This is a genomic window from Streptomyces sp. WZ.A104 (genome assembly GCF_002382885.1).
Lineage (GTDB): Bacteria > Actinomycetota > Actinomycetes > Streptomycetales > Streptomycetaceae > Streptomyces.
In genome coordinates, this window is the sequence record NZ_NWVL01000010.1 from 56,039 (window position 1) to 112,649 (window position 56,611).

General features: G+C 71.5%; 50 protein-coding genes and 2 pseudogenes (2 of these 52 cut by a window edge). 23 read left to right on the forward strand and 29 right to left on the reverse strand.

Translation table 11 applies throughout. The annotated features are described in order from the left end of the window. Nucleotides 1-67: the 5' portion of a dihydrofolate reductase family protein gene (locus CIB93_RS07735; RefSeq protein ID WP_096625401.1), read on the reverse strand. Its footprint begins 551 nt before the window's first position; 67 of the gene's 618 nt are visible here — the first part of the coding sequence; it begins with the start codon at nt 65-67; its stop codon lies beyond the left edge, outside the window. Between the two features lie 215 nt (nt 68-282). Here CIB93_RS07735 and CIB93_RS07740 point away from each other — a divergent pair, with 215 nt between their 5' ends. Further along, nucleotides 283-1,038, forward strand: a complete 756-nt coding sequence (locus CIB93_RS07740) for an SDR family NAD(P)-dependent oxidoreductase (RefSeq protein WP_096625403.1) — start codon at nt 283-285, stop codon at nt 1,036-1,038. A gap of 96 nt (nt 1,039-1,134) precedes the next feature. Further along, the gene (locus CIB93_RS07745; RefSeq protein WP_096625405.1) at nt 1,135-1,965 is read left to right on the forward strand and encodes an aldo/keto reductase; all 831 of its coding nucleotides are present in this window, start codon (nt 1,135-1,137) and stop codon (nt 1,963-1,965) included. Nucleotides 1,966-1,978: 13 nt separating this feature from the next. Here CIB93_RS07745 and CIB93_RS07750 read toward each other — a convergent pair whose 3' ends face one another. From CIB93_RS07750 to allB, 3 genes are all read right to left on the reverse strand, one after another. Continuing rightward, nucleotides 1,979-2,308 (reverse strand): putative quinol monooxygenase, encoded by a 330-nt coding sequence (locus CIB93_RS07750; RefSeq protein WP_096625407.1) that lies wholly within the window; start codon nt 2,306-2,308, stop codon nt 1,979-1,981. 154 nt (nt 2,309-2,462) lie between these two features. Beyond that, nucleotides 2,463-3,584 carry an allantoicase gene (gene alc, locus CIB93_RS07755; protein ID WP_096625409.1) on the reverse strand — a complete coding sequence of 374 codons (1,122 nt, stop codon included), beginning with the start codon at nt 3,582-3,584 and terminating at the stop codon, nt 2,463-2,465. Between the two features lie 100 nt (nt 3,585-3,684). Then, nucleotides 3,685-5,028, reverse strand: coding sequence for an allantoinase AllB (gene allB / locus CIB93_RS07760; RefSeq protein WP_096625411.1), 1,344 nt, complete (start codon nt 5,026-5,028; stop codon nt 3,685-3,687). 335 nt (nt 5,029-5,363) lie between these two features. Between allB and CIB93_RS07765 the strand changes: the two genes are divergently transcribed. Further along, entirely contained in the window at nt 5,364-6,167 is an 804-nt protein-coding gene (locus CIB93_RS07765) for an IclR family transcriptional regulator (protein ID WP_096625413.1), read from the forward strand. 28 nt (nt 6,168-6,195) lie between these two features. Here the strand turns inward: CIB93_RS07765 and CIB93_RS07770 are convergent, their stop codons facing one another. Further along, complete coding sequence (locus tag CIB93_RS07770; protein WP_096625415.1) at nt 6,196-6,876, reverse strand: ABC transporter ATP-binding protein; 681 nt, start codon at nt 6,874-6,876, stop codon at nt 6,196-6,198. Continuing rightward, nucleotides 6,873-7,955 (reverse strand): ABC transporter permease, encoded by a 1,083-nt coding sequence (locus CIB93_RS07775; RefSeq protein ID WP_096625417.1) that lies wholly within the window; start codon nt 7,953-7,955, stop codon nt 6,873-6,875. Before CIB93_RS07775 ends, CIB93_RS07770 begins: the two co-directional genes overlap by 4 nt. Before the next feature lie 110 nt (nt 7,956-8,065). Here CIB93_RS07775 and CIB93_RS07780 point away from each other — a divergent pair, with 110 nt between their 5' ends. After that, entirely contained in the window at nt 8,066-9,391 is a 1,326-nt protein-coding gene (locus CIB93_RS07780) for a sensor histidine kinase (protein WP_096625419.1), read from the forward strand. Beyond that, a complete protein-coding gene (locus tag CIB93_RS07785) occupies nt 9,388-10,029 on the forward strand; it encodes a response regulator transcription factor (protein ID WP_096625421.1) in 642 nt (213 codons plus the stop codon). Before CIB93_RS07780 ends, CIB93_RS07785 begins: the two co-directional genes overlap by 4 nt. A gap of 18 nt (nt 10,030-10,047) precedes the next feature. On the opposite strand, the gene CIB93_RS07790 is transcribed toward CIB93_RS07785, so the two are convergent. Continuing rightward, nucleotides 10,048-10,362: a DUF5955 family protein gene (locus CIB93_RS07790; RefSeq protein WP_096625423.1), complete on the reverse strand. Its 315-nt coding sequence runs from the start codon at nt 10,360-10,362 to the stop codon at nt 10,048-10,050. A 185-nt stretch (nt 10,363-10,547) separates the two neighbouring features. On the opposite strand from CIB93_RS07790, the gene CIB93_RS07795 reads away from it, so the two are divergent. Together CIB93_RS07795 and aceB are read left to right on the forward strand one after the other, a co-directional pair. Further along, nucleotides 10,548-11,177: an NTP transferase domain-containing protein gene (locus tag CIB93_RS07795; RefSeq protein ID WP_373558721.1), complete on the forward strand. Its 630-nt coding sequence runs from the start codon at nt 10,548-10,550 to the stop codon at nt 11,175-11,177. Between the two features lie 257 nt (nt 11,178-11,434). Beyond that, nucleotides 11,435-13,054 carry a malate synthase A gene (gene aceB, locus CIB93_RS07800; protein WP_096625427.1) on the forward strand — a complete coding sequence of 540 codons (1,620 nt, stop codon included), beginning with the start codon at nt 11,435-11,437 and terminating at the stop codon, nt 13,052-13,054. Nucleotides 13,055-13,142: 88 nt separating this feature from the next. Here aceB and CIB93_RS07805 read toward each other — a convergent pair whose 3' ends face one another. The 4 genes from CIB93_RS07805 to CIB93_RS07820 all read right to left on the reverse strand — a co-directional run bounded on the left by CIB93_RS07805 (nt 13,143) and on the right by CIB93_RS07820 (nt 18,591). Continuing rightward, nucleotides 13,143-14,555 (reverse strand): PQQ-binding-like beta-propeller repeat protein, encoded by a 1,413-nt coding sequence (locus tag CIB93_RS07805; protein WP_096625429.1) that lies wholly within the window; start codon nt 14,553-14,555, stop codon nt 13,143-13,145. 52 nt (nt 14,556-14,607) lie between these two features. Then, nucleotides 14,608-16,140 carry a YfcC family protein gene (locus CIB93_RS07810; RefSeq protein WP_096625431.1) on the reverse strand — a complete coding sequence of 511 codons (1,533 nt, stop codon included), beginning with the start codon at nt 16,138-16,140 and terminating at the stop codon, nt 14,608-14,610. Then, nucleotides 16,137-17,510: a M20/M25/M40 family metallo-hydrolase gene (locus tag CIB93_RS07815; protein WP_096625433.1), complete on the reverse strand. Its 1,374-nt coding sequence runs from the start codon at nt 17,508-17,510 to the stop codon at nt 16,137-16,139. Before CIB93_RS07815 ends, CIB93_RS07810 begins: the two co-directional genes overlap by 4 nt. 103 nt (nt 17,511-17,613) lie before the next feature. Continuing rightward, nucleotides 17,614-18,591: a fibronectin type III domain-containing protein gene (locus CIB93_RS07820; protein WP_096625435.1), complete on the reverse strand. Its 978-nt coding sequence runs from the start codon at nt 18,589-18,591 to the stop codon at nt 17,614-17,616. Between the two features lie 144 nt (nt 18,592-18,735). Here CIB93_RS07820 and CIB93_RS07825 point away from each other — a divergent pair, with 144 nt between their 5' ends. Continuing rightward, the gene (locus CIB93_RS07825) at nt 18,736-19,353 is read left to right on the forward strand and encodes a TIGR03086 family metal-binding protein (RefSeq protein ID WP_096625437.1); all 618 of its coding nucleotides are present in this window, start codon (nt 18,736-18,738) and stop codon (nt 19,351-19,353) included. Nucleotides 19,354-19,386: 33 nt separating this feature from the next. Here the strand turns inward: CIB93_RS07825 and CIB93_RS07830 are convergent, their stop codons facing one another. The 9 genes from CIB93_RS07830 to CIB93_RS07870 all read right to left on the reverse strand — a co-directional run bounded on the left by CIB93_RS07830 (nt 19,387) and on the right by CIB93_RS07870 (nt 27,647). After that, entirely contained in the window at nt 19,387-20,070 is a 684-nt protein-coding gene (locus CIB93_RS07830) for an alpha/beta fold hydrolase (RefSeq protein WP_096625439.1), read from the reverse strand. Between the two features lie 126 nt (nt 20,071-20,196). After that, nucleotides 20,197-21,651 carry a nucleobase:cation symporter-2 family protein gene (locus tag CIB93_RS07835; RefSeq protein ID WP_096625441.1) on the reverse strand — a complete coding sequence of 485 codons (1,455 nt, stop codon included), beginning with the start codon at nt 21,649-21,651 and terminating at the stop codon, nt 20,197-20,199. Nucleotides 21,652-21,989: 338 nt separating this feature from the next. Then, on the reverse strand, nt 21,990-23,378 hold the full coding sequence (locus tag CIB93_RS07840; protein WP_096625443.1) for an 8-oxoguanine deaminase: 1,389 nt from the start codon (nt 23,376-23,378) through the stop codon (nt 21,990-21,992). A 45-nt stretch (nt 23,379-23,423) separates the two neighbouring features. Further along, nucleotides 23,424-24,827 carry a nucleobase:cation symporter-2 family protein gene (locus CIB93_RS07845; RefSeq protein ID WP_096625445.1) on the reverse strand — a complete coding sequence of 468 codons (1,404 nt, stop codon included), beginning with the start codon at nt 24,825-24,827 and terminating at the stop codon, nt 23,424-23,426. Between the two features lie 68 nt (nt 24,828-24,895). Then, nucleotides 24,896-25,828 carry a factor-independent urate hydroxylase gene (gene pucL / locus CIB93_RS07850; protein WP_096625447.1) on the reverse strand — a complete coding sequence of 311 codons (933 nt, stop codon included), beginning with the start codon at nt 25,826-25,828 and terminating at the stop codon, nt 24,896-24,898. A gap of 7 nt (nt 25,829-25,835) precedes the next feature. Then, a complete protein-coding gene (uraH, locus tag CIB93_RS07855; protein ID WP_018514694.1) occupies nt 25,836-26,225 on the reverse strand; it encodes a hydroxyisourate hydrolase in 390 nt (129 codons plus the stop codon). Between the two features lie 20 nt (nt 26,226-26,245). Then, a complete protein-coding gene (gene uraD, locus CIB93_RS07860; RefSeq protein ID WP_096625449.1) occupies nt 26,246-26,782 on the reverse strand; it encodes a 2-oxo-4-hydroxy-4-carboxy-5-ureidoimidazoline decarboxylase in 537 nt (178 codons plus the stop codon). A 155-nt stretch (nt 26,783-26,937) separates the two neighbouring features. Continuing rightward, entirely contained in the window at nt 26,938-27,258 is a 321-nt protein-coding gene (locus CIB93_RS07865; protein ID WP_096625530.1) for a helix-turn-helix domain-containing protein, read from the reverse strand. Between the two features lie 137 nt (nt 27,259-27,395). Then, complete coding sequence (locus CIB93_RS07870; RefSeq protein ID WP_179500023.1) at nt 27,396-27,647, reverse strand: hypothetical protein; 252 nt, start codon at nt 27,645-27,647, stop codon at nt 27,396-27,398. Nucleotides 27,648-27,948: 301 nt separating this feature from the next. Between CIB93_RS07870 and CIB93_RS07875 the strand changes: the two genes are divergently transcribed. From CIB93_RS07875 to CIB93_RS07885, 3 genes are all read left to right on the forward strand, one after another. Next, the gene (locus CIB93_RS07875) at nt 27,949-28,788 is read left to right on the forward strand and encodes a TIM barrel protein (RefSeq protein ID WP_096625453.1); all 840 of its coding nucleotides are present in this window, start codon (nt 27,949-27,951) and stop codon (nt 28,786-28,788) included. An 80-nt stretch (nt 28,789-28,868) separates the two neighbouring features. After that, nucleotides 28,869-29,762 (forward strand): 2-hydroxy-3-oxopropionate reductase, encoded by an 894-nt coding sequence (locus CIB93_RS07880; protein ID WP_096625455.1) that lies wholly within the window; start codon nt 28,869-28,871, stop codon nt 29,760-29,762. A 243-nt stretch (nt 29,763-30,005) separates the two neighbouring features. After that, entirely contained in the window at nt 30,006-31,463 is a 1,458-nt protein-coding gene (locus CIB93_RS07885) for a catalase (protein ID WP_096625457.1), read from the forward strand. Between the two features lie 620 nt (nt 31,464-32,083). Here CIB93_RS07885 and gcl read toward each other — a convergent pair. After that, on the reverse strand, nt 32,084-33,868 hold the full coding sequence (gene gcl, locus CIB93_RS07890; RefSeq protein WP_096625459.1) for a glyoxylate carboligase: 1,785 nt from the start codon (nt 33,866-33,868) through the stop codon (nt 32,084-32,086). A gap of 260 nt (nt 33,869-34,128) precedes the next feature. Between gcl and CIB93_RS07895 the strand changes: the two genes are divergently transcribed. Together CIB93_RS07895 and CIB93_RS07900 are read left to right on the forward strand one after the other, a co-directional pair. Then, nucleotides 34,129-34,839, forward strand: coding sequence for a hypothetical protein (locus tag CIB93_RS07895; RefSeq protein WP_096625461.1), 711 nt, complete (start codon nt 34,129-34,131; stop codon nt 34,837-34,839). A gap of 93 nt (nt 34,840-34,932) precedes the next feature. Continuing rightward, complete coding sequence (locus tag CIB93_RS07900) at nt 34,933-35,508, forward strand: GNAT family N-acetyltransferase (RefSeq protein WP_096625532.1); 576 nt, start codon at nt 34,933-34,935, stop codon at nt 35,506-35,508. Between the two features lie 14 nt (nt 35,509-35,522). On the opposite strand, the gene CIB93_RS07905 is transcribed toward CIB93_RS07900, so the two are convergent. Next, nucleotides 35,523-37,148 carry an AMP-binding protein gene (locus tag CIB93_RS07905; protein WP_179500024.1) on the reverse strand — a complete coding sequence of 542 codons (1,626 nt, stop codon included), beginning with the start codon at nt 37,146-37,148 and terminating at the stop codon, nt 35,523-35,525. Then, nucleotides 37,145-38,821 (reverse strand): AMP-binding protein, encoded by a 1,677-nt coding sequence (locus CIB93_RS07910; protein WP_096625463.1) that lies wholly within the window; start codon nt 38,819-38,821, stop codon nt 37,145-37,147. The genes CIB93_RS07905 and CIB93_RS07910 overlap by 4 nt, the downstream gene beginning before the upstream one ends. A gap of 131 nt (nt 38,822-38,952) precedes the next feature. Between CIB93_RS07910 and CIB93_RS07915 the strand changes: the two genes are divergently transcribed. Beyond that, nucleotides 38,953-39,795 (forward strand): response regulator transcription factor, encoded by an 843-nt coding sequence (locus CIB93_RS07915; protein WP_096625465.1) that lies wholly within the window; start codon nt 38,953-38,955, stop codon nt 39,793-39,795. Between the two features lie 110 nt (nt 39,796-39,905). Here CIB93_RS07915 and CIB93_RS07920 read toward each other — a convergent pair whose 3' ends face one another. Beyond that, complete coding sequence (locus CIB93_RS07920; RefSeq protein WP_096625467.1) at nt 39,906-41,060, reverse strand: winged helix DNA-binding domain-containing protein; 1,155 nt, start codon at nt 41,058-41,060, stop codon at nt 39,906-39,908. Nucleotides 41,061-41,182: 122 nt separating this feature from the next. Here CIB93_RS07920 and CIB93_RS07925 point away from each other — a divergent pair. The 4 genes and pseudogenes from CIB93_RS07925 to CIB93_RS38730 form a co-directional block, all read left to right on the forward strand. After that, a pseudogene (locus CIB93_RS07925) lies at nt 41,183-41,401 on the forward strand (hypothetical protein); the annotation flags it as partial. 413 nt (nt 41,402-41,814) lie between these two features. After that, the gene (locus tag CIB93_RS07930; protein WP_096625536.1) at nt 41,815-42,774 is read left to right on the forward strand and encodes a zinc metalloprotease; all 960 of its coding nucleotides are present in this window, start codon (nt 41,815-41,817) and stop codon (nt 42,772-42,774) included. A 77-nt stretch (nt 42,775-42,851) separates the two neighbouring features. Further along, nucleotides 42,852-44,459, forward strand: a complete 1,608-nt coding sequence (locus CIB93_RS07935; protein ID WP_179500025.1) for a serine/threonine-protein kinase — start codon at nt 42,852-42,854, stop codon at nt 44,457-44,459. Between the two features lie 54 nt (nt 44,460-44,513). Beyond that, a pseudogene (locus tag CIB93_RS38730) lies at nt 44,514-44,807 on the forward strand (hypothetical protein); the annotation flags it as partial. Nucleotides 44,808-44,957: 150 nt separating this feature from the next. On the opposite strand, the gene CIB93_RS07945 reads toward CIB93_RS38730, so the two are convergent. Both CIB93_RS07945 and CIB93_RS07950 read right to left on the reverse strand, forming a co-directional pair. Further along, the gene (locus CIB93_RS07945; RefSeq protein ID WP_096625469.1) at nt 44,958-45,977 is read right to left on the reverse strand and encodes a glutathione S-transferase family protein; all 1,020 of its coding nucleotides are present in this window, start codon (nt 45,975-45,977) and stop codon (nt 44,958-44,960) included. Then, nucleotides 45,974-47,488, reverse strand: a complete 1,515-nt coding sequence (locus CIB93_RS07950) for an MFS transporter (RefSeq protein WP_096625471.1) — start codon at nt 47,486-47,488, stop codon at nt 45,974-45,976. Before CIB93_RS07950 ends, CIB93_RS07945 begins: the two co-directional genes overlap by 4 nt. Nucleotides 47,489-47,648: 160 nt before the next feature. Here CIB93_RS07950 and CIB93_RS07955 point away from each other — a divergent pair, with 160 nt between their 5' ends. Then, nucleotides 47,649-48,734 (forward strand): glycoside hydrolase family 5 protein, encoded by a 1,086-nt coding sequence (locus CIB93_RS07955; protein ID WP_096625473.1) that lies wholly within the window; start codon nt 47,649-47,651, stop codon nt 48,732-48,734. A gap of 452 nt (nt 48,735-49,186) precedes the next feature. After that, nucleotides 49,187-51,595, forward strand: a complete 2,409-nt coding sequence (locus CIB93_RS07960; RefSeq protein WP_096625475.1) for an endonuclease/exonuclease/phosphatase family protein — start codon at nt 49,187-49,189, stop codon at nt 51,593-51,595. A gap of 82 nt (nt 51,596-51,677) precedes the next feature. Here CIB93_RS07960 and CIB93_RS07965 read toward each other — a convergent pair whose 3' ends face one another. The 3 genes from CIB93_RS07965 to CIB93_RS07975 are packed head-to-tail and all read right to left on the reverse strand — an operon-like array spanning nt 51,678 to nt 54,095. Then, nucleotides 51,678-52,580, reverse strand: a complete 903-nt coding sequence (locus CIB93_RS07965; protein ID WP_096625477.1) for an alpha/beta fold hydrolase — start codon at nt 52,578-52,580, stop codon at nt 51,678-51,680. Between the two features lie 22 nt (nt 52,581-52,602). Then, nucleotides 52,603-53,865 (reverse strand): beta-ketoacyl synthase, encoded by a 1,263-nt coding sequence (locus CIB93_RS07970; protein ID WP_096625479.1) that lies wholly within the window; start codon nt 53,863-53,865, stop codon nt 52,603-52,605. Continuing rightward, nucleotides 53,862-54,095: an acyl carrier protein gene (locus CIB93_RS07975; RefSeq protein WP_096625480.1), complete on the reverse strand. Its 234-nt coding sequence runs from the start codon at nt 54,093-54,095 to the stop codon at nt 53,862-53,864. The genes CIB93_RS07970 and CIB93_RS07975 overlap by 4 nt, the downstream gene beginning before the upstream one ends. Before the next feature lie 249 nt (nt 54,096-54,344). Between CIB93_RS07975 and CIB93_RS07980 the strand changes: the two genes are divergently transcribed. The 3 genes from CIB93_RS07980 to CIB93_RS07990 form a co-directional block, all read left to right on the forward strand. Then, nucleotides 54,345-54,791, forward strand: coding sequence for a nitroreductase family deazaflavin-dependent oxidoreductase (locus CIB93_RS07980; protein ID WP_096625482.1), 447 nt, complete (start codon nt 54,345-54,347; stop codon nt 54,789-54,791). A gap of 82 nt (nt 54,792-54,873) precedes the next feature. Continuing rightward, nucleotides 54,874-55,605 (forward strand): nitroreductase family protein, encoded by a 732-nt coding sequence (locus tag CIB93_RS07985; RefSeq protein WP_096625484.1) that lies wholly within the window; start codon nt 54,874-54,876, stop codon nt 55,603-55,605. Nucleotides 55,606-55,842: 237 nt separating this feature from the next. Continuing rightward, a protein-coding gene (locus CIB93_RS07990) for a peptidoglycan-binding protein (protein WP_096625486.1) crosses the window boundary here: on the forward strand, nt 55,843-56,611 show its 5' portion. 785 nt of this gene lie beyond the right edge of the window; only the first 769 of its 1,554 coding nucleotides appear in the window; its start codon is at nt 55,843-55,845; its stop codon lies off the right edge, out of view.

The following is a 56,611-nucleotide window of genomic DNA, read 5'->3' on the forward strand; positions in this document are numbered from 1 at the left end:
CTACACCGCCGGGGGCCTGGTACACGCCGTCCAGGGTCAGGAACGCGGTGAGCGTCAGCTCGGCCATGGCGGATCTCCTTCGGCTGTCGGCCGGACCTCGTGGCGGTCCGGCGGTCTTGCCCTTACGACCCGGCTCCCGGCCGGAACTCATCGGTCCGGCCGGGAGCCGCCTCCGCGCACCGGCCGTGGGTGTCCGATACCCGCCGGTCCGCAGCGTCCCACCGGGGTTGGCTGGGACATGCCGTCGGAGCGACGGCGTCCCCGGCGACAAAGGAACCAGTCATGTCCAGCACCCTTTCCACCAGCGTTTCCCCGCGGGCCGCGCTCGTCACCGGAGGCAGCCGGGGCATCGGCGCCGCGATCGCGCTGCGGCTCGCCCAGGACGGCGTGGACGTCGCGGTCACCTATGTGCAGGACGAGGCGGCGGCCCGCGCGGTCGTCGCGAAGATCGAGGGCTTCGGCCGCCGCGGTGTCGCCCTGCGCTGCGACGCCGCGGACGCCGGTGCCGCAGCCGGAGCCGTGGACCGGGCGGCGGACGCCCTCGGCCGGCTCGACGTCCTGGTCAACAACGCGGGCATCGGCGTCCTCGGCCCGATCTCCGCGCTCGCCGGGCCGGAGGTGGACCGGGTGCTGGCCGTGAACGTGCGGGCGGTGTTCCTCGCCTGCCGGGCGGCGGCGGAGCGGATGGCCGACGGCGGCCGTATCGTCTCCGTCGGCACCGCGCTGAGCCGGTACGCGGGCGGGCCGGGCGGCACGCTCTACGCCCTGAGCAAGTCCGCCCTGGCCGGGCTGACCAAGCCGCTGGCCCGGGAACTGGGGCCGCGCGGCATCACGGTGAACCTGGTCCAGCCCGGGCCGGTCGACACCGATCTCAACCCGGCCGACGGACCGCTCGCCGAGGGCCAGCGCGCGGCAACCGCCCTGGGCCGGTTCGGGACGGTGGACGAGGTCGCCTCGCTGGTCGCGTATCTCGCGAGCCCGGACGCGGCCTTCATCACCGGGACCGAGGTCGTCGTGGACGGCGGCCACGCGGCCTGAGCCCGGCGGCCGGGCGCGCTTCGCCGAGCTGCCCCGTCACGGCCGCGCCCCTACGCTGGCCGGGACGGGGGCAGCGACGGGAAGGACGGGACGGGCATGTCCGGCACACCGGTTCACGCGCTCAACGACGGCACCGAGATCCCGGCGGTGGGGCTCGGCACCTACCCGCTGGACGACGCCGCCGCCGAGGAGGCCGTCGCCGGGGCCCTGGAGCTCGGCTACCGGCTGGTCGACACGGCCCTGAACTACGGCAACGAGACCGGCACCGGGCGGGGCATCGTCCGCAGCGGCGTCCCCCGCCAGGACGTCTTCGTCACCACGAAGGTCCCCGGCCGCCACCAGGGGTACGAGGAGACCCTCGCCTCGTTCGAGGAGTCACGGGCCCGCCTGGGCGTCGAGTACGTCGACCTCTACCTGATCCACTGGCCGCTCCCCCGCGTCGACAAGTACGTGGACACCTGGAAGGCGATGATCAGGCTCCGCGAGGACGGTCTCGTCCGCTCCATCGGCGTATCCAACTTCACCGCCGCTCATCTGGAGCGGCTGGAGCGGGAGACGGGCGTGCTGCCCTCGGTGAACCAGATCGAGATGCATCCCCTGCTCCCGCAGGAGGAACTGCGGGCGGTGCACGCGGCGAAGGGCGTCGTCACGGAGGCCTGGAGCCCGCTGGCCCGGGGACGCGAGGTGCTGGATGACCCCTCGACCGTGGCGATCGCGGAGGACCATGGGGTGACCCCCGGCCAGGTGGTGCTGCGCTGGCACACCCAGCTGGGGGCGGTGCCGATCCCGAAGTCGGCGGACCCGGGGCGGCAGCGCGAGAACCTCGACCTGTTCGGATTCGAGCTGAGCGCCCAGGAGCTGACGACGATCGCGTCCGGGCGGCAGCGGCGCTTCGGCGGCGACCCGGAGTCGCACGAGGAGTTCTGAGGGCTGTCCCGGCTCAGCGGTTGCGCGGGGTGACCTCCGCCATCCGGGACCAGCCGGTGCCTTCCACCTCGACATTGATGATCTCGGGGACCTCGGCCACCATCTCCGACATCGTCTCGATCGCCGCCTTGAAGTGGTCGGAGTTCACGTGTGCCTCCCCGGCCGCCGCGTCGGCGAAGGCCTCCAGGAGGACGAACTCGTTGGGGTTCTCCACGCTGTAGGACCAGTCGAAGAAGACGTTGCCCGGCTCGCTGCGGGTGGCGACGGTGAAGCCCTCCAGCCTGGGGAGCCAGTTGTCGCGCTCGGCGACGAGGGCGGTGAACTTGACGGCGATGAAGATCATGGGGGGCTCCTGGTCGGGACGTCGGAAGGTGCGACGAGAGACCCGCTGAGGCCCTGCTCGCCGCACCCTGACCAGGGTGACACACCCTCATGCAACGGGATCGTCCGGGCGCACCGCGATCCCCCGGCGACCGCGATGGCACACCGGTCCGATGTCAGCCCCCGAGCTCGCGGTGACGGGCCGCCAGCCCCGTCGCACCCTCGTCCGTGAGCGATCCGTACAGCCGGAGCCGGGAGATCCCGCCGTCCGGGAAGATGTCGATCGTGACGTGGGTGGCACGCACCGGCCCCTCCAGCACGAAGCGGTGGTTGGTGTCGGGCTGGAGCCGGGTCCGGGGCAGGACCTCGCTCCAGTCGCCGCTCTCCCCGTCCCGTACCGAAAGGCTCGCCCAGCCCGCGGAGTTGCCCTTGAGGTAGGCGGTGTCGATCTCGACGGCCCGGATCTCGGACTGGGCGGCGAGGCGGTAGCGGATCCAGTCGTTGCCCTTGTCGCGCCGACGGCGGGTCTCCCAGCCGTCGTCCATCTTGCGGGAGCGGCCGGGCTGGATGGTGTTGGTGGCCGGGGAGTAGAAGCGGTCGGAGGCGTCCTCGACCTGGCCGCCGTTCTCCAGGGCGGCGAGGTCGAACGTGCCGAGGGCGCCGAGCCAGGCCGGGTCCGGGGCGACCTCGCCGTAGACGCGCAGCCGGGCGATCCCGCCGTCGGGGTGCTGGTTGACCCGCAGGTGGGTGAAGCGCTGCTCGGCGTCGACGGCGAACCCGTTTGCCGCGTGGCCGCCGACCGGCGTGCGCGGGACGAGCGTGGTCCACTTCACGTCGGGGGCGAGGAGGTCCTCGGGGGACGGGGAGCCGGGCAGGGACACCGCCTCGACGGAGACGGCCTGCGGGTAGTTGCCGCGGAAGTGGGCGGTGTCCAGGACGATGCCCCGGATGACGCCGGGCGCGCCGAGGCGGACGAGGGCCCAGTCGTGGTCGTCGGCGGTGGGGTGCGGTTCGGCCGCGCTGACCCCACGTCGGCGGCGGGTCTCCCAGCCGTCCATGATCTTACCCTTGTGCCCGAAGTGCTCCGGGTCGAAGACGGCGGGCTCGGGCTTGAGCAGGTTCTCGCGCTCGGCGAAGAACTCGTCGTTGGCGGCGATGACCCCGGCCCCGAGGCGACGGTCGGCCAGGTCCACGAGGTGGGTGAAGGGAAAGTCGGCCGTGCGGTGGTCGGCGTAGGGGTCGCCTCCCGCGTACGGGTCGGCGTCACCGGTGAAGCGGGGTATCGCGGCGTCCGTCATGGTCGGGGGTTCCTTTCGGGGGCGGTCGGTGGTCTCGTACGAGGGGGCGGCCGGGGGCGCGGTCAGTGGTCCCGTACGGGAACGGGGCCGGCGGGCACGGTCACTGGCCGCGGTCGAGGAGGCGGCCGGTGGGCTCGGCGAGGACGCCGTCGGAGGCGATGCGGACACCGCGCAGCCAGCTGGAGCGGACCACGCCGTGCAGGGTCTTCCCGGCATAGGCGGTGACCTGGTTGCGGTGGAAGAGCTCGGCGGGGTCGACGGTGAAGGTCGCCTCGGGGGCGAGAACCGCGAAGTCGGCGTCACGCCCGGCCGCGATGGCGCCCTTGCGGGTCAGCCCGGCGAGCTCGGCGGGGGCGGCGGACATCCAGCGGGCGACGTCGTCGAGGGAGTGACCGCGCCTGCGGGCCTCGGTCCAGACGGCGGGCAGGCCGAGCTGGAGGGAGGAGATCCCGCCCCAGGCGGAGGCGAAGTCCGGGGTCTTCAGGTCGGTGGTGCAGGGCGAGTGGTCGCTGACGACGCAGTCGATCGTGCCGTCGGCGAGCCCGGCCCACAGGGCGTCCTGGTTGGCGGCCTCGCGGATGGGCGGGCAGCACTTGAACTCGGTGGCCCCGTCCGGGACCTCCTCGGCGGTGAGGGTGAGGAAGTGCGGGCAGGACTCGACGGTGACGCGGACGCCCTCGCGCTTGGCGGCGGCGATCAGCGGCAGGGCGTCGCTGGAGGAGAGGTGCAGGACGTGGACCCGGGCGTCGAGCCGCTTGGCGTGGGCGATGAGCCCTTCGATCGCGGTGTTCTCGGCGTCGCGCGGGCGGGAGGCGAGGAAGTCGGCGTAGGCGGGCCCTGGGCGCTGCGGGGCCTCGGCCAGGTGGTGCGGGTCCTCGGCGTGCACGATGAGCAGGCCGCCGAACCCGGTGATCTCGGCCATGGAACGGGCCAGCTGCTCCTGGTCCAGCTCCGGGAACTCCTCGACGCCCGACGGCGACAGGAAGCACTTGAACCCGAAGACCCCGGCCTCGTACAGCGGGCGCAGGTCCTTGACGTTGGAGGGGATCGCACCGCCCCAGAAGCCGGTGTCGACGTGCGCCTTGGGGGCGGCGACCTGCTGCTTGATCCGCAGGTTCTCGACGGTGGTGGTGGGCGGCAGCGAGTTGAGCGGCATGTCCAGGAGCGTGGTGATACCGCCCGCGGCGGCCGCGCGGGTCGCGGTGTAGAAGCCCTCCCACTCGGTGCGGCCGGGGTCGTTCACATGGACGTGGGTGTCGACGAGGCCGGGCAGCAGGACGTCGTCGCCGAAGTCCTCCAGCCGGGCGCCCGCGGGCACCTCGGTGTCGTGCGGCAGGACCGCGTCGATCGTCCCGCCCGCGACGGCGACCGCCGCGGGGCGGGTGCCCTCGGGGGTGACGACGCGCGTCGAGCGCAGTATCAGGTTCACGTCCGCACCGGACACCTGTGCTCCTTCACTCCAGGAATTCAACGAACTGTTGAAGCTTCGATGGAGTCTTCACTCGGGAATCGCCCTCGTCAAGACCCACCTTCCGGCACGGAGGGCCGACGGGCCAGCCCCGCCACCCCGACTGGAGGTTTCCACAAAGTAAAAGTCTTATTTCGAACTGCGGAACGTAGCATGGGCCAGAAGGGGCAGCGGCGAACCGCTCGTACCGACCGTCTCCACCCGGACAAAACAGGCCCTGACCGGCACGGACGCCGGCCGGGAGCTGTGAGCCGACCGGGAAGGGCCCGGTAGGCTGCTGCCTTGCCTTCCGCTTCGAAAGGATCGCCCACGTGCCGCCGTCCCACGCCAGCACAGCCGACTCCAAGCCCTCCGGTTCCAGCGGTGGGGTGCAGTCCCTTGAGCGCGCCTTCGATCTGCTGGAGCGGATGGCCGACGCCGGGGGCGAGGTCGGGCTGAGCGAGCTCTCCGCGAGCAGCGGTCTGCCCCTGCCGACCATTCACCGGCTGATGCGCACCCTGGTCGTCTGCGGCTACGTACGCCAGCAGCCCAACCGCCGTTACGCGCTCGGCCCCCGTCTGATCCGGCTCGGCGAGTCCGCCTCCCGGCTGCTCGGCACGTGGGCCCGCCCCTACCTCAGCCGACTGGTGGAGGAGACCGGCGAGACGGCCAACATGGCGCTGCTGGACGGGGACGAGATCGTGTACGTCGCCCAGGTGCCGTCCAAGCACTCCATGCGGATGTTCACCGAGGTGGGCCGTCGGGTCCTGCCGCACTCCACCGGCGTGGGCAAGGCGCTCCTCGCGCACACCCCCGCCGACGAGGTCCGGGCGCTCCTGTCCCGTACGGGCATGCCCGCCGCCACGGAGAAGACGATCACCACGCCCGAGGGCTTCCTCGACGCCCTGGAGCAGGTGCGCCGGGCCGGATACGCGGTGGACGACAACGAGCAGGAGATCGGGGTGCGGTGCCTCGCGGTCTCCGTGCCGAACTCCCCCACATCGGCCGCCATCTCCATCTCGGGCCCGGCGGGCCGGGTGACGGAGCAGGCGACGGAACGGATCGTGCCGATCCTCCAGCAGGTCGCCGAGGAGCTGTCGGACGCGCTGGCGAGCAGCGGTACGAACGGGGGCTGAGCCCGCCCCCGCCGTACCGCCGCTCGTCTCAGACCCGCGCCGGTACGGTCAGCCGCCCGTCGTCCATCGTCACCGTGCGGTCCATCCGGTCCAGGTGGGCCAGGTCGTGGGTGACGAGCACCGTGGCGGTGGCGCGCTCCCGGGTCAGGGTCACCAGCAGGTCGAGCACGGCCGCGCCGCGCTCGTGGTCGAGCGCGCTGGTCGGCTCGTCGACGAGGAGCACCTCCGGCTCGTTCATCAGGGCCCGGGCGATGTTGATCCGCTGGCGCTGGCCGCCCGAGAGCTGGTGCGGCCGCCGGTCCGCGCGGTCGGCCAGACCGACCGCGTCCAGCAGCTCCAGAGCCCGGCGGCGCGCGGCGCGCGCGGACCCGCCCGAGAGGTGCCGCATCACCTGGAGCTGCTCGGCGGCGGTCAGCGAGGGCAGCAGGCTGGGCTGCTGGAAGACGATGCCTATGTGCTCCCGGCGCAGGGCCGCCCGCCCGGCGCGGCTCAGTCCGGCGGTCCGGACGCCGGCCACGGAAACCTCCCCGGAGTCCGGGGTGACCAGGGTGGCGGCGGCCGCGAGCAGGCTGGACTTCCCCGAACCGGACGGCCCGACGACGGCCGTGAGGGTGCCCGGGGGCACGTCCAGCGAGACCCGGTCCAGGGCGGTGAGGCGAGCCTCGCCGTCCGGGTAGGTGAGAGTGACGTCGGTCAGGGTGAGCGTCATCGGGCACTCCCGAGTGCGGTGAGCGGGTCGACGGCGGTGATCCGCCGGATGGACAGGGCGGCACCGAGCGCGCCGAGGGCGATCATGACGGCGGCGGGGACGAGGACGGTCGCCGCGTCCAGGACGAACGGCACGGCTCCCCCGCCGATCAGGGCCCCGGCTCCGACGGCGAGGGCGGTGCCCAGTCCCGTACCGAGGACGAGCATCACCACCGCCTGCCCGAGGGCGTCGCGCAGCAGGTACGGCGTCGATGCGCCGAGCGCCTTCAGTACGGCGACATCGCCACTGCGCTGGATGGTCCAGACGGTGAAGAAGGCTCCGATGACGAGCGCGGAGATGGCGAAGAGGAAGCCGCGCATCAGTTGCAGCGAACCGTTCTCCGCCTGGTAGGAGCCGATGGCGGTGAGGGAGTCGTCGAGGGAGAGCGTGCGGGTGCCCGCCGCCTCGTCCCCGGCCGCCAGGTCGGCGCCGCCCGTGGTGGTCAGGGCGATCACGGTCGCCTGCTCGGCGGGCCCGGCACCGTCGTGGCCGATCTGCTGCCAGTCGTCGAGGCTCGTCCAGACGACGGGCGTGTGGCTGTACGAGGCGTCCGTGGCGACGGCGGCGACCTCGCGCTCGGCCCGCCCGAGCGCGATCCGGTCACCGGCCGCGACGCCCAGCTCCTCGGCCGCCTTCCCGGAGAGCACGACCCGCCCAGGGCCGATCCCTTCCGGGCCGAGGGTGCCGTCCGGTTCAACGCCGAAGGCCGACACGGCGGCCGTCCGCTCGCCCGCCGCCGTGGCGTTCAGGGTCCGGATGCCGACCGGCTGCGCGGCCTCGACCCCGGGCCGCCCGGCCCAGGCCCGCCAGTCGTCCTCCCTGACCGTCGAGTTGGTGAAGGAAACCGGCTGATCTCCGGGCGGTGCGGCGAAGGCGAGGTGGTCGGCGTCAAGACCGGTGACGGCCGAGGTGTTCTCCCTGGCCAGACCGGCGGTGAGGCCGGACAGCAGGCCCACGAGCAGCGTGATCAGGACCACGACCGATCCCATGAGCGCGAACCGGCCCTTGGCGAACCCGAGGTCTCTCCATGCGACAAACATGGCCCCATCGTCGGCGGCCCGGGGCGCGGGCACATCGCACGGCGGACGGGCCCGGTATCAACCTTTCGATTGACCGGCCCCCGGGCCGCCGCCGCTAGGCTGGACGAACCATGGATTCGCGATCGCACACCCACGTCACCGCCGGTCTGCGGCTCTGTCTGCACGCGCTGCTGACGGGCTTGCTGGCACTGGCCTCGCTCCGCGCGGTCGGCGAGGACGCGCCGCACGCCGCGGCGGTCGTGGGCCTGTCGGTGCTGATGGCGAGCCTGTACGCGGCGGGAGCGCTCGCCGGATCCGTACGGCTGCGAAGCCGGGCCGAGGAGCGCGATGCGGCGGCGGAGAAGCCCGAGGCCCTGGCGGCGGCGTCGCGAAGCCAAGCCGACGGGCGCGCGGCGACATCGGCTGCGCGTGCCGCCTTCGCCGCTCCGCTCGGGGCCGGGGTCGCGGCCCTCTGGCTGGCCGGGCTCTGTGCCCTCTGGCTCGCGTTGCTCGTGCTCTCGCCGGACGCCCTGTGGGTGGCCTTTCCGCTCTACTTCCTCCAGCTTCATCTGCTGCCGACCCGCTGGGCGCTGCCCGCCGTGGTCGTCACCGCTGCGGCCGCGATCACCGGTTTCGTCGTACACCGGCAGGAGATCGCGCCCGGCGCGTTCATCGGCCCGCTGCTCGGCGCGGCCGTCGCCGTCGCCACGGTCCTCGGGTACGACGCACTGTTCCGGGAGAGCGAGCGGCGGCGCGAGCTGATCGTGGAACTGGTCGCCACCCGGGCGGACCTGGCCGAGGCGGAACGGACGGCGGGCACGCTCGCCGAGCGCGAACGTCTCGCGCGGGAGATCCACGACACCCTCGCCCAGGGCCTGTCCAGCATCCAGTTGCTGCTGCGGGCCGCCGAGCGCTCGCTGCCCGATGCGGACCCGGCCGCCGTGCATGTCCGCGCCGCCCGCGAGGCCGCGCAGGCGAACCTCGCCGAGGCCCGTTCCTTCGTACGCGCCCTGACTCCGCCGGATCTGGAGCACGGTTCGCTGGCCGCCGCGCTGGAGCGGCTCTGCGCCAGGACGACAGGGCCGGAGCTGACCGTACGGTTCGCGGTCAGCGGCAGCCCGGCGGAGCTGCCGACGCCGTACGAGGTGGCGCTGCTGCGGACCGCGCAGTCGGCGCTGGCCAATACGGTGCGCCATGCGCGGGCCGGACGGGCGGAGATCACCCTGAGCTTCATGGACACCTCGGTGGCGTTGGACGTCGTGGACGACGGGCAGGGGTTCGACCCGTCCGGGGCGCCGGTCCAGGAGCGCGGCGACGGCGGCTTCGGGCTGCCCGCGATGCGCGCTCGGGCCGGTTCGCTGGGCGGGGTGCTGAGTGTGGAGTCGGCGCCGGGCCAGGGCACGGCGGTGGCGGTCACGCTGCCGCTGCCCGTGGCGGACCGGGAGCGGGCGGCATGAGCGGGGACGAGATCAGGCTGTTGCTCGCGGACGACCACCCGGTCGTCCGGGCGGGGCTGCGCGCGGTGCTGGACACCGAGCCTGACTTCCGGGTCGTCGACGAGGCCGCGACCGCCGAGCAGGCGGTCGCCCTGGCGGCGGCGGGCGGCATCGACGTCGTCCTGATGGACCTCCAGTTCGGCCCGGGTCCGGGGATGCACGGCTCCGAGGCCACGGCGGCGATCACCGCCGTACCGGAGAACCCCCGTGTCCTGGTCCTCACCACCTACGACTCCGACGCGGACATCCTGGCGGCCGTCGAGGCGGGGGCGAGCGGCTATCTGCTCAAGGACGCGCCGCCGCAGGAGCTGGCGGCGGCGGTGCGTACGGCGGCGGCGGGCCGGTCCGCGCTGGCGCCCTCGGTGGCCCACCGGCTGATGGACCGGATGCGCACCCCGGCCGAGGCGCTGACCCGGCGGGAGCTTGAGGTGCTCCAGCTGGTCGGGGAGGGGCTGTCGAACCTCCAGATCAGCAAGAGGCTGTTCCTGAGCCAGGCGACGGTCAAGTCCCACCTGGTGCACATCTACGCGAAGCTGGGCGTCGACTCGCGTACGTCCGCGGTGGCGGCGGCCACAGCCCGCAGACTCATCCGCCGCTGACCCGCAGCGCCCCGCCGGTCACCCGCGCGGCGGCTCCCCGAAGAGGTCCACCGCGTTGCGCACCTCGCGCAGGGCCGCGGCCAGGGCGCTGACCGAGCCGATCGCCCCCGCGATCAGTAACAGGGAGCGGCGCATCCGGGGGATCTCCGGGACACCGCCGACGGCCATGGCGTCCAGCGCGGCCAGCTCGTCCTCGGCGATCGGCCGGTCGGGGAACTCGGCCCGCAGCCCGGCCAGTTCGCGGCGGAGGCGGGAGACGGCCATGCGCAGCTCGGCCACCCTCGGGTCCTCGGCGCTGCCGGTCACCTGCTTCTGCCCGACGCTTCGCAACACAGCACTCCCCCTCGCACATCCTCGTGCCGGTGTGTCCCCTCGGGCCTGTGGCCAAGTCCCCGGGTTCGCCCGCAAGTTAACGCCATAACAGGCAGTGTGCGCCAGCCCACGGAAAGAAGTCGGGGTGACCCCTGAGGGTGACATGCGTGTCGCGTGTGCGAAGGACTCAGTGGTATCCAGACCCCATGGTTACGGACATGACTGGAGACGCGGCTTCCGGGGCGAAGAATCCCAAGGTCGCCGGGGTGCTGCTGGCGGCCGGCGGCGGCCGGCGGCTCGGCGGCCGCCCCAAGGCGCTGCTGGAGCACCGGGGGCACCCCCTGGTCGAGCACGCCGTGCGCTCCCTGCGCAACGGCGGCTGCGGCCCGCTGCACGTGGTGCTGGGCGCGGCGGCCGACGAGGTGCGGGCCCGCGCCGATCTCACGGGGTGCGCGGTGACGGTGAACCCGGGCTGGGAGGAGGGCATGGGCTCCTCGCTGCGGCTGGGCCTGGCGGCCCTGACCGGGACGCACGCGGACGCGGCGCTCGTCCTGCTGGTCGACCAGCCGGGCATCGGGGCGGAGGCGGTTGCCCGGGTGCGTTCGGCGTACCGCTCCCGGGCGAGCCTGGTGGCCGCCGCGTACGACGGGGAGCGGGGCCATCCGGTGCTGTTCGGGGCGGACCGGTGGGCGGACATCGCGGCGGGGGCGCGGGGCGACCAGGGGGCGCGGGCGTATCTGCGCGAGCATCGCGATGCGATCACGCTCGTGGAGTGTTCCGATGTGGCCGAGGCGTACGACATCGACACCTCGCAGGACCTGAAGCACCTGGAGTGACGATACGGGGCGGCGGAGACGGTGCGTGGCCGCACTGGCACGCTGCGCCGCCGATGGGAGGTTTCTGTCGACCCGGAGAATCTCGACATCAACAAACCATTGAACTTCCACTATGAGGAAACTACTATCCACTGGTCAGAAGCCCTCTGAACCTCAGACGGCACCCACGGCCGTATCTCGGAGCCATGGCACGCCGTGCCGTCTCAGGCGACCCGGCGGCCATGAGACGCCGCCGCCCGCTGAAGGAGTGACAGCTCATGTCCGCACCAGCGCCGTCCACGCTGGCCATCGTCGATGCCGAGCCCCTGCCCCGGCAGGAAGAGGTCCTGACCGACGCGGCCCTCGCGTTCGTGGCCGAGCTGCACCGGCAGTTCACCCCGCGCCGCAATGAGCTGCTCGCCCGGCGCGGTGAGCGCCGCGCCGAGATCGCCCGCACCTCCACGCTGGACTTCCTGCCCGAGACGGCGGCGATCCGCGCGGACGACTCCTGGAAGGTCGCCCCGGCTCCGGCCGCTCTGAGCGACCGCCGGGTGGAGATCACCGGTCCGACCGACCGCAAGATGACCATCAACGCGCTGAACTCCGGTGCGAAGGTCTGGCTCGCCGACTTCGAGGACGCGTCCGCCCCCACGTGGGAGAACGTCGTCCTCGGCCAGCTGAACCTCACCGACGCCTACGAGCGCCGCATCGACTTCACCGATCCGGGGTCCGGCAAGTCGTACGCCCTCAAGTCCGCCGACGAACTGGCCACGGTCGTCATGCGCCCGCGCGGCTGGCACCTGGAGGAGCGCCACCTCCAGCTGGACGGCGTCTCCGTGCCCGGGGCGCTGGTCGACTTCGGCCTCTACTTCTTCCACAACGCCAAGCGCCTGATCGACCTCGGCAAGGGCCCGTACTTCTACCTGCCGAAGACGGAGTCGCACCTGGAGGCCCGCCTCTGGAACGACATCTTCGTCTTCGCCCAGGACTACGTCGGCATCCCGCAGGGCACGGTCCGCGCGACGGTCCTGATCGAGACGATCACCGCCGCGTACGAGATGGAGGAGATCCTCTACGAGCTGCGCGACCACGCCGCCGGACTGAACGCGGGACGCTGGGACTACCTCTTCTCCATCGTCAAGAACTTCCGTGACGGCGGAGCCAAGTTCGTCCTGCCGGACCGCAACGCGGTGACGATGACCGCCCCCTTCATGCGGGCGTACACCGAACTCCTGGTCCGCACCTGCCACAAGCGCGGCGCGCACGCCATCGGCGGCATGGCGGCCTTCATCCCCTCCCGCCGCGACGCCGAGGTCAACAAGGTCGCCTTCGAGAAGGTCAAGGCCGACAAGGACCGGGAGGCGCACGACGGCTTCGACGGCTCCTGGGTCGCCCACCCCGACCTGGTCCCGATCGCCCTGGCCTCCTTCGACGCGGTCCTCGGCGAGAAGCCGAACCAGAAGGACCGGCTGCGCGAGGACGTCTCGGTGGCGGCGGGCGACCTGATCGCCATCGACACCCTCGACGCCAAGCCCACGTACGAGGGCCTGCGCAACGCCGTCGCGGTCGGCATCCGCTACATCGAGGCCTGGCTGCGAGGGCTGGGCGCGGTCGCCATCTTCAACCTGATGGAGGACGCGGCCACCGCCGAGATCTCGCGCTCGCAGATCTGGCAGTGGATCAACGCGGACGTGGTCTTCGAAAACGGCGAGCACGCCACCGCCGACCTGGCCCGCAAGGTCGCCGCCGAGGAACTGGCCGCGATCCGCGCGGAGATCGGCGAGGAGGCCTTCACCGCCGGGAAGTGGCAGCAGGCCCACGACCTCCTGCTCCAGGTCTCCCTGGACCAGGACTACGCGGACTTCCTGACCCTGCCCGCGTACGAGCAACTGCGCTGACCTCTGCGCACGCGGGCCCGTACGGACCCGCGACGGAACCGCCCCCGGCACCGCACAGCGCCGGGGGCGGTTCGCGTACCCGGCGCGCTCAGCCGCGGGCGCGGTGCAGGGTCATCTCCCACAGATCGTCCGCCGAACTGAAGCCGGACCCCGAGCCGGTCTTCCGGACCGCCGTGAGCCCCGCGTACTCGTTCACGGCCACGGGCGCGATGCCCGGCTCCAGTTCGATGTCCTGCCCGCTGCGCGCGTCGAGGACCACCGGGCCCGAAGCGGTGCTCGCGTAGACCCGGCCGTGCCGGACCGCGGTGACCTCGGGGACGATACGGCCCGCCGCCCTGTCGGGCAGCTCCCACAGCACCTTGCCGCCGGCGACGTCGACGGCGAAGACCTCGGCCGCGCGCCGGGCCGCTCCGGGGTGCCGCCCGCACACGACGACGGACTTCCCGTCGTAACGGCACTCCACGGGACGTTCCTTGTCGGCCAGGGGCTTCTCCTTGCCCGTCTTCGCGTCCACCAGGACCAGTTGGCTGCGGGACGAGAAGATGCCGCTGCTCGTCACCTTCGTGGTGATGATCCCCTCGGGGCCCGCCGACGTCGTCCACTGCGCCTGGAACGCGGGGTTCACGCCCGCGGTGCGCTTGTGGGAACGGTCCTGCCACGCCGTGTCGCCGTCCTTCATGCTCACGGCTGTCAGCACCTGGTACCGCGCGCCGTTGTCGATCGATGCGCCGACCGCGTTTCCCCCGGCCACGGTGTACGCCTCGAAGCCCCACTCCTCCCAGAGGGACCTGGGCCGGTCCGGGTCACTGAGGTCGACGCCGAAGGTGGTCCGGTTCGTGTTGGGCGAGGGCCGCTGGTCGTGCACGCGCGCCGCGACCGCCACCGTCCCGTCCTGCGCCCCGACCACCCGCGTCGCCGTGGCGCGGTTCCGGAAACCGTCGCCCAGCGGGATCTCCAGGCTGCTGCGCAGCTTGCCGGTGCCGGAGTCGATGACCAGCAGCTCGACGAAGTGCCGGGAGGCCGTGGTGCCCCGGCCGGCCTTGGACACGTGGTACGGAACGAGGACGAGCGGATCGCCGTCCGCCCGCTCCAGCACGAAGGGGGCCAGGTCGTCCCGCCGGTCCGTCTTGCGGAAGTAGTCCTTCGGGAACACCCGCTGGACGGTGTTGCGCGGGGTCAGCTCCGGCCCCGCCTGCTGCCCCGTGGCCACATCCCGGACCTGCACGCCTGTGATGTCCTTGGTGAAGAGATAGCGCCCGGCCAGCGTCGAACTCAGCAGGGGTCCGGTCTGGCCGAACGATTCGCCCGTGGGATCGGCGGCGAACTTCACGGGGGCTTCGTACGCCGTGAGTTCCGGCTTCTCGGCGGGCTTCGAGGCGGCGCTCCGGCCGCCCTTGCCGTCCTTCGGGGCACCGGTGTCCGCCTCCCCGGAACTGCATCCCGCCACCGCCAGGACTCCCACAACCAGCAGACCGGACAAGCCACTTCGCGTGCTTCGCATCTCCCCGCCCCTCACGTACCACGACTGGTGATCCAGAGTAGGCGAGACCCCCTCACGTCCACACCGCCCCCAGCGCCACGAACCCGCAGATCAAGGCGGCCAGGATCGCCAGCAGCGGCCAGACGAAGCGCAGGTACCTGTCGTAGCCGATCTTCGCCAGGGCCACCCCGCCGATGGTGACCGCCGTCGTCGGGACCCAGAGGTTCATCCAGCCGCTGGCCGCCTGCCAGGCCGTCACCACCACCGCGCGGGAGACTCCCGCGAAGTCGGCCAGGGGGGCCAGGATCGGCATCGCGAGGGTGGCGTGTCCGGAGGTGGAGGGGATGAGGAAGGCGAGTGGCAGGTTGACGAGGAAGACGTAGACCGCGAAGAGCGCCGAGGAAGTTCCCGAGACCACGCCCTCGATGGAGTGCAGCACGGTGTCGGTGATCTGCGAGTTGTTCATGATGACCGTGACACCACGGGCGAGGACGATGACGAGCGCCGGGGAGATGAAGTCGGCCGCGCCCTGGATGACGGTCGCGCTGAGCTTCTGCTCGCCGAACCGGGCGACGACGCCCACGAGGACCGCCGCGACCAGGAACAGGGCGGCCAGTTGCGGGAAGGACCAGCCGAGTTCGAAGCCGTACGGGGTGGCGTCGGCGTCGCCGGTGAGGGCGCTGGACCAGGGGACGACCGAGAAGATCATGAAGGTGAAGACCAGGGTGACCAGGATCAGGATGATCTGGTGGAGCCGGGTCAGCTCCGGGGGTTCCGCCGCGTCCGCCGCGTTGTGGTCGCGGTCGCCGGGAAGGAAGCCGGAGAGCGAGCGTTCGGGGTTCCTGCGTACGCGGTTGGCGTACCGGATGACGTAGGCGATCGTCACCGCCGTGAGGACCACCCACATGATCGCGCGCAGCACGATGCCGTCGCCGAGCGAGATGTCCGCCGCGGACGAGGCGACGCCGGTGGCGAAGGGGTTGACCGTGGAGCAGAGCACCCCGACGCCCGCGCCGAGGATGATCGTGCCGGTGGCCACCATGCGGTCGTAGCCGAGGGCCAGCATCAGGGGGATGATCAGGCCGTAGAAGCCGAGCGTCTCCTCCGCGAAGCCCTCGACCGTACCGAGCAGCGCGAAGACCAGCATCACCCCGGCGATGAGCAGCGCGCCCCGGTCGCGCAGCCGGTGGGCGAGGCGGCCGATGCCCCGGTCCAGGGCTCCGGTGGCGAACACCACCGTGATGAACGCGCCGATGGCGAGCACGAACAGGAACACGCCCGCGCTGCCGTACAGTTCGCCCGCCAGGTCCGGGCCCACCTGGCCAGTCTGCGCGTCCTGGACGCCGTAGAGGCCGTTGACCGGGGAGAGGAAGAGGTCGTTCAGGCGGTCGACGAAGCTCTGGTCGGAGTCGACGCGGTGGTACGTGCCCTGGACCGGGGCGCCGTCCTCGTCGCGGTCGTAGGCACCGGGCGGGACGAGGAAGGCCAGGGCCCAGACGGCGAGCGTGACGACGGCGAGGATCGTGAGGGCGCTGGGAAAGGTGAACTTCGGCCCGGCCGGGGGCTCCTCCTCCGGAGCCGGTTTCGTGTCGGCGGCGCTGCTCATGCGGTGCTCCCCCGGGTGCGGGAGGCGTACGTCGCCGCGTACTCCCTCAGGAACGCGGCCTCCGCGATCACCGCCGACCGCAGCTCCGAGAAGAGGACGCGTTCGTTGGGGGCGTGCAGATTGCACATGCTGTCCTGGGCTCCGAAGAGGAGCACCTCGGCGTTCGGGACCGCCTTGGCCAGGCCGTTGACCAGCGGGATCGAGCCGCCGCTCGCGACGAAGGACGGCTCGCTCCCCCAGCCCTCCCGCAGTGCCGTGAGGGCCGCGCGGTAGGCCGGTCCGTCGGTCGCGGGTTCGAATCCGGGGCCCGTGTCGCCGGGGGTGACGGTGAGCGGGATACCGAACGGGCGCAGGGACTCCAGATGGGTGACGAGCAGGTCGCGCGCCTGTCTCGGGTCCTGCTCGGGGTGGAAGCGGAGGTTCAGCTTGGCACGGGCGTACGGGACGACGGCGGAGGCCGCGTGGTCGACGCTCGGGGCGTCGATACCGATGACGGTGATGGCCGGGCCGCTCCAGAGGCGTTCGCCGAGGCTGCCGGAGCCGATGAGGGGCACGCCCTCCTGGACTCCGGCGAGGGAGCGGAATTCGTCCTCCGTATAGGTGGTGCCCTTCCAGTCGTCGCGGCGCAGGCCCTCGACGGCGACGTCACCGTGGACGTCGTGGAGGGTGGCCAGCGCTTTGAGGAGGGCGAGCAGGGCGTCGGGGGCGGCTCCGCCGAACTCGCCGCTGTGCCGGGGCTCGGCGAGCGTGCGGACCTCGACGACGACCTCCGCGGCGCCGCGCAGGCCGGTGGTGAGGGTGGGGCTGCCGGGGCGGAGGTTGCCCATGTCCGCGATGACCATCGCGTCGCAGGCGAAGCGGTCCGGGTCGGTGGGCGGGTAGTCGTCGAAGGCGCTCCCGTACTCCTCCTGGCCCTCCAGGACGATCTTCAGGCCGACCGGAGGACGTCCCTCGTAGGCGCGGAGTACGCCCAGGTGGACGATGATGTTGGACTTGTCGTCGGCGATGCCCCGGGCCCGCAGACCGCCCTCGACGGGCGTGGGCTCGAAGGGCGGGGACAGCCACAGCGCCTCGTCGCCGGGCGGCTGTACGTCGTAGTGGCCGTAGAGCAGGACCGTCGGCGCCCCGGCGTCCGGCGGCGGGACCTCCGCGATGACGACCGGTGCGGTGTCGGGCAGGTCCAGCCGCTCCACTTGCTCCACGCCCGCGCCCCGCAGCAGCTCCACGAGGAGGTCGTGGGCCTGCCGCACGGGCTCGGACGGGAAGCCGGGGAAGGCGATGGACGGGATGGCCGTCAGCCGTTCCAGGTCGGCGACGAGACCGTCCATCAGCGCGTCGGCCCGCGTACACAGGTCGTCTCCCAGGTCCATGGTTCAGCCCCTTCGATCCCTCGGCCTTCTGGCCCTTCTGGGATCAATGGACCATACGAGACGGATCGCCGCATGCCTGCGGCAGCCGGTGCGCCGACCCGCGTCAGCCGGGCAGGACGACCGTGCGCTGGGCCGAGAAGTCGCCCCACTTGCCGTCCGGCAGCTTGGCCCGGAGCTTCATCGAGTACCGGGTGCCGGGAGGGTCCGCGAGGTTCAGCCGGTAGGCGGCCCGGCCCTTCGGGGGCGTACCGCCCCAGACGATGGTGGTGGTGAGCCTGCCGTTCAGATACAGCTCGTAGGCCGGTACCACCCCGCCCGTCTCCGGCTGGTCCCAGGAGAGGTCGACGGTGAACTCCGCGCCTTCCTTGCCGATCTCGGCGCGCAGCCCGGTGGGAGCGGTGCTCGCGGGGGCGCCGGGGGCCGAGGCCGTGGTGAGGTCGGCGGTGTTGCTGTCGGGCGAGGACTGGTCGGAGGCGTCGCGGGCCCGCACGGTGAAGCTGTAGACGGTTCCGGGGCGCAGGCCGGTCAGCTTCGCGGTCGTCGCGTCGCCCGGCACGCTGTGGATGCGGGAGTCCTCCTGGTAGACGTCGTACGAGGTGACGCCGACGTCGTCCTTGGCCGCCTGCCAGGTCAGGGTGGCCGCGCGGCTGCCGTCGGCCCTTGCGGTCAGCTTCGCGGGGGCGGTGGGAGGCGCCTCGTCCTTGGACGGGGTGGCCCGGGTGGTGACGGGGATGGCGGCGCTGGGGGCGGAGAGGTTCCCGGCGGTGTCCTTGGACCGGACGGTGAAGGTGTAGTCCGTCGAGGCGGTCAGCCCGTCGACGTCGATCATGCGCTTGGCCGCGGGGACGGCCTTGACCTTGGTCTTTCCTCGATAGACCTCGTAACCGGCGATCTCCCTGTCGTCGGTGGCAGGCTCCCACATGACATGCACCGAGGTGGAGCTGCTGGCCTGCGCGGTCACGCCCTCCGGGGCGCTGGGCCGCTGCGTGTCGGCGTCGGCGGTGCCGCCGCACGCGGTGAGGGTGGCGAGGAGCAGGACGGCGGAACAGGTCAACGCGGCAGATATGTGGGGGCGTTGCACGGGGTGCCTTCCATCCGGACAGCAATGGTCCAGACCTGTATGACATGGCGTGGGGGCCGCCGACAAGGGTCGGGCCGGAGAACCTTCCGCTGTCCGGCGGTGCGCGCGACGATGAGTTTCCGGCGGCGACGGAGTCTTCCCTGCATGGATACGCATGAGACACCTGTGTCCGGCACCGCTTCAGCCCCGGACCTGGGACCGGCTGCCAGACGGATCGCGGGCCTGCTCGGCGCGGTCGACGACGCCCGCCTGGACGCACCCACCCCCTGCCCCGACTACGCGGTGCGTGAGCTGCTCGGCCACCTCGCCATGCTCGCCGCCGCCTTCCGGGACGCGGCCCGCAAGGACCTCGGGCCCAGCACGGCCGTCGCCCCGGACAGCACCCTCCCCGTCCTCGACGACGACTGGCGAGAGGTGCTGCCCAGGCTCCTGGAGGAGGTGGCGGCGGCCTGGCGCTCCCCCGATGCCTGGACGGGCATGACCCGGGCCGGCGGCGTGGACCTGCCCGGCGAGGTGGCGGGGGCCGTGGCGCTCGACGAACTCGTCGTCCACGGCTGGGACCTGGCCCGCTCGACGGGTCAGCCGTACGAGGCGGGCGAGGCCGAGCTGCGGTCCTGCGAGGCGCTCCTCGCCCCGGACGAGGACGACCCGGACCGCGGGGGCATCTTCGGGCCGCCGGTCGCGGTGCCGGCCGACGCCCCGCTGCTGGACCGGGTGATCGCCCTCAGCGGCCGCCGTCCGGACTGGCGGCCGGAGGGCTGAGCAGGCGACGGCGAAGCGCCGCGGGGCCCGTCCTCAGCTGGTGAAGAACTCCGTGATGTGCGCGGCCACCTGGTCCGCGCGGGTCTGGTGCATCCGGTGGCCGCCCGGGACCGTGATCAGCCGGCAGTCCGGAATCAGGGAGGCCGTGTCGGCCTGGCGGTGCTGTTCCATCGTGCTCTCCGGGCCGCCGCCGATGATCAGCGTCGGGGCGACGATGTCGCCGAGGCCGTCCGCGGCGTCCGGTCCCGGGTCGGCGAGCTGGTCCCGTACGGCCGCCACCGCGCTCTCGTCGTAGTCCACCGGGCCCTCGGGCCGCCCCGCCGGGCCCGGGTCGCCGGGGAACGGCGCCGGGGTCTCCACCAGCACCAGCCGCTCCACCCGGTCCGAATGCTCCTGGGCCAGCAGCCGGGCGGCGACACCTCCCATGCCGTGGCCGACGAGTCCCACCCGGTCCAGCTCCAGTTCGTCGAGGAACCCCACGACGTCCTCGGCCATCAGCTCCAGGTCGTACGCGTCGGGCCAGTCGCTCTCGCCGTGGCCGCGCAGGTCCAGGGCGAAGACCCGCCACTCCTGGCCCAGCAGGGAGCCGGCCGCCTCCCAGTCCGCGGCCGAACCGCCCAGGCCGTGCAGCAGCACGACGGGCGAGCCGTACGAGTCGCCCCAGGTCCGGTACGCGAGGCGTACATCGCCGACATCCACCACTGACTGATCTTCCATGCCCCTGACGCTACAGCCGCCGGGCGGCGTGCGGCTCCGGGGGGCCGTCGCACGGCCGGACCGGACACGGCCGAGGGCCCCGCGTCGTGCGCGGGGCCCTCGCCGAGTCGGTCACCGGTCGTGTGGTCAGTGGACGCCCACCCCGGCGGCCGCCGGTACCGCGCGGTCACCGCTGCGCTGTTCTTCGTCCTCCGCGTCGGGCCTGCGGCCGAAGTGGTTGAAGGCGAGGTTCAGCACGATCGCCACCACACAGCCGGTGGAGATGCCCGAGTCGAGGACGACCAGCAGGTCCTCGGGGAAGGCGTGGTAGAACTGCGGCGCGGCGATCGGGATCAGGCCGATGCCGACGGCGGCGGCGACGATCAGCGCGTTCTCGCCCTTCTCCAGGGCGGCGGCGGCCAGGGTCTGGATGCCGCTGGCCGCGACCGTGCCGAAGAGGACGATGCCCGCGCCGCCGAGCACCGGCAGCGGTACGAGGGCGATGACCGAGGCCGCGACCGGGACCAGGCCGAGCAGGATCAGAATCCCGCCGCCGACCGCGACGACGAAGCGGCTGCGGATCTTCGTCATGGCGACGAGTCCGACGTTCTGGGCGAAGGCGCTGCACATGAAACCGTTGAAGATCGGGCTGATGGCACTGCCCAGGGTGTCGGCGCGCAGACCGCCCTCGATGATCCTCTCGTCGGCCGGCCGACCGACGATCTTGCCGAGGGCCAGCATGTCCGCGGTGGACTCGGTCATGCAGACCAGCATCACGATGCACATGGAGACGATGGCGGCGATCTCGAACTGGGGGCCGCCGAAGGCGAACGGCGTCGGAAAGCCGACCACATCGGCGTTCTTGATGGCGCTGAAGTCGGTGATGCCCGCCGGGATGGCGACCAGGGTGCCGATGATCAGGCCGAGCAGGATCGCGATCTGCTGGAGGAAGCCGCGCAGCAGCTTGCGCATGGCCAGCACGATCACCAGGGTCACGGCGGCCATGGTGATGTTGGTCATCGAACCGTAGTCGTCCGCCGCGGCGTTGCCGCCCTGGGACCAGTTGAAGGCGACCGGCAGCAGCGAGACGCCGATCAGGGTGATGACCGTGCCGGTGACGACGGGCGGGAAGAAGCGGACCAGTTTCCCGAAGTACGGGGCGAGGACGAACCCGAGCAGGCTCGCGACGATGATCGCGCCGAAGATCACGGCGATCCCCTCGTCCCCCCGGTCCTTGCCTATCGCGATCATCGGGGCGACCCCGGCGAACGAGACGCCGTTGACGAAGGGCAGCCGGGCGCCGACCTTCCAGAAGCCGATGGTCTGGAGCAGGGTGGCTATGCCCGCGGTGAACAGGCTCGCCCCCATCAGGAAGGCGGTCTCCTTGGCGGTGAGGCCGACGGCCGGCCCCACGATCAGCGGCGGTGCCACCACGCCCGCGTACATGGCGGCCACGTGCTGGAGGCCGCTGGTGAACATCTTCAGTGGGGGGAGAGTCTCGTCGACCGGATGCTTCCGGTCGGTTCCTGCCTCTGCGACGGCATCGTCCGCCGCTTCGGCGGCTGCATCTGCGTCTTTGTGAAACCTGGGCTTGGCGGCCACGGCGGTTCCTCCGGTCGGTTACACGTCGTCGGCGACGCGGGTGTCAGGGAGGTGGTGCGTAGGAGTGCGGTGGTGCGGCTCTCTCAGGTGGTTCAGGTCGTGCAGTTGGTGCAGGTGGTGCGCTTGTTGCGGGCGGGTGGCGCGGTGGGGGCGCGTACGGGCAGGGGTCTTCACCGGTCCGGCGGGCGCGCACCATGGGGTGCGCGTCCGCCGGACCGGCTGCCGTGGACCCCGCTCGGGTCCACGGCGGCCGGTCTCGGGCCGTCCCCCTCGACCGGCCGGTCGGGGATTCCGCCGGGGACCAGTGGCTGCCCGGCGGTTCGGGGGTTCCGCCGGAGTCAGGCCCCGGCGGCGATCTGCGCGAGGCGGCGGGCCTCGTCGCGGGTGACGCGGGCGATGGCGTCCTCGTCCACCGTGGTGAGGCGGTTGCCCTCGACGACCGGCTTGCCGTCGACGAGGGAGAGGGTCACCGGGGCGGCCGCGCCGAAGACGAGCGCGGTCACCGGGTCGGCGATCGAGGAGTGGGCCAGGGTGTCCAGCTTCCACAGGACGAGGTCGGCGAGCTTGCCGGCCTCCAGGGAGCCGATCTGGTCGGCGCGGCCCAGGACCTGGGCGCCGCCGAAGGTCCCGAGGCGCAGGGCCTGACGGGCGTTCAGAGCGGCCTCGCGGTGGGCGCCGAGGCGGTTGATGAGCAGGGCGTTGCGCAGCTCGGTGTGCAGTTCGCCGGACTCGTTGGAGGCCGTGCCGTCCACGCCGAGGCCGACCGGAACGCCCGCGGCGAGCATGTCGGGGACCCGGGCGATGCCCGCGGCGAGGCGGGCGTTGGAGGACGGACAGTGGGCGACGCCCGTACCCGTACGGGCGAAGGCGGCGATGTCCGAGTCGTTCATGTGGACGCAGTGGGCCATCCACACGTCACTGCCGAGCCAGCCGGTCGACTCGAAGTAGTCGGTCGGGCCCATCCCGAACAGTTCCTTGCAGAACTGCTCCTCCTCGACGGTCTCCGACCCGTGGGTGTGCAGCCGGACGTTCTTGCGGCGGGCCAGCTCGGCGCCCTGCCGCATCAGTTCGGTGGAGACCGAGAACGGCGAGCAGGGGGCGACGGCGATCTGCGTCATCGCGTCGAAGGAGGAGTCGTGGTGGGCGTCGATCGTCGCCTCGGTGGCGGCGAGCGCGCCCTCCAGGGTCTCGACGGCGAAGTCCGGCGGCAGGCCGCCGTCCTTCTCGCTGCGGTCCATGGAGCCCCGGGCGAGGGTGAACCGTACGCCCATCTCCCGGGCGGCCCCGATGATCGCGCCGGACAGGTCGCCGGAGCCCTTCGGGAAGACGTAGTGGTGGTCCATGGCGGTGGTGACGCCGCCCCGGGCCAGCATGGCCAGCGAGCCCTGCGCGGCGGCGCGGGCCATCGGCTCGTCGATGCGCGCCCAGGTCGGGTAGAGAGCCACGAGCCAGTTGAAGAGGTTGTGGTCGGTGGCCAGGCCCCGGGTGATCCACTGGTAGAAGTGGTGGTGGGTGTTGACCAGGCCGGGCGTCGCGAGGTGCCCGGTGGCGTCGATGCGCCGGACGACCCCGGCGAGGCCCTCCGGTGCCTTGCCGGCGCCGACGGACTCGATGCGGTTGCCCGCCACGACGATGTAGCCGGAGGCGTACTCCGTGTCGTTGGCGTCGACGGTGGCGATCGAACAGTTCTCGATGATGATGCGCTGAGGGTCTGCCGAAGCTGCCATGGTGCTTCCTTCTTCTTTCTGTGGCGATGTGGGCACGGCAGGACCCTAGGAGGATTTGAGTGCCACAGCGGTGCGGCTGTGGGTGCCGAGATGGTGGAAGAACAGATTGAGCACGACGGCGACCAGCGCTCCCGCACTGATTCCGGAGCCCAGGACGGTCTGCGCCCAGGCCGGAAAACCGGCGTAGAAAGTGGGCGCGGCGAGCGGGATGATGCCCGCGCCGAGCGCGACGGCGACCAGGATGATGTTGGAGCTGTCGTCGAGTCCGGCCTCGGACAGCGTACGGATGCCGCTCACGGCGATGGAGCCGAACAGGACGATGCCCGCGCCGCCGAGCACCGGCATCGGGACGAGCGAGACGACCGCGCCGAGGACCGGGAAGGCGCCGAGGATCAGGAGCGCGCCACCGGCCGCCGCGACCACGTACCGGCTGCGTACCCGGGTCAGCGAGACGACGCCGACGTTCTGGGCGAAGGCGCTGGTGGGGAAGGAGCCGAAGACCGGGCCGATCAGGGTCGCGATGCCGTCGGTGCGCAGACCACGGGTGATCGTACGGCCGTCGGTGCGGCGCTCGCAGATCTCGCCGAGGGCCAGCATGCCTGCGGAGGACTCCGTCATCAGGACGAGCATGACGATGCAGAGGGAGAGGATCGCGGCGGGCTGGAACTCGGGCGCGCCGAAGGCGAAGGGGGTCGGCAGGGCGGCGAGCGGGGCGGACTTCAGCGCGGAGAAGTCGGCGAGTCCGAACGGGATCGCGGCCAGCGTGCCGACGAACATGCCCATCAACAGGGCGACCTGCTTGAGGAAGCCGCGCCCGAAGCGCTGGATCAGCAGGATGACGACGAGGGTGAAGGCGGCCAGCGCCAGGTACTTCATGGCGCCGAAGTCGGCGGCGGTTGCGTCGCCGCCCTGGGCCCAGGCGACCGGGACCGGCATGAGCGTCACGCCGATGAGCGTGATGACCACGCCGGTGACGAGCGGCGGGAAGAAGCGCAGCAGCCTGCCGAAGAACGGTCCGACCAGCAGGCAGAACGCTCCGGCGACGAGCACCGCCCCGTAGATCGCGGGCAGTTGGTGCCCGGGGGCGCTGGTCTCGGCGATGGCGAGCATCGGGGCGATACCGGCGGAGGAGGCTGCGTTGACGAACGGCAGGCGGTTCCCGGCGAAGCGGCCGAGGCCGATCGTCTGGAGGATGGTGGCGAGTCCCGCGATCAGGAGGCTCGCCGCGATGAGCCGGGTCATTCCGGCGGCGTCCAGGCCGACGGCCTGGCCGATGATCAGCGGAGGGGTGACGACGCCCGCGTACATGGCGGCGATGTGCTGGAGCGCGGCGGGGACGAGCCGCGCGGGAGGAAGCTTCTCGTCGACCGGGTGAACCGCCGTGTCGGCAGTGGTGGCCGGTGAGGTTCTGGCTGGGCCTTCTGCCGGCCCCGATGCAGGCTGTGCCATGGGTGTTCCCTCCGGGATGACCGGCCCCCGCCCGACTGCGGGCGGACGGGGGCCGGTTCAGTGCCGCGTCAGAGGTTGGTCATGTCGACCGGGATCTTCGGCTCGACGCCGTCCCGGAGCACGGTGGCCTCGATCAGGCCGTAGGGACGGTCCGCCGCGAAGTAGACAGCACCATCGGCGGTATCGTTCTTCAGTCCGAACGGTTCGAGGTCCACCAGGAAGTGGTGGTTGTTCGGCAGCGAGAAGCGGATCTCGTCGATCTCGCTGCGGCTGTTGATGATGCGCGAACCCATCTGGTACAGGGTCTGCTGGAGCGAGAGGGAGTACGTCTCGGCGAAGGCCTGGAGCATGTGCTTGCGCGCCTGCTCGTAGGACTTCTCCCAGTTCGGCATGCGCTGCTCGTCGCTGGTCCAGTTGTAGCGCCAGCGCGCGGAGACGTCGGTCGCCAGGATGCGGTCGTACGCCTCCTTCAGCGTCGTGTACTTGTCCTTGACGTAGCCCCAGAACTCGGAGTTGGTCGAGTTCATCACCGTCAGGTCCTTGAGGCCCGAGATGACCTCCCAGCTCTCACCGTCGTAGGTGATCTGGGACACGCGGGTCTCCTGGCCCTTGCGGGCGAAGGAGTGCTTGACGTCGTCGGCGCCGATGAACCTGGAGTTGCCGTCGGAGGTCGCGATGCGCTCCCAGGCGTACTCCTCGATCCGGATCCGGGCACGGTGGATCGGCTCCTGCGAGGAGACGAAGTGCCGGGCGAGGTGGATGCCGAACTGCTCGGCGGACTCGATCCCGTACTCCTTGGCGAACGCGAACACCGTGTTCTTGGTGGTGTCGGTCGGCAGGACGTTGGCGTTGGAGCCGGAGTAGTGCACGTCGTCCATGTCGCCGGAGAGGGCGACCGAGACGTTCAGGTCCTTGATGTGGTGGGTGTCGCCGTCCCGCACGATCTTGACGACGCGGTTCTCTGCTTTGCCGTACTGGTTCTGGCCGAGAATCGTGGGCATGTCGGTGCTAGCTCCCTCGGTAAACGGAGTAGCCGAACGGGTTGAGCAGCAGCGGTACGTGATAGTGCTCGCCCGGGACGACCGCGAACGCGATCGTCACTTCCGGGAAGAACGCGCCGCTGTCCCTTACGCGGGGGGCGTCCTGCTGCGCCTCGGCTTGCTTCTTGGAAAAGTACGTCTCGGTGTCGAAGTCGAGACGCACGTGGGTGGTGCCCTCCGGCAGCGCCGGCAGGTCCTTGCAACGCCCGTCCGCGTCGGTCGCCGAGGCGCCGAGCGTCACATACGGCGCGTCGCTTCCGCTGCGGGCGGCGAGCGATACGGCGACGGACGCGGCGGGGCGGCCGATGCTGGTGTCCAGGATGTGCGTGGACACCGATGCGGTCGTGTCGGTACTCAAGACCGTCACTCTCCTAGATCTCAAGAGTCCTGTGCGGGAGCGCCCTCTGCGAGGGTCTCCTGTACGAGACGGGTCAGCCGGATGCGGTTGATCTTGCCCAGTTCGGTGCGCACGATCTCCTGCTCCTGCTCGGGTGAGTTCCCGATCCGGGACTTCACCGCGTCGCGCATCTGCTCACCGGTGGCGCCGGTGGCGCAGATCAGGAAGACATGTCCGAACCGCTCCTGGTAGGCCAGGTTCAGTTCGAGCATCTCGGTCTTGAGCTCTTCGGAGGCGCCGGCCATCCCCCGCTGCTCGCGGGAGGAGGTCGGGTCGCCGGGCTTCGGGCGGCCGATCGGCGGGTGGCCTGCCATCGCTTCGGCCAGGTCCTCCGCGGTGAGCTCGGCCATGGCGGCGTCGCTCGCGGAGAGGAGGGCATCCACGGTGGCGTACGGGCGCCCGGCGAGAATGGTGTTTCCCCAGGTCCCACTGGCACACACCTCGTGCAGTACGGGAGTGGCCTCGCCGACCGCCAGGGTGTTGAACCGGGTGAGGCCCGGTGTGGAGCTCGAAGTCACGGGAGCCTCCGTGGCTGTTTTTCGCTGTGCGTTGTTCGGGCTGCGGATAGCTAACGCCCTCCACAACACGACGTCAACACTTTGTTGAAATCTCGCGAACGAAGAAAGCCGCCGTCCCGACATGCGGACAGCGGCTTTCCTGAGCGTTCGGCCAACTACTCACCCTTGGGTGAAAGTTCCCGGTTGAGGTAGTTGTACACGGTGAACCTGGAGACCCCCAGGGCTCCGGCCACGGTTTCGACGCCATGCCGTACGGAGAAGGCACCGCGTGCCTCCAGGGTCCGGACGACGGATTGCTTGGCCTTGCGGTCCAGGTCGGCGAGCGGCATCCCGTGCCGCCTCGCCAGGGCGGCGAGGATGCGGTCCAGCGAGTCGGACAGCTGGGGCAGGCGCACGGCTATGACGTCCCGGCCCTCCCAGGCGAGCACCACATCGTCCGGCTGGGCCTGCTCGGGGCCCAGCAGCTCCGCGCCCATCGCGTCGACGAGCGGCTTGACCGCGGAGACCAGAGGGTGATCGGCCGGCCCCGAGGAGCGACCGGCCGCTTCCGAGGAGCGGCGGGCCGACCCGTGGGGATGATCGACCGCCCCCCGGGACTGATCGGCGGATTCGGTCATGGTGCGCCCTCCCCGATCACGTTGACCTGGAGCGAGACCCGGGTGGCGCCCGAGGCCAGGGCCTGGCGCAGCAGGGAGTCCACGGCGGTGAGCACCTCGTCCGCGCCCCCTTCCGCCGTGTTCCCGAACGGGCCGACGTCCACCGCGTCGAGCTCGGCTCCCTGGATGACCTCGCGGGCCACCACCGCGTGGGCGGGCGCCTCGTCGAGATCGAAGGGCTCGGTGGTGAATTCCACCCTCAAGCGCACTGTGCCTCCCTGATGTCCTCGCCGCGGGTGCGGGCTCGCGCGGCTCGGCCACGACTGTAGCCGCTGGAGCGGACCCGCCCCCGGTGCGCGCGAGGTGCGTCCGGCCGCACCCGTCGCACAGCGCCCGGAGGCCGGGCAGGCGCAACGGACCCGCGGCGGAAGGCGCCCCGGCGGCCGGTTCCGCACGCCGTCGACCGGGGCGAATTTCGCGGCACCCCCTTGACAGCCCCGCCACCCTCCGGGCAATCTTCCGTTAAGCAGAAACTAACTTCCGCAATACGGAAGGAGCGCCGAAATCCTCATGGGATACCCGGACCAGCGCTTCGATGTGAACCTTTCGATCCTCTTCACGGAACTCCCGCTCCTGGAGCGCCCCGCGGCAGCCGCCGCGGCGGGCTTCACGGCGGTCGAGCTGTGGTGGCCCTGGATCGAGACCCCCACCCCGCCGCAGGCGGAGCTCGACGCCCTCAAGAAGGCGCTCGACGACGCCGGCACCCAGCTGGTGGGGCTGAACTTCTACGCCGGACAGCTGCCCGGCCCCGACCGCGGCGCGCTCTCCGTGCCCGGCGCGGAGTCGGACCGCTTCCGGGCCAACATCGAGGTGGCGGCCGACTTCGCCGCCTCGGTCGGCTGCAAGGCGCTCAACGCGCTGTACGGCAACCGCGTCGAGGGCGCGGACCCGGTGGTGCAGGACGCGCTCGCCCTGGAGAACCTGGTGCTGGCGGCCCGCGCGGCCGACCGCATCGGGGCGATCCTCCTCGTCGAGACCCTGAACAAGCCGGAGTCGCCGCTCTACCCGCTGGTCAGCGCACCGGCCGCGATCGAGGTCGTCGACAAGGTCAACGCGGCGACGGGCCTCGGGAACGCGAAGTTCCTGCTGGACCTCTACCACCTCTCGATGAACGGCGAGGACCTGAGCCAGGTCATCAAGGCGTACGCCGCGAAGACCGGTCACGTCCAGATCGCCGACAATCCGGGCCGCGGCGCGCCGGGCACCGGCTCGCTCCCGCTGGAGCAGCTGCTCGACGAGCTGAAGGACGCCGGCTACACGGGCTGGGTCGGCCTGGAGTACAAGCCGGGCGACCGCCCGAGCGCCGACTCCTTCGACTGGCTCCCGGCGTCGGCCCGAGCGGCCCGCTGACCGGCCGCGGGCGGGCCGGGTCCACCGGCAGGTGAGCCCAACCCCCCTTACGTACACACGTTTTTCAGGAAGGCACCCTCATGAGCAACAACCTCCCCAAGGTTGCGTGGATCGGTCTCGGCATCATGGGCTCCCCCATGTCGGAGAACCTGATCAAGGCCGGTTACTCCGTCACCGGATACACCCTGGAGCAGGACAAGATCGACCGGCTGGTCGCGGCCGGCGGCACCGGCGCCGCCTCGATCGCGGACGCGGTCAGGGACGCCGACGTCGTCATCACGATGGTGCCCGCTTCCCCGCAGGTCGAGGCCATCGCGTACGGTCCCGACGGCATCCTGGAGAACGCCAAGCGCGGCGCGCTGCTGGTGGACATGTCCTCCATCACCCCGCAGACCTCGGTGGACCTCGCCAAGAACGCGGCCGACAAGGGCATCCGGGTCCTGGACGCGCCGGTCTCCGGCGGCGAGGCCGGTGCCATCGAGGCGGTCCTGTCCATCATGGTCGGCGGTGAGCAGGCGGACTTCGACACCGCGAAGCCCCTCCTGGAGGCGCTCGGCAAGACGATCGTGCTCTGCGGCCCGCACGGCTCCGGCCAGACGGTGAAGGCCGCCAACCAGCTGATCGTCGCCGTCAACATCCAGGCGTGCGCCGAGGCCGTGGTCTTCCTGGAGAAGTCCGGCGTGGACCTCGCCGCCGCGCTGGACGTCCTCAACGGCGGTCTGGCCGGTTCGACCGTGCTGACCCGCAAGAAGGACAACTTCCTGAAGCGGGACTTCGCCCCCGGCTTCCGGATCGACCTGCACCACAAGGACATGGGCATCGTGACCGACGCCGCCCGCAACGTCGGCGCGGCCCTGCCCGTCGGCGCGGTGGTCGCCCAGCTGGTCGCCTCGCTGCGCGCCCAGGGCGACGGCGGCCTGGACCACTCGGCGCTGCTGCGCTCGGTCGAGCGGCTGTCCGGCTCCCAGGTCTGAACGCCCCCGGCCCCGTGAAAGGGCGACCGGCCACGATCGCCGGTCCGCCGCCGGGGCCACGGCCCGCACGACGGGCCCCCACATCTCCGGGCCGCGGTGGCGCTGACACCTGTCCTGTCGCGCCCAGGCGCCGCCGCGGCCCGGAACCACAAACTTCGATTTCAACAAACTGTTGACGTTGCTTCGCGGCGAATCTACGCTCCTCAAGCCGTCAGCAGCTCGTACGAAAGGTCATCCCGCCACATGGCTAAGCGTGTGCTCACGACCGAGTCAGGCGCCCCGGTCGCCGACAACCAGAACTCCGCCACCGCCGGTGTCGGTGGACCGATCCTCCTCCAGGACCAGCACCTCCTGGAGAAGCTCGCCCGCTTCAACCGTGAGCGCATCCCGGAGCGCGTGGTCCACGCCCGCGGCTCCGGTGCGTACGGCTACTTCGAGGTCACCGACGACGTCACCGGCTTCACCCGCGCCGACTTCCTCTCCGCGGTGGGCAAACGCACCGAGACGTTCCTCCGCTTCTCCACCGTCGCCGACTCGCTCGGCGGCGCGGACGCGGTCCGCGACCCGCGCGGCTTCGCCCTCAAGTTCTACACGGACGAGGGCAATTACGACCTGGTCGGCAACAACACCCCGGTGTTCTTCATCAAGGACCCGATCAAGTTCCCCGACTTCATCCACTCGCAGAAGCGCGACCCGTTCACGGGCAAGCAGGAGCCGGACAACGTCTGGGACTTCTGGGCGCACGCCCCCGAGGCGACGCACCAGGTCACCTGGCTGATGGGTGACCGCGGCATCCCCGCCTCGTACCGTCACATGAACGGCTACGGCTCGCACACCTACCAGTGGACGAACGCCGAGGGCGAGGCCTTCTTCGTCAAGTACCACTTCAAGACGAACCAGGGTGTGCGGTCCCTCTCCGGCGAGCAGGCCGCCGAGCTCGTCGGCAAGGACGCCAACTCGCACCAGACGGACCTGCTCCAGGCCATCGAGCGGGGCGTGAACCCGTCCTGGACGCTGTACGTCCAGGTGATGCCCGCCGCCGAGGCCGCGGACTACCGGTTCAACCCGTTCGATCTCACCAAGGTGTGGCCGCACAGCGACTACCCGCTCCAGCGGGTCGGCCGCCTGGTCCTGGACCGCAACCCGGACAACGTGTTCGCGGAGGTCGAGCAGGCCGCGTTCTCCCCGAACAACTTCGTGCCCGGCATCGGCCCGTCCCCGGACAAGATGCTCCAGGGCCGGCTGTTCGCCTACGCGGACGCGCACCGCTACCGCCTGGGCGTCAACCACACCCAGCTGCCGGTGAACGCCCCCAAGGCGACGCAGGCCGACAACTACGGCCGCGACGGGCTGCACGCGACCCGCAACGGCTCGCGCCACGACAAGAACTACGAGCCCAACTCGTACTCCGGTCCGGCGCAGACCGACGCGGCGCTCACCGCCCCGCTCGCGATCCACGGCTGGACGGGCACGTACGAGACGGCCGCCCACGCCAAGGACGACGACTTCTTCCAGGCGGGCGAGCTCTACCGGCTCATGTCCGAGGACGAGAAGGGCCGCCTGGTCGCGAACATCGCCGGAGGCCTCTCGCAGGTCACCCGCGACGACGTGATCGAGAAGAACCTCGCCCACTTCCACGCCGCCGACGCCGACTACGGCAAGCGCGTCGAGGAGGCCGTCCGCGCCCTGCGCGAGGACTAGCCCGCGCCTGGGCCCATGGACCCTGCCCGTACCGCGCACCCGGATGAGGGGTGCCGCGCGGCACGGGCAGGACGACGAGGCCGCGGCGGCTGTGCGATGCCAGTGCGGTGGTGAAGGCCCGGGGGCCGTCTCCTGACCTGAAGGAGACGCCTCCCCGGGGCGATCGCCGCCGCCGCGGTCCCTGTCACCCGGCGACACCTCTGTCGCTCCCCGAACGAGGGCGCGGAGTACGGATACGGTCCCGTACTCCGCGCCCTTTCGCGTGCGCGGGCACGATCCAGGCCCGGGCCCGGCGATCGAGCCCGTCCGGCGTCTGAAGGACGGAACCGTCGCGTCGGCGGGCCCGCACCATCTCAGCCTGTCCGGCGTTCGAGGACGGCCCCTGGACTGGGTGGTCCCGTATCCCACGGGCAGAGGTGCCCACCACGTTCCTCACGCGGGAAGCGGCGCCCGCCATGCCAAGGGTTCCGTCCTCGAACGCCGGACTGGCCGCCGGAGTGGCACACGCCGGACGGGCCGGAGTGGCACACCCCGCAAGGGCGGAGGCCGGGCACGGCGGAGGGCCCCCGCCTCGGAGACTCGCTCCGGGGCGGGGGCCCTCTCGTCGGGTGACGGGTGCGTCAGGAGACCGTCAGGGGGCGAATCGCGGTGGGCGCGTGGGACGGGTCCGTCGCGATGTCCTCGAACTCGTTGACCGACGCGATGTCACTGCCGCTCATCGCGATGTTCGTGACCCGCTCCAGGATCGCCTCGACGACCACCGGCACCCGGAACTCCGCGGCCAGCTTCTTCGCCTCCTCGAAGGCGGGCAGCAGCTGGTCCGGCTCGGTGACCCGGATCGCCTTGCAGCCGAGGCCCTCGACGACCTTGACGTGGTCGACGCCGTAGACGCCCAGCTCCGGGGAGTTGAGGTTCTCGAACTCCAGGTTGACCTGGAAGTCGATGTCGAAGTTGCGCTGGGCCTGACGGATGAGCCCCAGGTAGGAGTTGTTCACCAGGACGTGGACGTACGGGATGCGGTGCTGCGCGCCGACGGCCAGCTCCTCCAGCATGAACTGGAAGTCGTAGTCGCCGGAGAGGGCGACGACCGTGCCCTCCGGGTCCGCGGTGGCGACGCCCAGGGCGGCCGGGATCGTCCAGCCGAGGGGGCCCGCCTGGCCGCAGTTGATCCAGTGGCGCGGCTTGTAGACGTGGAGCATCTGCGCGCCGGCGATCTGGGAGAGGCCGATGGTGGTGACGTAACGGGTCTCGGGGCCGAACGCCCGGTTCATCTCCTCGTACACGCGCTGCGGCTTGAGCGGCACGTTGTCGAAGTGGGTGCGGCGCTGGAGGGTCGCCTTGCGCTCCTGCGTGGAGGCGGCCCAGGCCGAGCGGTCCTTCAGCCTGCCCGCGGCCTTCAGCTCGCGCGCCACCTCGACGAAGAGCTCCAGAGCGGCCTTGGCGTCGGAGGCGATGCCGAGGTCGGGGGCGAAGATCTTGCCGATCTGGGTGGGCTCGATGTCGACGTGGACGAAGGTGCGGCCCTGGGTGTAGACGTCCAGCTTGCCGGTGTGGCGGTTGGCCCAGCGGTTGCCGATGCCGAGGACGAAGTCGGACTCCAGGAAGTTCGCGTTGCCGTAGCGGTGCGAGGTCTGGAGGCCCACCATGCCGGCGTTCAGCTCGTGGTCGTCGGGCAGGATGCCCCAGCCCATCAGGGTCGGGATGACGGGGACGCCGGTCAGCTCGGCGAACTCGACCAGGAGCTCGGAGGCGTCGGCGTTGATGATGCCGCCGCCCGCGACGAGCACCGGGCGCTCCGAGGCGTTCAGCAGCTCGACGGCCCGCTCGACCTGCTTGCGGGACGCGGCCGGCTTGTGCACCGGGAGGGGCTCGTAGAGCTCGGGGTCGAACTCGATCTCGGTGAGCTGGACGTCGATCGGCAGGTCGATGAGGACCGGTCCGGGACGGCCGGTGCGCATCAGGTGGAAGGCCTGCTGGAAGACGCCGGGGACCTGCGCGGCCTCCAGGACGGTGGTGGCCGCCTTGGTGACCGGCTTGGCGATCGAGGCGATGTCGACGGCCTGGAAGTCCTCCTTGTGCAGGACGGCCGTCGGGGCCTGGCCGGTGATGCACAGGATCGGGATGGAGTCGGCGATGGCGGAGTACAGACCGGTGATCATGTCGGTGCCCGCCGGGCCCGACGTACCGATGCAGACGCCGATGTTGCCGGCCTTGGCCCGGGTGTAGCCCTCCGCCATGTGGGAGGCGCCCTCGACGTGCCGGGCCAGCGTGTGCTGCACCCCGCCGGAGGCCTTGAGGGCCGCGTAGAAGGGGTTGATCGCCGCACCCGGCACACCGAACGCGTTGCTGACGCCTTCACGCTTGAGGATCTCAACTGCCGCTCGGGCAGCGGTCATACGAGGCATTGAGTGCTCCTGCTCGGGATTGGTGGAGTCGGGCTCTGTCGCGCCACCTGAGAGCACCAATTCCGCATTACGGAAACTTAGTTCTGCTATATGGAAGCAATCTAGAACCTGGGGCGATCGCCGTCAAGGGCGTACAGCGCCGCTCGCCCGTACGGAGTGCGCCAATCCCCTCCCCAGAGCCTCGCCCCTGATGGACGATGGCGTGACGAGGGAGGCACGGAGCGCAGTCGGCCGCGCAGCCGTGCCGGAGGGAGACGATCGTGGAGTCCGTGCCGGTACGGTGCCCGGTCTGCAGCCGGGACCACGCCTACAGCACACCGGCCTACCCGTGCCCGTGCGGGGCGCCCACCACCCCGCCGCTGCTGCCCGGCGCACCGGCGGTCCAGGTCACCCACCGCAGCTGGAACGACGCGTGGGTCACCGTCCGCTGCACGTCCTGCGGCCGGGAGGACCAGTGGCCCCAGCCGGAGCTGTGCTGCCCGTGCGGGACCGTGCTGCGGATTCCGGTGCGCCCGGTGGCCGCCGCCCCGGCCCCGGACTCACCGGTCTCCCCCGCCCATATCCCGCTGCCCCGCACCGCCGCGCACCCGCGCCCGGTGTTCCGGCCGATGACGATCCGTACGGGCCACGACGCGGTGAGCGCGGCCGGGCTCTATCTGACCTGGCTGGGCTACCGCGACGTGGGCCGTCCCGGGGCGGGCCCCGCCTCCGGGATCGACCTGCGGGCCGACGGGCTGATCGCCCAGGTGGACTCCAGCACCCGCCCGGCCACGCTGCGCGCGGTGGAGTGCCTCTGGCTCAACGCCCTGGGCGCATCCGTGACCGGGGTGTTCTTCTCCCTCGCGGGGTACGCGGCCGATGCCCGGGCCCGTGCGGACGGCGTCGGACTCCCGCTCTTCGTCATCGACCTCACGGGGACCCCACAGCCGGTCAACAGTCCGGCGCACGAGCTGGTCAGCACCGGAGCCTGAGTGGCGGTCCGGGCTCCGCCCCCCGAGGTTCTCCCGGAGGGTGAATCCGGCCACGGCGTACCGGTCAGCCGTCCGGCGCGGCACACTGAGTGCATGCGTATCCGCTCCGCCAGACGCTCCGATCTCCCGCTTCTGCAGGACATCGAGCGCGCCGCAGGGGAACCGTTCCGCACCCTGGGCATGGCCTTCGTGGCCGACGACGACCCGCCCCCGCTCGACCTGCTGGAGAACTACCGGCTCGCAGGCCGCTGCTGGGTGGCCACCGACCCCCTCTCCGCCACCGGCGACCGGCCGCTCGGCTATGTGCTCGCCGACCCCGTCGACGGCGCCCTGCACATCGAACAGGTCTCGGTCGACCCGGCCGCCGCCCGCCGTGGCATCGGCCGCGCCCTCATCGACCGGCTCGCCGCCCTCGCGGTGGGACGCGGGATGAAGGCGCTCACCCTGACCACCTTCACCGACGTGCCGTGGAACGCCCCCTACTACACCCGCATCGGCTTCCGGGTCCTGACCGAGGACGAACTCACCGACGGGCTGCGGGCCATCCGCACCGAGGAGGCCCAGCACGGCCTGGACCGCTGGCCCCGGGTCTGCATGCGACGCGACCTGGTGCCGGCCGCCCGGCCCCCGGAGGCCTCGCCCACCATGGCGGTCGGCGGCGGCGCATGAGCTGAGCGCCGGGCTCAGTCCGCGTACGACTCGCGCAGCTCGATCTTGCGGACCTTGCCGCTCACCGTCATCGGGAAGGCCTCCAGAATCCGCAGCCTGCGCGGGATCTTGTAGTGGGCGAGCCGTTCCCGGCAGTGCGCGGTGAGCTCCTCCAGGGTCGGCGGGTCGGCCGGGTCGCGGGGAATGACGCAGGCCAGGATCTCCTCCCCGTAGTGCTCGTCCGGCACGCCGACCACCTGGACGTCGGAAATCTTCGGGTGACCGTGCAGGAACTCCTCGATCTCCCGGGGGTAGACGTTCTCGCCGCCCCGGATGATCATGTCCTTGATCCGCCCGACGACCTGGACGTAACCGTCGTCGCGCATGACCGCGAGGTCCCCGGTGTGCATCCAGCGGCCAGCGTCGATCACCTCGGCGGTGCGGTCGGGCTGGTCCCAGTAGCCGAGCATCACGCTGTAGCCCCGGGTGCACAGCTCGCCGGCGGAGCCGCGCGGCAGGGTGATCCCGGTGGCCGGGTCCACGATCTTGACCTCGATGTGCGGCAGCGCCCGGCCGACCGTGCCCGTACGGCGTTCCAGGTCGTCGTCGCGGCGGGTCTGGGTGGAGACGGGGGACGTCTCCGTCATCCCGTAGCAGATGGACACCTCGGCCATGTGCATCTCCGCGACGACCCGCTTCATCACCTCGACCGGGCAGGGGGAACCGGCCATGATGCCGGTGCGCAGCGAGGAGAGGTCGTACGCGGCGAAGTCCGGCAGGTTCAGTTCGGCGATGAACATGGTGGGGACGCCGTACAGCGAGGTGCAGCGCTCCTGCTGGACGGCGGCGAGCACGGCGGCCGGTTCGAAGGACGGGCCCGGGATCACGATGCACGCGCCGTGCGAGGTGATGCCGAGATTGCCCATGACCATGCCGAAGCAGTGGTAGAAGGGCACCGGCAGACAGACCCGGTCGGCCTCGGTGTACGCGACCGTCTCCCCGACGAAGTAGCCGTTGTTGAGGATGTTGTGGTGGGAGAGCGTGGCGCCCTTGGGGAAGCCGGTGGTGCCCGAGGTGTACTGGATGTTGATCGGGTCGTCGCAGGACAGGGCGGCCTCGCGGGCGGCCAGTTGCTCCCGGGTGACGGCGGGGGCGGCGGCGGTCAGCTCGGACCAGGACGGGTCGCCGATGTAGTGGACGGCTCGCAGGGACGGGCAGTCGGCGCGGACCTCGTCGACCAGGGCTCGGTAGTCGCTGGTGCGGTGCGCGAGGGAGGCGACCAGCAGGGAGATGCCCGCCTGCTTCAGGACGAACGCCAGCTCGTGGGCGCGGTAGGCCGGGTTGATGGTGACCATGACGGCCCCGATGCGGGCGGTGGCGTACTGGACGAGCACCCACTCGGGGCAGTTGACCGCCCAGATGCCGACCCGGTCGCCCTTCTCCACGCCGGACGCCATCAGGGCACGGGCCAGCTCGTCGACGTCCGCGCCGAATTCCGTGTACGTCCAGCGGCGGCCGGAGACCACGTCCACCAGGGCCTCGCGGTCGCCGTGGGCGGCGATCGTCCGGTCCAGGTCGCGGCCGATGGTGTCACCGAGCAGCGCGGTGGTGCCGGTGCCGTGCGCGTAGGACAGGCGGCTCCCGCGCGTCAGCTCGCTCACTTGCAGTCCCCCTCGTCGAACTCGGTGCCGTCACCGGCGGCGGTGCGTTCGCGGAGTTCGATGCGGCGGATCTTGCCCGAGACGGTCTTGGGCAGCTCCGCGAACTCCAGCCTGCGGATGCGTTTGTACGGGGCGAGGACCGCCCGGGAGTGCTCGAAGAGCGCCTTCGCGGCGTCCGGGCCGGGCTCCCAGCCCTCCGCCAGCACGACGTACGCCTTCGGTACGGCCAGCCGGAGCGGGTCGGGGGCGGGGACGACCGCGGCCTCGGCGACCGCCTCGTGCTCCAGGAGGGCGCTCTCCAGCTCGAACGGCGAGATCTTGTAGTCGGAGGCCTTGAAGACGTCGTCGGCGCGGCCCACGTACGTGATGTAGCCGTCGTCGTCGCGGGCGCCGATGTCGCCCGTGCGGTAGTAGCCGCCCGCCATCGCCTCGGCCGTGCGGTCCGGGTCGCCGTGGTAGCCGGTCATCAGGCCGACGGGCTGGTCGGCCAGGTCGAGGGCGATCTCCCCCTCCGCCGCCCCGGGCCGTCCCGTCACCGGGTCGAGCAGCTCCACGGTGAAGCCGGGGCTGGGGCGGCCCATGGAACCGGTCTTGAGGTGCTGGCCGGGGGTGTTGGCGACCTGGACGGCGGTCTCCGTCTGACCGAAGCCGTCCCGGATGGTGACCCCCCACTCCCGCCGGACCGTCTCGATCACCTCGGGGTTCAGCGGCTCCCCCGCCGCGACGGCCTCGCGCGGCGGGACGTTCAGCCGGGACAGGTCGGCCTGGATGAGCATCCGCCAGACGGTCGGCGGAGCACAGAAGCTGGTGACGCCCGCGCGGTCCATCTCGGCCATCAGACGGGAGGCGTCGAAGCGGGTGTAGTTGACGATGAAGACGGTGGCCTCGGCGGTCCACGGGGCGAAGAGGTTCGACCAGGCGTGCTTGGCCCAGCCGGGCGACGAGATGTTCAGGTGGACGTCCCCGGGGCGGAGGCCGATCCAGTACATCGTCGACAAGTGGCCTACGGGATAGGACACATGGGTGTGCTCGACGAGCTTTGGGCGGGCGGTCGTGCCGGAGGTGAAGTAAAGCATCAGCGGCTCGTCGGCGTCCGTCCCGCGATCGGGCGTGAAGCCCGCGGGCGCCTTCGCCGCTTCCCCGTACGGCAGCCAGCCCGGAACCTCCTCACCCACCGCGATCCGGGTGTACTCCCCGGGCACCTGGTCGAACTTCGCGGTGTCCGCGTCCCGTACGAGCACATGGCGGACCCGGCCGCGCTGCACCCGGTCACGCAGATCGGCGGGGCCGAGCAGCGGGGTGGCGGGGATGACGACGGCGCGCAGCTTCATCGCGGCGAGCGCGCTCTCCCACAGCTCGACCTGGTTGCCGAGCATCACGAGGATGCGGTCGCCCTCCCGGACCCCTTGTTCCGTCAGCCAGTTGGCGGTCCGGTCGGAGCGCTCGGACATCGCCGCGAAGGACACCTCGGTACGCCGGCCGTCCTCCTCGACGATGTGCAGGGCGGTGCGGTCGTTGTTCTCAGCGATGACGTCGAACCAGTCCAGCGCCCAGTTGAAGCGGTCGGTCCGGGGCCAGCGGAAGCCCGCGTACGCCGTTTCGTAGTCCTCGCGGTGCTCCAGCAGGAAGTCCCGGGCGGCCCGGAACGTCTCCGTCGCGTTCGTCGCCGACATGTGCCCTCCTCGTTGCGGACCCGACCGGTCGCTTAACATCATGTAAAAAGTGATCCAGGTCTCACCACCCCCGAACGGGGGGGTCCCTCCCCTGGCGGGGGGGGGTACGGGCCGGGCGGAGGGGCGTCGGAGTGCCGGAACCGGTCGATGCGGTCGAGATGCAGGCGGCGCTGCTCAGGCTGCGCCGCACGAGCGGGCTTCCCGTGGTGTTCGGCGGCCTGCTGTCCGACGCCCGCCACGCGCGGATCGCCGAGCTGAACGGGGCGCAGACCAGTGCGCTGCGAGGCCTGGTCGTCTCCGCCGGGAGCGGTCTGGGCGGCAAGGCCATCGCGCTGTCCCGCCCCTGCGCGGTGACGGACTATCCCTCCTCGCGCCACATCAGCCACGAGTACGACACGGCGGTGGCGGCGGAGGGGCTGCGCTCGGTGGTCGCGGTGCCCGTCGTCGTACGGAGAAGAGTGCGGGGCGTGCTGTACGGGGCGCTGCGCACCCCGGTGGCACTCGGGGACCGGACGTTCGACGCGGCGGTGGCGGCGGCCCGCGATGTGGAGCAGGCGCTCGTCGTACGGGACGAGGCACGGCAGCTGCTGGCCGCCTCCCGGGAGCGGGTGACCGATCCGGACCGGGCGCCGGGGGCCTGGGAGGACGTGCGCGAGGCCCACCGCGAACTGCGCGCCCTGGCCCCGAGGATCGTCGACCCGGATCTGCGCGAGGAGCTGCTGGAGGTCTGCGGGCGGCTGGCCACGGCGTCGGGAGCGCGGGTTCCGGCCTCCCGTGAAGTGCGGCTGGCTCCACGCGAGGTGGACGTGGTGGCGTGTGTGGCGGCGGGGGCGACGAACGCTGCGGCCGCCGAACGGCTGGGGCTGCGCCCCGAGACGGTGAAGGGTTATCTGCGCTCCGCCATGCGGAAGTTGGGGGCGCAGACGCGGCTGGAGGCGGTGGTGGCCGCACGGCGGGCGGGGCTGCTGCCCTGACGTGCGGTCTGCGTAGGCTGCTGAATCGGCCCGCGATCCGTGACGACGTGCGGTCTGCGTCGGCTGCCGACTCGGCCCGTGATCCGTGACGACGTGCGGTCCGTGGGCCCTCAGCCGTCGCCGAAGTCCAGGAATGTGCCGAAGCGGACGTCGTACGCCGTCGCGTCCGTCATCACCGCCAGCATCCGTGCCGCCTCCTCCGTGATCTCCGCACGCTCGGCGCGGGACGGCCTCCGGAGCGGCTGGACGGTGAGGGTCGCGGTGCCGCCGGTGAGTTCGACGCGCCAGACCGCCTCGAAGAAGCCGTCGATCAGGACGGTCCCGAACGACTGGTTGCCCACCCAGTTGCGGCCCTTGTTGGCCTCCGGGACGACCCTGGTGCGGTCGGCGTGGCCCAGGAGGACGTTGTCGAACTCAGGCAGGAAGCGCGGCGGGGCCGGGGTGTCCGGGTCCGGGCGCGGGGCGTCGGGGAGGTCGAACAGCTCGACGCCCCGCTCGTCCCGGAAGGTGAGCAGCCGTGGCCGCAGCCGCTCGAAGACCTCTTTCGTCCGGGTCAGCCCCGCCCAGGTCTGGAAGTCCTTCACCGAGGCGGGCCCGAACGCCGCAAGGTAGCGCAGGACGGTGGCGTCCGGCGCGGGCGCGGGTCCGGCGGGCCTGCCGAGCCAGTGCTCCAGGGTGGTCAGGGCTACCTGTCCGCCGCGCCCCCACAGTCCGCGCGGGGTGACCTGGACCAGCGGCAGCAGACACCGGGCGGCCGCCGTGAGCGCGAGGGGGTCCGCGTCCGGCCAGCGCGTGAGCAGCTCCTCGCGCAACTCCTTGACCGGGCGCGGACGCTCCTCGACCAGCTCCACGGCCACCGCCGCGAGCCGGTCCAGGTCCACCCCGTCCAGGCCGCGCCGGAAGTTCTTCAACTCCCGCTCACGCGCCGGCTGCACGAGGGGGCGCAGAGTCAGCGCGTCGTCGGCCGTATGGGTGTGGAGGGTGGAGCGCAGGCTGACGATCCGGACCACCTCACGGGACTCCATCAGGGCGGACAGCTCCTCGGGGTCGAAGTCCGCGAGCCGGGCGTACAGCTGGAAGTACGGCGGCTTGGTGTTCTGGGCCTGGAGTCCGACGAGATGGGCGACCGCGTCCTTCGCGGGCATGGCGGACCGGCGCAGCAGGAGCTGCCGGTCCAGGGTCGCCCGGTTCAGCGCCCGGTCGGAGAGGACGACGGGGTGAGCGGGAGTTCGGTGTGCGGGGGTGCGGGGCGTCTTCGCTGCCATGGTCCGCACGCTACCGGGCCTTGCGGACACCTACGGTCCGCAAGGCGGGGGCCCGGTGGCCGTCACGCCCACCGGACCCGTGCGCCGCGCGCCCCGGGACGGCCGACTCCATGATGGGCCGGGTGATCAGTGTTCTGTTCGCCGTCCTGACCGCCCTCAGCAATGGTTCCACCTCGGTGCTCCAGCGCCGGGCGGCGATGGAGGTGCCCGACAGCGAGGCGATGCGGCTCTCGCTGATCGGTCGTCTGGTGCGGCAGAAGGTGTGGCTGGCCGGGATCGGACTGGTGATCGTGGCGGCGGTCTGCGTACGACGGACTACCGGACCAGACCGTGCCACGCAGGCACATTCCCCAGTTTGATCAAGCCCGATACGCCCCCTAACCGCGAACCGGCCAACCGGCAGATCCGCCAATCAATTTTGGCCATGATCGCGCCTGTTACCGAGAGATCACGCCACCGGGGCGAGCGGTGTCCGTTCGCGGCACTAATGCGGACACACCACCCGCCCTGGCTGCCTCATATGTTTCAGCCATCTTTCAAACACTGATTGATGCCTCAAATTTTCTTCCTGTTGGCCCGATTCACCTCACGTTTGATTGGGCCTGATCGTTCCTCCCTCACATATGACATGGTCACGTAATCTCGCCGCGGCGGTGAGGAAATCCCTCCCCGACCGCATCCGCGAGGAGTCACCATGCGCCACCTTGCCCGTATATCTCCACGTCTGGGTAGACGCTTGTTCGGCACGGCAATCATGGCTGGAACCCTGGCACTTGCCGCCCCACTGTCCGCCCCCACGGGACACGCGAGCGCCGCACCCGTCAGCAGCGCCGTCCACGCCGATGACGAGTGTGACGACGAGGGTGTCTCCTCCGCCCGTAAGGCCAGGCCCGGTCACGACGACCACGTTGACCACGCGAACGAGCCCAACGACATCACCGCGGCCAAGGCCGAGGCGATGAACGCCGATCTCAAGAAGAAGCTCGACAAGGCGCGTTCGAGCAACCGAGGGTTCGATGTCTCCGCCGCCACGACCGTCACGATCCCGGTCTACTTCCATGTGATCCACAACGGCAGCAAGGGCAAGCTCACCGCGACGGACATCAGCAAGCAGATAGCCATTCTGAACGAGGGCTTCGGCGGCCAGGGCGAGGGCAACGCCGACTCTGGCTTCCAGTTCTCACTGAAGGCCACCACCTACACCGACAACGCCTCCTGGTACAACGGCCTCTCGCACGGCTCCACCGCCGAGAAGCAGATGAAGTCCACGCTCCGCCAGGGCGGCCCGGACGCGCTCAACTTCTACACCGCCGACCTCGGCGGCGGCCTGCTCGGCTGGGCCACCTTCCCCACCTCGTACAAGTCCAGCCCGGAGATGGACGGCGTGGTCGTCCTGGACACCTCGCTGCCCGGCGGCACCGCGGGCAACTACAACGAGGGCGACACCGCGACCCACGAGGTGGGCCACTGGATGGGCCTGTACCACACCTTCCAGGGCGGCTGTAACGGCAAGGGCGACTACGTCGACGACACGGCGGCCGAGAAGAGCCCCGCGTACGAGTGCCCCGAGGGCCGGGACAGTTGCAAGCGCCAGGCGGGCGTGGACCCGATCCACAACTTCATGGACTACACGTACGACGCCTGCATGTACCAGTTCACCGCGGGCCAGGCCCAGCGGATGCAGGACCACTGGACGGCCTACCGCGCGAGCTGACGCGCGGCCCCCGGCCATGACCCTCTACCCTGCCCGGAGTACACGGCAGAGTAGAGGGATTCAGGGGATCGGGGAACGTGAGCACACCCGGCGAGATCGTCGACGGGCGGTTCGAGTTGCTGCGGCGGCTCGGCAGCGGTGGCATGGGCACGGTGTGGCAGGCTCGCGACACCGTGCTGCACCGCGAGGTGGCCCTGAAGGAAGTCCGACCCCCTGACCCGGCGTTGACGGCCGACGCGCGCGCCCAACTCGGGGAGCGGGTGCTGCGCGAGGCTAGATCGCTGGCCCGACTGAACCATCCCCATGTGGTGACGATCCATCACATCGTCAAAGCGGGCGAGGGGGTTGAGCACCCGTGGCTGGTGATGGAGCTCCTGGCCGGCCACAACCTCCAGGACCGGCTCGGCCAAGGTCCGCTGCCTCCAGCGGAGGCGGCCAAGATGGGCCGCCAGGTGCTGGCCGCGCTCCGCGCCGCGCACGCGGCGGGCATCCACCACCGCGACGTCAAGCCCGCCAACATCATGCTCCGCGAGGACGGTTCGGCCGTCCTCACCGACTTCGGCATCGCCGCCCTCCAGGGCGCCACCTCGCTCACCGCGACCGGCGATCTGATCGGCTCGCCCGAGTACATCGCCCCTGAGCGCATCCGTGGCGTCGACACCGATCCGGCCTCCGACCTCTGGTCGCTCGGCCTCGTGCTGTACGTGGCCGTGGAGGGCGTCAGCCCGCTGCGCCGCGCCACCACGCTCGCCACGCTCGCGGCGGTCCTGGATGACCCGGTGCCGCCGCCGGTACGTTCCGGGCCGCTGGCCCCCGTGTTGAGTGCCCTGCTGGTACGGGACCCGGCGGCGCGGCCCGACGCCGAGCGTCTGGACGCGATGCTGGCGGAGGTCGAGTCGGGTAGGCAGGCCCCGTGGGTGCAGCCGACCCAGACCGCGTACGTTCCCCCGCTGCCACCGCCCCGGACCCAACTGGACAGCCCGCGCCCCACCACCTCCGGGGCCCGGACGCCCGGGCCGACCGCGCCCCGTCCGCACCCCGGGACCCGTAGCCGTAGCCGTAGCCGTAGCCGTACGCCCGTGATCGTCTCGGTGATCGCGGTGGCCATCGCCGTGGTGGCCGCCACGGCGGTGGTGTTTGCACTGCGCGGGGACACCGATGACCAGGCGGGGGGCGACAAGGGTGGCGACCGGACCAGCTCACCCACGACCCCGACCAGGGAACCCACCACCCCCACACCGACGGCCACTCAGGAGCCCACCCTGGAACCCACCAAGGCCCCGGACCCAGACCCAGACCCAGCCCCAGACCCAGACCCGGACCCGACCACCCAAGCGCCCCCACCCGCCGACGAGGTGGCCGACACCTGGGTCGCCCAACTCGCCTCGGTTGACCAGAGCAAGGGCCCCAGCGCCCGCGAGAAGGCCATCACGGCACTGCGGGCCAAGGGCATCAACGACGTACGGTATATCGACAGCGGCGACTACGCCTCACTGCGGCCGGGCTACTGGATGATCTACCGCCCCGGTTTCCGCGATGGGAACGCCGCGATCGACTGGTGCCGCGGCCAGGGCCTCGGCACCAACAACCAGTGCGTCGGCCGGTACGTCAGCCACAGCGCCGCCGACCGCCAGTACGTCTGCGACCCCGCATCCCCGGTAGCCAGGGGCTGCACCCGCACATAGCGCCTGAGCCCCTAGCCAGCTGGAAGACTCACCAAGATCTTCATGATTCTTCCAGCGCTGCTGTCGTCCTGGCAGCTGTACGCCACGGCGGCGGCCGGGGTGGGCGCCCTCTTCCTGCTGCAGAACGCGCTTCAGGCGGGCAGTCTGGTGGCCGTTCAGCCGATGCTGACGCTGGGGGACGCGCTGATCAGCATCCTGTACGGGGTGACGCTGTTCGACGAGGAGCTGCGGACCGGCTGGTGGCTGCTGCCAGAGCTGGTCGCGCTGGCCCTCATCGCCACCGGCTGCGTGCGTCTGGCCCGTACCCCGCTGGCCAGGGGCACGCTGGCACCGCCGCCCCCGGCCCCCCCCGATCGCGGTAGGCATCCCCGGGGCGTGGTCGTACCGGCCGGCGCAGACGTGTCTCCCGGCGGGGCCGACCGTGCCGGTTCGCATGCGCGTCCTGCGTGGCCGTCCGGTTCCTGTGCGGCCGGGAAGACCTCTTGTCGCCGCCGAGGCTCAGGAGGCCGCTGCCGGGGGAGTGCCGTCTCCGAAGGGGCGGCCGCCGAGCTCTTCGCGGTGGTGCGGGGTGGTCCAGCCGGAGAGGTCTGGGCCGAGGGGGACGATGCCGGTGGGGTTGATGCCGGTGTGGGCCTCGTAGTAGTGGCGCTTGATGTGGTCGAAGTCCACCGTGTCGCCGAACCCTGGGGTCTGGTAGAGGTCGCGGACGTACGCCCACAGGACGGGGTCCTCGGCCAGCTTGTTCCGGTTGCACTTGAAGTGGCCGTGATAGACGGCGTCGAAGCGGACCAGGGTGGTGAAGAGCCGGATGTCGGCCTCGGTGATGGTGTCGCCGACGAGGTAGCGGCGGTCCGCGAGCCGGGCGGAAACCTGGTCGAGGCGGGCGAAGAGGGCCTCGTACGCCTCTTCGTACTCCTGCTGGCCGCTGGCGAACCCGGCCTTGTAGACGCCGTTGTTGATGTCCCGGTAGACGCCTTCCATGACCTCGTCGATCTCCGCGCGCAGCGGCTCGGGGTAGAGGTCGGGGGCGCCGGGGCGGTGCAGGGCGGTCCACTCGGTGGCGAGGTCGAGGGTGAGCTGCTGGTAGTCGTTGGTGACCAGCTTCCCGCTCGGTACGTCGACGATGGCGGGCACGCTGACGCCGCCGGGGTGGTCGCGCTCCCGGGCGTCGTACGCCTCGCTGAGATGGCGGATGCCGAGGACCGGGTCCTTGCCGCCCGGGTCCAGGGTGAAGCGCCAGCTGCGGTCGTCCTGAATGGGGTCGGCGACGGCGAGGGAGAGGGCGTCCTCCAGGCCGAGGAGCCGCCGGGAGACCAGGGCGCGGCTCGCCCAGGGGCAGGCCCGGCTGACGACGAGCCGGTAGCGGCCTGCCTCGACGGGCCAGCCGTCGCGGCCGTCGGCGGTGATCCGGTCCGCGAAGTGGCTCCGGGACCGCTTGAACGGCTTGTGGCCGTAGGAGGCGTTGCCGTCGCTGTCCGCGCGGCCTGTTCCCGCACTGTCCGCTGCCGTGTCGCTCATGCCTCGCTCCTCGATGCGTCGGTGGGTGTGCGTGCTGTGCTTCGTCTGTCCCGCCGGTCCGCCCCCACCTCGGCCAGGGCCACGATCAGTGCGGCGAGCACGAAGGCGACCGAGACGATGAGCCCGTGGTCGTACGCGTCGGCCCAGCCGTCCGGGCCGACCTGGGCGAAGAACACCGCGCCGACGGCGGCGATCCCGATCGCGGAGCCGACCCGCTGACCGGTCTGGAGGGTGCCCCCGGCGCTTCCGGCGTGGTGGACCGGCACCTCGGCCAGGGTCAGGGTCTGGTTCGGGGCGATGACCAGTCCGCTGCCGAGTCCGGCGAGCAGCAGCGGGGCGGCCATGGCCCAGCCCGCTCCGCTGCCGGGGACCCGGTGGACGGCGAGGGCGGTGCCCGCGAGGCCGAGCGCGACCATGGCGAGGCCCGCCACCACGAGGGGGCGGCCGAAGCGCCCGACGAGCCGGCCGCCGACGGCCGCGGCGACGCCGGAGCCCAGGGCGAAGGGGGTGATGGCGAGACCGGCCAGGAGAGCGGAGTAGCCCAGACCGGACTGGAGGTAGAGGGTCGTGACGAAGAAGATCGAGGTGAACCCGGCGAAGTAGAGCAGGATCAGCAGGCACCCCAGCCAGTAGGAGCGCAGCCGGAACAGCGACAGGTCCAGCACCGGCGTGGTCCGGCGGCCCCCGCACCGCGACTCCCAGGCGACGAACGCGGCGAGCAGGGCGGCGGCCAGGACGAGCAGGAGCCACTTGCCGTTGCCGGACCACTGCTGGGCCTGGACGAACGGCAGCAGCAGGGCCAGCACCCCGGCCCCGAGAAGCACCACGCCGACCGGGTCCAGGTCGCGCGGCCGCACCCGCCGCGCCGAGGGCGTGTCCGGGAGGAGGCGCCTGGCGAGCAGCAGGCAGAGGACGCCGAGCGGGAGGTTGACGTAGAACACCCATCGCCAGCCGTGCTCTGGGCCCGCCAGCTGGATGAGCAGGCCGCCCAGCAGCGGGCCCACGGCGGTGGAGATCCCGACGACGGTGCCGAACATGCCGAACGCGCGGCCGCGCTCGCGCCCGGAGAACATCTGTTGGATCAGGGCGGAGATCTGAGGGGAGATCAGCCCGCCCGCGATGCCCTGCACCAGCCGGGCGATCACCAGCCACAGGCTGGACTGGGCGGCTCCGCAGGCGACGGACGCCAGGGTGAACAGGGCGAGGCCTGTCATGAAGACCGCCCGGCGGCCGCGCGCGTCGCCGAGGCGTCCGGCGGGGATGAGGAAGAGGCCGAAGGCGAGGGCATACCCGGAGAGCACCCACTGGAGGGCGGACTCGGGGGTGTTCAGGCTTTCCCGGATGGAAGGAAGCGCCACGTTGACGATGGAGACGTCCAGCAGCGTCATGAAGCCCGCGACCAGGCAGACCGCGAGCGCCTGCCAGCGCCGGGGGTCGGGGCCGTCGGCGTCGTGGCCGCCGGCGTCGGTGCCGCGCCCGGCCGGCCCGGGATGCGCCGCGCTCCGTGCCATGGTTCGCACCTTAGGGGCCGCGCCCCCCAACGGCCCCCTCCGCCACGCGCGTTAATAGACAGGAAAGTTTCCCAACACTGTTGACGTCAATTGGAAGGAAGCTTTACTTTCAGTTCTGCCGACATGGCGCCTCCCACCCCCCTCCGAAGGGAGCACCACCATGCACCAGCGCACCAATCCCCCCACCGAGCCCACCCCCACGGCCGGTCGCCGCCGGTTCGCCCGCAAGGCCCTGCTCGCCGCGTCCGCGCTCGGTGTGGTCACCGCACTCATGGCTCCCGTCCGGGCGGGCGCGGCTCCGGCCCCGGCACCGGCCTCCCCCACCGCCGCCACCCCGCTCGCGGCCAACGGTCAGCTCGCCGTCTGCGGCGTGCGGCTCTGCAACTCCTCCGGCCGGGCGATCGCCCTCAACGGGATGAGCACGCACGGCACCCAGTGGTACGCCCAGTGCGTCACCGGCGGCTCGCTCGACGCCCTGGCCCGGGACTGGCGCGCCGACGTGCTGCGCGTCTCCACCTACGTACAGGAGGGCGGTTACGAGACCGACCCGGCCGGATTCACCGCCCGTGCGCAGAAGTTCGTCAACGCGGCGCACGCGCGCGGTATGTACGCGGTGATCGACTGGCACATGCTCTCCCCGGGCGACCCGAACGCGAACCTGGGCAAGGCGAAGACGTTCTTCAGGGCGATGGCGAAGAAGTACCGGAACCACCCGGGCGTGCTCTACGAGATCGCCAACGAGCCCTCGGGGGTGAGCTGGTCGGCCATCAAGTCCTACGCCGAGCAGATCATCCCGGTGATCCGGGCCGAGGACCCCGATGCGGTCGTGCTGGTCGGGACGCGCGCCTGGTCCTCGTTCGGGGTGTCCGAGGGCTCCAACGAGTCGGAGGTCGTGAACAACCCCGTCAACGCCTCGAACATCATGTACACCTTCCACTTCTACGCCGCCTCGCACCGCGAGGCGTACCTCAGCACGCTCGACCGGGCCTCCGACAAGCTCCCGGTATTCGTCACGGAGTTCGGGACGCAGAACTACTCGGGCGAGGGCGCCAACGACTTCGCCATGTCGCAGCGCTACCTCGACCTGATGAAGCGCAAGAAGATCTCCTGGACCAACTGGAACTACTCCGACGACCACCGCTCCGGTGCCGTCTTCAAGACCGGCACGTGCAGCGGGAGCAACTGGACGGGCACCGGGGTCCTCAAGGAGGCCGGGGTCTGGATCCGCGACCGCATCCGCAACTGACCCCGCCCCGTCCAGCCCTGTGCCGCCGGTCCGAACGGCGGCACAGGGAACGGGCCGCGCGGGAGGACTCCTCGGCGGAGCCCCGGGCCGGAGCCTGACCGGCCCGGGGCTCCGTCGACGCGCCGCGGAGCACACGCGCTTCAGGTCGACACGACCTCGCGTCGCCAGGTGTGCGGATCGTCGCGCGGCGCGCAACGCAACCGGAACGGCGCAAGCCGGTCGAAGTGTCGACCGGAGGGTGGACGGCCGCCTCGGAGGGGCACTTTGCCCGGACATTGCCGTATATGACAGGCACATGGCAGGCCTGCGACGAGCTCCAGTGGGGTTCTCGCGAGGCCCGGCAGCCGGTTCTCCATACGGGCGACGCCGGGAATTAACCGATGATGCCTTGTCATGCCCCGTTCTACGCGCATAGTTTTTGGCTCTTACCACCAAGCTGAGGGGCACCTCCCGTGCAGATATACAGATCCGGTTCCGTTCTGCTGACCGGCGCCGTCGCCGCCGCGCTCGCGGTGACCGCCCTGCCCGCCGCCCAGGCGGCCCCGTCCGCCACCGCCGTCATCTCCGAGGTGTACGGCGGCGGGGGCAACTCCGGCGCGACGCTGACCCGGGACTTCGTCGAGCTGGCCAACGCCGGCTCCGCGCCCTTCGAGGTCGGCGGCCTCAGCGTCCAGTACCTGCCGGGCAGCCCGTCGGCCGGCTCGCGGTGGCAGGTCTCCGAGCTGTCCGGGTCGATCGCGCCCGGTGGCCGCCACCTGGTCGCCCAGGCCAAGGGCAACGGCGGAACGGTCGCGCTGCCCACCGCCGACGCCACCGGCACGATCGCCATGGCGGCGGGCAGCGGCACCGTCGCCCTGGTCTCCGGGACGGCCCCGCTCACCTGCAAGTCCGCGGCGGACTGTGCGGCGGACACCCGGATCGTCGATCTGGTCGGTTACGGTTCCGCGGTCGTCCGGGAAGGCAGTGGCCCGGTCCCCGGCGCCTCGGCCACCGCGTCCGTCGCGCGGGCCGCCTCGCTCGCCGACACCGACGACAACGCCGCCGATCTCACCGCGGGAACCCCGACGCCGGTCAACACGAAGGGCGAGACGTCCGGCGGCGGGCAGGAGCCCGAGGAGCCCGGCCCCACCGAGCCCGGCGACGTGAGGATTCACGACATCCAGGGCACCACCCGCCTCTCCCCGCTCGACGGCACGATGGTGGACGGGGTCCCGGGCGTCGTCACCGGCGTACGGAGCAGCGGCTCTCGCGGCTTCTGGATCCAGGACACCGCGCCCGACAACGACCCGCGCACCAGCGAGGGCCTGTTCGTCTACACGGGCTCCACCGCACCGTCCGTGGCGGTCGGGGACTCCGTCCTGGTCAGTGGCAAGGTCGGCGAGTACCGCCCCGGAAGCAGCACCCAGTCGATCACCCAGCTCACCGCGCCCCGCACCACCGTGCTGTCGTCCGGCAACGCGCTGCCCGACCCAGTCGCGCTCAACGCCCGTTCGGTGCCCGGCCGTTACGTGCCGTCTGCGGACGGCGGGACGATCGACGGGCTGACCCTGGACCCTTCCCGGTACGCCCTGGACCTGTACGAGGCGCTGGAGGGCTCCCGGGTCGAGATCGCCGACACCCGGGTGACCGGGGCGACGACCGCGTACGACGAGATCTGGGTGACCGTGAAGCCCTGGGAGAACCGCAACCGGCGCGGCGGCACGGTCTACGCCTCGTACGAGGACCAGAACACCGGCCGGCTCAAGGTGATGTCGCTGGACCCAGCGCGTCCGGTGCCGACCGCGAACGTCGGTGACGTGCTGAAGGGCCGCACCACCGGAGTCCTCGACTACGCCTCGTACGGCGGCTACAACGTGCAGGCCACCGAGATGGGCACGCTCGTCGACAAGAAGCTGCGGCGCGAGGTGACCCGCAAGCAGAGGTGGAACGAGCTCGCCGTGGCCACGTACAACGTGGAGAACCTCGACGCCCTGGACGACCAGGACAAGTTCGACACCCTGGCCGAGGGCGTCGCGGTCAACCTCTCCTCCCCCGACATCGTCTCGCTGGAGGAGATCCAGGACGACAACGGCCCCGTGAACGACGGCACGACGGGCTCCGAGGCCACGCTGAAGCGGTTCACGGACGCGATCGTCGCGCAGGGCGGGCCGCGCTACGAATGGCGCTACATCGCCCCCGAGAACAACAAGGACGGCGGTCAGCCCGGCGGCAACATCCGTAACGTCTTCCTTTTCAACCCGAAGCGGGTCTCCTTCACCGACCGGCCGGGCGGGGACGCCACCACCGCGGTGCGGGCCGTGGACACGTGGTGGGGCGTGAAGCTCTCCGCGTCCCCGGGGCGGATCAACCCGACGAGCCCGGCGTGGAACAACAGCCGCAAGCCTCTGGTGGGCGAGTTCGTCTTCCGGGGCAGGCCGGTCTTCGTCATCGGCAACCACTTCGCGTCCAAGGGCGGCGACCAGCCGCTGCACGGCCGCTACCAGGAGCCGACACGGTCCTCGGAGACGGATCGCATCCAGCAGGCCGCCGAGGTCAACGCCTTCGCCGCCGACCTGCTGAAGGCGGACAGGTCCGCGAAGGTCATCACGCTCGGGGACATCAACGACTTCGAGTTCTCCCCGACGATGAAGACGCTGACCAAGGGCGGAGTCCTCAAGCCCCTGATCACGACGCTGCCCGCCTCGGAGCGGTACAGCTATGTCTACGACGGCAACTCGCAGACGCTGGACCACATCCTGACGAGCCCCGGCATCCGGCGCTTCGACTACGACGTGGTGCACATCAACGCCGAGTTCGCCGACCAGGCGAGCGACCACGACCCGCAGGTGGTGCGGATCAAGGTCGGCGGGTTCTGGCACTGAGGCACCGCCCCGGCACGCGGACCGGCCGCTATGAGGTCCGCCCGCCGGGGGCGCTGTCAGGTCCGGCCCGCCGGGGTCTCTCTCAGGTCCGCCCCACCGGGGTGCCCGCCTGGCGCGGCAGGGCGACCGCGCCGGTCACCGGCTCCCGCTCGGTGAGGAACCGGGAGACCAGCGCGGCCACCTCGCCGGCCCGCTCCAGGACCACCCAGTGGTCGGACTCCTCGATCGTCAGGAACCGGCTGCCCTCGATCGTCGCGGCGAACTCCCGCTGCCGCGCGGGCGACGTCACCGTGTCGTGCTCTCCGGCGAAGACCAGCGCCGGTACGCCGGTGAGTCCGCCGGAGAAGTCGGGCCGGTCGCCCAGCGCCCGGTGCAGGGAGTCCGCCGCGTGCGGGGAGTGGGCGAGCGCGTGCAGGAACGAGCGCCGAACATAGCGTCGGGCCAGTTCCCTGCGGTGTACGGGCCGTTCGGGGTCGAGGCACATCAGCGCGTCGGCCGCGAGCGCCGCGAACCCCTCGCGGTCGCCGCCCGCCAGCAGCTCCCGCGCCCGCTCCCAGCGGTCCACCTGGGCCTCGTCGATGTGCACCGGGACACCGCCGAGGGCGAGCCGGGCCACCCGCTCCCGATGGTGCTGGGCGAACCCGAAGGCGATGGCGGTGCCGTAGGAGAAGCCGAAGAGGTTGATCCGGGGTGCGCCGAGGTCGTCAGCGATCCGCAGGACGGCCCGGCGCAGGAGACCGGCGCTCGGCCCGGGCGGAAGTGAGTCGGCGGTGCCCATGCCGGGCAGGTCGGCGGTGACCACGTCGGTGGCCGGGCCCAGGTGGTCGTCCATCTGGGGCCAGCCGAACATGCCCTGGAGCGCGCCGCCGAGAATGAGCGTGGGTGCGGTGGCCGGGGCCGCCCCGCCGCTGCGGTCGTACGGCAGGACGCGGTAGCCGTAGCGCACTCCGTCGACCGACAGCGTCCGGATGATCTCCTTGGGCATGTACTCCTGCGTTCCCTTCCGGTCAGGCCCTGGTGAGGACGAGTGCCGCGTTGTGGCCGCCGAAGCCGAGCGAGGTCTTGACGGCGCAGTCGAAGGAGGCGCTGCGGGCCTCCTTGGCCACCACGTCGACCGGGATCGCCGGGTCGGGCGCGTCCAGGTTGACGGTGGGCGGGATGCGTTGGTGCTGGAGGGCGAGAACGGCGAGCGCGGTCTCGATGCCGCCCGCCGCGCCGAGGGTGTGCCCGGTCATGGCCTTGGTGGAGGTGACGAGCGGGCTCTCGCCGAGGACCCGGCGGAGCATGGTCGCCTCGATCAGGTCGTTGGAGACCGTCGAGGTGCCGTGCGCGTTGACGTGCCCGACGTCGGACGGGGAGAGGCCCGCGTCGGCCAGGGCGCTGCGCAGGGCGCGTTCGATGCCGAGGCCGTCCGGGTCGGGGGCGACCGCGGAGTGGGCGTCGCTGGAAGCTCCGTAACCGCCCACGTGGGCACGGACGGTGGCGCCCCTGGCGCGGGCGTGGTCCGGGTGCTCCAGGACGAGCAGCCCGGCGCCCTCGCCGACGACGAAGCCGTCGCGGTGGGTGTCGAAGGGGCGGCAGGCGGCCTCGGGGTCCTCGCGGCGGGTGGAGACGGCCTTGAGGCGGCAGGCGCTGGCGATCAGGAGGCGGGTGCAGGTGGATTCGGCGCCGCCCGCGATGACGATGTCGCAGGCGCCGGAGCGGAGCATCTGGTGGGCGGTGCCGATGGCGACGGTGCCGGACGAGCAGGCGGTGGAGACGGCCTGGCTGGGTCCGTGGAGGCTGAGGTCCAGACTGACGCTGCTGGCGGCGCCGTTGACGACGCTGAGGGGGGCGAGCTTCGGGGAGACCCGGCGGGGGCCGCGGTCGGCGAGGGCGGCGCTCTGCTCGTCGTAGAAGGGCAGCCCGCCGTGGGCGGAGCCGATGACGACGCCGACCCGGCCGCTGTCCCAGACGGACGGGTCGAGCCCGGCGTCCGCGACGGCCTCGCGGGCGGCGATGACGGCGAGTTGGGCGAAACGGTCCATCAGCCGCTGGGCGGCGACCCCGAGCGCGGCCCCCGGGTCGCAGTCGGTGACGGAGTAGAAGAAGTCGCAGGGCAGTTCGGCCAGTTCGGGCCGGGGTCCCACGTTCGGCGCGAGGCCCTCGGTGACGCCGCGCCAGGCGGCGTCCGCGCCCGTACCGGCCGCGGTGACCAGGCCGACCCCGGTGACGGCCGCGGCGTACGGGGCGGGTGCCGGGCGGCGGTAGGCCCGGGCGGCGGCGCTCACGCGGCGACCTTGACGTGGACGGCCTCGATGAGCCGTCCGACGGTGTCGCGGGAGGTGAGCGCGACGTCCTCCAGGTCCACGTCCAGCCGGTCCTCGATGAGCAGCCGCAGCTCCTCCAGCGCGAGGGAGTCCAGCCGCAGCCGGTGCAGCGGGACATCGGGGCGGATGGCCTCGGGGTCGGTTCCGAACTTCGTCACCAGCAGGGCGCTGATCTCTTCCGAAGTGCTCATTCGGCTCTCCTGGGCTCGGTGACGCGGTGACGCCGGCCGCGTGTGAGGGGAGGTGGGGGGAGGGGCCATCGGGGGACGCCGGCTGCTCCGGAAGGACCCTTTATACGCCTTCGCGGACGGGTTCCCGGTCCGCGTTCCCCCGTGCGGAGGGCGGTCAGTCCAGGTGTACGAATCCCCCGCTGCGGGGTTGGGCGGGTGCCAGGATGGTGCGCAGCCCGTACGGGAGAGCGAGAGAGAAGGAGCAACCGGATGACGACGGAGCAGGACGGACGCGGCGAGGTCGTGCTCAACCCCACCGAGTGGGTCGCCCGGCAGGCCGAGCTGTACGAGTCCTCCGGCGGCACGAAGGGCACCACTCAGCTCGGTGTGCCCTGCCTGCTGCTGGACTACGTGGGCCGGCGCAGCGGGCTCGTCCGGCGCACGGTGCTGATCTACGGGCGGGACGGCGAGGACTACTTGATCGTGGCGTCCAACGGCGGCTCGGCACGGCCACCGCAGTGGTATCTGAACCTCCTGGCGAATCCCGAGGTCGAACTCCGGGTGGAGACCGAGCGGTTCGGGGCGATCGCGGCGACCCTGCCGGCGGAGGAGAAGGCGCGGGTGTGGCCGGGTCTGGTGGAGCTGTTCCCGCGCTACGCCCAGTATCAGGCGGCAACCGAGCGGGACATCCCCGTCGTCCGGCTGACACGGCGCTGAGGGAGGCCGCCGGGGCGGGCCCCGGCAGCCCCGGTCCCGCAGCGCTGATGGCGGGCCGGTCCGGGCCGTACACTCCGCGATCATGACCATGGAAAAGGTTCAGACCGACCCGTCCGCCCCCGGCGGCCCCGCCCTCTTCGCCACCATGTCCACGATGCGCGCCATGCGCCGCCTCAAGCCGGACGCGGTGCCGGACGAGACGGTGGAACAGCTCATACAGGCCGCCGTCTGGGGGCCCAGCGGCGGCAACATGCAGTGTTACGAGTACGTGGTGGTGACCGACCGCCAGGTGATGGCGCGGCTGGCGCCGCTGTGGAAGCGGTGCGTGGACGCGTATCTGGCGACGACCGGGAAGTACGCGCCCGAGGGCATGGACGAGGCGGCGTACGGCCGGATGGTGGCGGCGATCGAGTACCAGCGCGACCACTTCGCCGAGACGCCGGTGCTGATCGTGCCGTGCTACCGGTTCCCGGAACCGCGCCTGGACGAGGAGGGGCTCGCGGCCTCGGCGCGGGCGCTGGGCCCGGCGGGCACGGAGCACATGATGACCACGCGGACGCGCTTCCAGGCGCTGGCGGAGGGCTCCTGTGTCTACCCCGGGGTGCAGAACCTGCTGCTCGCGGCCCGGGGACTGGGGCTCGCGGCGAACATCACCATCTGGCATCTGATGCTCGAACAGGAGTGGAAGCAGGAGCTCGGCATCCCGGAGGACATGGCGACGTTCGCCGCGATCCCGGTGGGGTGGCCGCGGGGCAACTTCGGGCCCGTACGGCGTCGCCCGGTGGCCGACGTCATCCACCGCGACCGCTGGTAGCCGAGGCTTCGTCAACCGACACGGACTCCCCTGCCGGGTGATGCCCGTGTTCACCCGGCAGACCCACCGAACTTTCAACTCCGCTGCACTCTAGGGGTGTTGCAGCCCGACACACCCCTTCAACTCGTTGTCATGCCCAGCCCGTATCGATAGCCTGACCGTGCTCCACGTCCCTCTGGCCGACCCCGGCCGGAGGGCTTTTCTCTTCTCTCCCCACTCCACAGAGCAGGAGCCCTCATGCCCCTACGCACCGCAGCCCGCACCCGGGCCCGGGTCTGCGCCCTGGCGGTCCTCACCGCCGCGGCGCTCCTCGCCACCGGGCACCCGGCCAATGCGGCACCGCAACGGGACACGGCCGACCCGATGAACCGCGCCTTCGCCGAGGCGGCCCAGGAGCACGGCGTACCGCGCGATCTGCTGGCCGCCGTCGGCTACGGCGAGTCCCGGCTGAACGGTCACGCGGGCGAGCCCAGCCAGGCGAACGGCTATGGCGTGATGCACCTGGCGAGCAACCCGGTGAACCGCTCCCTGGAGAAGGCCTCCGAGCTGACCGGCGAGAGCACGGCGCGGCTGCGCCGGGACACCGCGGCCAACATCCTCGGCGGTGCGGCCGTCCTGCGCGACCACGCCGACGCGCTGGGCCTGGACGCCGCCGAGCGCCGCGACGTGAACGCCTGGTACCCGGCGGTCGCCCGGTACAGCGCCGCCGACGGACCGGCCGCCGCGCTCTACGCGGACGCCGTCTTCACGTTCCTCGCCAAGGGTGTGACCGCGACGGTGGGCGACGGCGAGCAGGTGCTCGTACCGTCCCGCCCGGTCGCCCCGGACAAGGGGGCGCTGTCGGCGTCCGACCTGTACGTCCAGAGCCAGGACTACCCCTCGGCGCGCTGGGTGCCCGCCCACTCCTCGAACTACACCGTCAACCGATCCGCGACCGTCGACAAGGTGGTCGTTCATGTCACGCAGGGCTCGTACGCGGGCTCCATCAGCTGGTTCCAGAACCCTG

Excerpts from the sequence above, each read along its gene's own strand:
- gcl (WP_096625459.1), bottom strand. The coding sequence starts at position 33,868 with ATGCCTCGTATGACCGCTGCCCGAGCGGCAGTTGAGATCCTCAAGCGT.
- CIB93_RS07980 (WP_096625482.1), top strand. The coding sequence starts at position 54,345 with ATGACGACGGAGCAGGACGGACGCGGCGAGGTCGTGCTCAACCCCACC.
- CIB93_RS07815 (WP_096625433.1), bottom strand. The coding sequence starts at position 17,510 with ATGGACCTGGGAGACGACCTGTGTACGCGGGCCGACGCGCTGATGGAC.
- CIB93_RS07805 (WP_096625429.1), bottom strand. The coding sequence starts at position 14,555 with ATGCGAAGCACGCGAAGTGGCTTGTCCGGTCTGCTGGTTGTGGGAGTC.
- CIB93_RS07985 (WP_096625484.1), top strand. The coding sequence starts at position 54,874 with ATGACCATGGAAAAGGTTCAGACCGACCCGTCCGCCCCCGGCGGCCCC.
- CIB93_RS07930 (WP_096625536.1), top strand. The coding sequence starts at position 41,815 with ATGGCTGGAACCCTGGCACTTGCCGCCCCACTGTCCGCCCCCACGGGA.
- CIB93_RS07775 (WP_096625417.1), bottom strand. The coding sequence starts at position 7,955 with ATGTTTGTCGCATGGAGAGACCTCGGGTTCGCCAAGGGCCGGTTCGCG.
- CIB93_RS07965 (WP_096625477.1), bottom strand. The coding sequence starts at position 52,580 with ATGCCCAAGGAGATCATCCGGACGCTGTCGGTCGACGGAGTGCGCTAC.
- CIB93_RS07750 (WP_096625407.1), bottom strand. The coding sequence starts at position 2,308 with ATGATCTTCATCGCCGTCAAGTTCACCGCCCTCGTCGCCGAGCGCGAC.
- CIB93_RS07920 (WP_096625467.1), bottom strand. The coding sequence starts at position 41,060 with ATGGCAGCGAAGACGCCCCGCACCCCCGCACACCGAACTCCCGCTCAC.
- CIB93_RS07900 (WP_096625532.1), top strand. The coding sequence starts at position 34,933 with ATGCGTATCCGCTCCGCCAGACGCTCCGATCTCCCGCTTCTGCAGGAC.
- CIB93_RS07875 (WP_096625453.1), top strand. The coding sequence starts at position 27,949 with ATGGGATACCCGGACCAGCGCTTCGATGTGAACCTTTCGATCCTCTTC.
- CIB93_RS07865 (WP_096625530.1), bottom strand. The coding sequence starts at position 27,258 with ATGGGCGCGGAGCTGCTGGGCCCCGAGCAGGCCCAGCCGGACGATGTG.
- CIB93_RS07910 (WP_096625463.1), bottom strand. The coding sequence starts at position 38,821 with ATGTCGGCGACGAACGCGACGGAGACGTTCCGGGCCGCCCGGGACTTC.
- aceB (WP_096625427.1), top strand. The coding sequence starts at position 11,435 with ATGTCCGCACCAGCGCCGTCCACGCTGGCCATCGTCGATGCCGAGCCC.
- CIB93_RS07780 (WP_096625419.1), top strand. The coding sequence starts at position 8,066 with ATGGATTCGCGATCGCACACCCACGTCACCGCCGGTCTGCGGCTCTGT.
- CIB93_RS07845 (WP_096625445.1), bottom strand. The coding sequence starts at position 24,827 with ATGGCACAGCCTGCATCGGGGCCGGCAGAAGGCCCAGCCAGAACCTCA.
- CIB93_RS07945 (WP_096625469.1), bottom strand. The coding sequence starts at position 45,977 with ATGAGCGACACGGCAGCGGACAGTGCGGGAACAGGCCGCGCGGACAGC.
- CIB93_RS07830 (WP_096625439.1), bottom strand. The coding sequence starts at position 20,070 with ATGGAAGATCAGTCAGTGGTGGATGTCGGCGATGTACGCCTCGCGTAC.
- CIB93_RS07880 (WP_096625455.1), top strand. The coding sequence starts at position 28,869 with ATGAGCAACAACCTCCCCAAGGTTGCGTGGATCGGTCTCGGCATCATG.
- CIB93_RS07770 (WP_096625415.1), bottom strand. The coding sequence starts at position 6,876 with ATGACGCTCACCCTGACCGACGTCACTCTCACCTACCCGGACGGCGAG.
- CIB93_RS07795 (WP_373558721.1), top strand. The coding sequence starts at position 10,548 with ATGGTTACGGACATGACTGGAGACGCGGCTTCCGGGGCGAAGAATCCC.
- alc (WP_096625409.1), bottom strand. The coding sequence starts at position 3,584 with ATGACGGACGCCGCGATACCCCGCTTCACCGGTGACGCCGACCCGTAC.
- CIB93_RS07955 (WP_096625473.1), top strand. The coding sequence starts at position 47,649 with ATGCACCAGCGCACCAATCCCCCCACCGAGCCCACCCCCACGGCCGGT.
- CIB93_RS07785 (WP_096625421.1), top strand. The coding sequence starts at position 9,388 with ATGAGCGGGGACGAGATCAGGCTGTTGCTCGCGGACGACCACCCGGTC.
- CIB93_RS07825 (WP_096625437.1), top strand. The coding sequence starts at position 18,736 with ATGGATACGCATGAGACACCTGTGTCCGGCACCGCTTCAGCCCCGGAC.
- CIB93_RS07950 (WP_096625471.1), bottom strand. The coding sequence starts at position 47,488 with ATGGCACGGAGCGCGGCGCATCCCGGGCCGGCCGGGCGCGGCACCGAC.
- CIB93_RS07885 (WP_096625457.1), top strand. The coding sequence starts at position 30,006 with ATGGCTAAGCGTGTGCTCACGACCGAGTCAGGCGCCCCGGTCGCCGAC.
- CIB93_RS07745 (WP_096625405.1), top strand. The coding sequence starts at position 1,135 with ATGTCCGGCACACCGGTTCACGCGCTCAACGACGGCACCGAGATCCCG.
- CIB93_RS07740 (WP_096625403.1), top strand. The coding sequence starts at position 283 with ATGTCCAGCACCCTTTCCACCAGCGTTTCCCCGCGGGCCGCGCTCGTC.
- pucL (WP_096625447.1), bottom strand. The coding sequence starts at position 25,828 with ATGCCCACGATTCTCGGCCAGAACCAGTACGGCAAAGCAGAGAACCGC.
- CIB93_RS07810 (WP_096625431.1), bottom strand. The coding sequence starts at position 16,140 with ATGAGCAGCGCCGCCGACACGAAACCGGCTCCGGAGGAGGAGCCCCCG.
- CIB93_RS07840 (WP_096625443.1), bottom strand. The coding sequence starts at position 23,378 with ATGGCAGCTTCGGCAGACCCTCAGCGCATCATCATCGAGAACTGTTCG.
- CIB93_RS07975 (WP_096625480.1), bottom strand. The coding sequence starts at position 54,095 with ATGAGCACTTCGGAAGAGATCAGCGCCCTGCTGGTGACGAAGTTCGGA.